54 protein-coding genes, 1 tRNA gene, 1 pseudogene and 1 riboswitch (1 of these 57 only partly in view) are annotated in these 56877 nt (G+C 66.8%); of the genes and pseudogenes, 35 read left to right on the top strand and 21 right to left on the bottom strand.

What is annotated here, in order from left to right; all coding sequences use genetic code 11:
• Positions 1-744: the 3' portion of a urate hydroxylase PuuD gene (locus AC1DK4_RS07360; RefSeq protein ID WP_441612367.1), read on the top strand. The gene continues 462 nt to the left of window position 1, outside the view; only the last 744 of its 1206 coding nucleotides appear in the window; its start codon lies off the left edge, out of view; its stop codon occupies positions 742-744.
• Positions 745-842: 98 nt separating this feature from the next.
• On the opposite strand, the pseudogene AC1DK4_RS07355 reads toward AC1DK4_RS07360, so the two are convergent.
• Positions 843-1184: pseudogene (locus AC1DK4_RS07355) on the bottom strand (c-type cytochrome); the annotation flags it as partial.
• Positions 1185-1307: 123 nt separating this feature from the next.
• Between AC1DK4_RS07355 and AC1DK4_RS07350 the strand changes: the two are divergent.
• The gene (locus tag AC1DK4_RS07350; RefSeq protein WP_441612366.1) at positions 1308-2189 is read left to right on the top strand and encodes an NADPH-dependent F420 reductase; all 882 of its coding nucleotides are present in this window, start codon (positions 1308-1310) and stop codon (positions 2187-2189) included.
• Positions 2190-2256: 67 nt separating this feature from the next.
• Here AC1DK4_RS07350 and AC1DK4_RS07345 read toward each other — a convergent pair whose 3' ends face one another.
• From AC1DK4_RS07345 to xdhA, 8 genes are all read right to left on the bottom strand, one after another.
• Complete coding sequence (locus tag AC1DK4_RS07345; protein WP_441612365.1) at positions 2257-2832, bottom strand: TMEM165/GDT1 family protein; 576 nt, start codon at positions 2830-2832, stop codon at positions 2257-2259.
• A gap of 79 nt (positions 2833-2911) precedes the next feature.
• A riboswitch (yybP-ykoY riboswitch) is annotated at positions 2912-3076 on the bottom strand.
• Positions 3077-3189: 113 nt separating this feature from the next.
• Complete coding sequence (locus tag AC1DK4_RS07340; RefSeq protein WP_441612363.1) at positions 3190-3936, bottom strand: SAM-dependent methyltransferase; 747 nt, start codon at positions 3934-3936, stop codon at positions 3190-3192.
• A gap of 63 nt (positions 3937-3999) precedes the next feature.
• On the bottom strand, positions 4000-5100 hold the full coding sequence (locus AC1DK4_RS07335; RefSeq protein ID WP_477131449.1) for a fatty acid desaturase: 1101 nt from the start codon (positions 5098-5100) through the stop codon (positions 4000-4002).
• A 168-nt stretch (positions 5101-5268) separates the two neighbouring features.
• Positions 5269-6600 carry a guanine deaminase gene (guaD, locus tag AC1DK4_RS07330; RefSeq protein WP_441612361.1) on the bottom strand — a complete coding sequence of 444 codons (1332 nt, stop codon included), beginning with the start codon at positions 6598-6600 and terminating at the stop codon, positions 5269-5271.
• A gap of 70 nt (positions 6601-6670) precedes the next feature.
• Positions 6671-7717 (bottom strand): adenosine deaminase, encoded by a 1047-nt coding sequence (locus tag AC1DK4_RS07325; protein WP_441612360.1) that lies wholly within the window; start codon positions 7715-7717, stop codon positions 6671-6673.
• Positions 7714-8748, bottom strand: coding sequence for a xanthine dehydrogenase accessory protein XdhC (xdhC, locus tag AC1DK4_RS07320; protein WP_441612359.1), 1035 nt, complete (start codon positions 8746-8748; stop codon positions 7714-7716). The genes AC1DK4_RS07325 and xdhC overlap by 4 nt, the downstream gene beginning before the upstream one ends.
• Positions 8749-8759: 11 nt before the next feature.
• A complete protein-coding gene (gene xdhB, locus AC1DK4_RS07315; protein WP_477131448.1) occupies positions 8760-11144 on the bottom strand; it encodes a xanthine dehydrogenase molybdopterin binding subunit in 2385 nt (794 codons plus the stop codon).
• Positions 11145-11159: 15 nt separating this feature from the next.
• Entirely contained in the window at positions 11160-12668 is a 1509-nt protein-coding gene (gene xdhA / locus AC1DK4_RS07310; RefSeq protein WP_441612357.1) for a xanthine dehydrogenase small subunit, read from the bottom strand.
• A 207-nt stretch (positions 12669-12875) separates the two neighbouring features.
• Here xdhA and AC1DK4_RS07305 point away from each other — a divergent pair, with 207 nt between their 5' ends.
• The 6 genes from AC1DK4_RS07305 to AC1DK4_RS07280 all read left to right on the top strand — a co-directional run bounded on the left by AC1DK4_RS07305 (position 12876) and on the right by AC1DK4_RS07280 (position 19774).
• Positions 12876-13832 carry a LysR substrate-binding domain-containing protein gene (locus AC1DK4_RS07305; RefSeq protein WP_441612356.1) on the top strand — a complete coding sequence of 319 codons (957 nt, stop codon included), beginning with the start codon at positions 12876-12878 and terminating at the stop codon, positions 13830-13832.
• 264 nt (positions 13833-14096) lie between these two features.
• Positions 14097-15194, top strand: a complete 1098-nt coding sequence (locus AC1DK4_RS07300) for a substrate-binding domain-containing protein (RefSeq protein WP_441612355.1) — start codon at positions 14097-14099, stop codon at positions 15192-15194.
• Positions 15195-15293: 99 nt separating this feature from the next.
• A complete protein-coding gene (locus AC1DK4_RS07295; protein WP_477131447.1) occupies positions 15294-15911 on the top strand; it encodes a DUF4126 domain-containing protein in 618 nt (205 codons plus the stop codon).
• 111 nt (positions 15912-16022) lie between these two features.
• Positions 16023-18632: an ABC transporter permease gene (locus AC1DK4_RS07290; protein WP_477131446.1), complete on the top strand. Its 2610-nt coding sequence runs from the start codon at positions 16023-16025 to the stop codon at positions 18630-18632.
• A gap of 64 nt (positions 18633-18696) precedes the next feature.
• Positions 18697-19137, top strand: coding sequence for a group II truncated hemoglobin (locus AC1DK4_RS07285; RefSeq protein ID WP_441612352.1), 441 nt, complete (start codon positions 18697-18699; stop codon positions 19135-19137).
• A gap of 34 nt (positions 19138-19171) precedes the next feature.
• A complete protein-coding gene (locus AC1DK4_RS07280) occupies positions 19172-19774 on the top strand; it encodes a DUF924 family protein (protein ID WP_441612351.1) in 603 nt (200 codons plus the stop codon).
• A gap of 25 nt (positions 19775-19799) precedes the next feature.
• On the opposite strand, the gene AC1DK4_RS07275 is transcribed toward AC1DK4_RS07280, so the two are convergent.
• Positions 19800-20930, bottom strand: coding sequence for an amidohydrolase (locus AC1DK4_RS07275; protein ID WP_441612722.1), 1131 nt, complete (start codon positions 20928-20930; stop codon positions 19800-19802).
• Positions 20931-21194: 264 nt separating this feature from the next.
• On the opposite strand from AC1DK4_RS07275, the gene AC1DK4_RS07270 reads away from it, so the two are divergent.
• Both AC1DK4_RS07270 and AC1DK4_RS07265 read left to right on the top strand, forming a co-directional pair.
• Positions 21195-22103 carry a LysR family transcriptional regulator gene (locus AC1DK4_RS07270; RefSeq protein ID WP_441612350.1) on the top strand — a complete coding sequence of 303 codons (909 nt, stop codon included), beginning with the start codon at positions 21195-21197 and terminating at the stop codon, positions 22101-22103.
• 216 nt (positions 22104-22319) lie between these two features.
• Positions 22320-23312, top strand: a complete 993-nt coding sequence (locus AC1DK4_RS07265) for a Bug family tripartite tricarboxylate transporter substrate binding protein (protein WP_441612349.1) — start codon at positions 22320-22322, stop codon at positions 23310-23312.
• A 19-nt stretch (positions 23313-23331) separates the two neighbouring features.
• Here the strand turns inward: AC1DK4_RS07265 and AC1DK4_RS07260 are convergent, their stop codons facing one another.
• The 10 genes from AC1DK4_RS07260 to AC1DK4_RS07215 all read right to left on the bottom strand — a co-directional run bounded on the left by AC1DK4_RS07260 (position 23332) and on the right by AC1DK4_RS07215 (position 31008).
• Positions 23332-23916 carry an LOG family protein gene (locus tag AC1DK4_RS07260; RefSeq protein WP_441612348.1) on the bottom strand — a complete coding sequence of 195 codons (585 nt, stop codon included), beginning with the start codon at positions 23914-23916 and terminating at the stop codon, positions 23332-23334.
• The gene (locus AC1DK4_RS07255) at positions 23913-24611 is read right to left on the bottom strand and encodes a TetR/AcrR family transcriptional regulator (protein WP_477131445.1); all 699 of its coding nucleotides are present in this window, start codon (positions 24609-24611) and stop codon (positions 23913-23915) included. The genes AC1DK4_RS07260 and AC1DK4_RS07255 overlap by 4 nt, the downstream gene beginning before the upstream one ends.
• A gap of 128 nt (positions 24612-24739) precedes the next feature.
• A complete protein-coding gene (locus AC1DK4_RS07250; RefSeq protein ID WP_477131444.1) occupies positions 24740-25240 on the bottom strand; it encodes a diacylglycerol kinase in 501 nt (166 codons plus the stop codon).
• Entirely contained in the window at positions 25140-26285 is a 1146-nt protein-coding gene (locus AC1DK4_RS07245) for a glycosyltransferase family 4 protein (RefSeq protein WP_441612345.1), read from the bottom strand. Before AC1DK4_RS07245 ends, AC1DK4_RS07250 begins: the two co-directional genes overlap by 101 nt.
• A gap of 80 nt (positions 26286-26365) precedes the next feature.
• Positions 26366-27391 (bottom strand): UDP-2,3-diacylglucosamine diphosphatase, encoded by a 1026-nt coding sequence (locus tag AC1DK4_RS07240; protein WP_441612344.1) that lies wholly within the window; start codon positions 27389-27391, stop codon positions 26366-26368.
• A 131-nt stretch (positions 27392-27522) separates the two neighbouring features.
• Positions 27523-28500 (bottom strand): esterase/lipase family protein, encoded by a 978-nt coding sequence (locus tag AC1DK4_RS07235; RefSeq protein WP_441612343.1) that lies wholly within the window; start codon positions 28498-28500, stop codon positions 27523-27525.
• The gene (locus AC1DK4_RS07230; RefSeq protein WP_441612342.1) at positions 28497-29057 is read right to left on the bottom strand and encodes an RDD family protein; all 561 of its coding nucleotides are present in this window, start codon (positions 29055-29057) and stop codon (positions 28497-28499) included. The genes AC1DK4_RS07235 and AC1DK4_RS07230 overlap by 4 nt, the downstream gene beginning before the upstream one ends.
• 150 nt (positions 29058-29207) lie before the next feature.
• Positions 29208-30008 carry a DUF3106 domain-containing protein gene (locus tag AC1DK4_RS07225; protein WP_441612341.1) on the bottom strand — a complete coding sequence of 267 codons (801 nt, stop codon included), beginning with the start codon at positions 30006-30008 and terminating at the stop codon, positions 29208-29210.
• 2 nt (positions 30009-30010) lie between these two features.
• Positions 30011-30445 carry a DUF3619 family protein gene (locus tag AC1DK4_RS07220; RefSeq protein ID WP_441612340.1) on the bottom strand — a complete coding sequence of 145 codons (435 nt, stop codon included), beginning with the start codon at positions 30443-30445 and terminating at the stop codon, positions 30011-30013.
• A complete protein-coding gene (locus AC1DK4_RS07215) occupies positions 30442-31008 on the bottom strand; it encodes an RNA polymerase sigma factor (RefSeq protein WP_020203616.1) in 567 nt (188 codons plus the stop codon). Before AC1DK4_RS07215 ends, AC1DK4_RS07220 begins: the two co-directional genes overlap by 4 nt.
• Positions 31009-31407: 399 nt before the next feature.
• Here AC1DK4_RS07215 and AC1DK4_RS07210 point away from each other — a divergent pair, with 399 nt between their 5' ends.
• The 7 genes from AC1DK4_RS07210 (at position 31408) to AC1DK4_RS07180 (ending at position 39075) form a co-directional block, all read left to right on the top strand.
• A complete protein-coding gene (locus tag AC1DK4_RS07210) occupies positions 31408-33171 on the top strand; it encodes an acetolactate synthase 3 catalytic subunit (protein WP_477131443.1) in 1764 nt (587 codons plus the stop codon).
• Entirely contained in the window at positions 33171-33662 is a 492-nt protein-coding gene (gene ilvN / locus AC1DK4_RS07205) for an acetolactate synthase small subunit (protein ID WP_020203618.1), read from the top strand. The genes AC1DK4_RS07210 and ilvN overlap by 1 nt, the downstream gene beginning before the upstream one ends.
• Before the next feature lie 91 nt (positions 33663-33753).
• The gene (ilvC, locus tag AC1DK4_RS07200; protein ID WP_441612338.1) at positions 33754-34770 is read left to right on the top strand and encodes a ketol-acid reductoisomerase; all 1017 of its coding nucleotides are present in this window, start codon (positions 33754-33756) and stop codon (positions 34768-34770) included.
• A 154-nt stretch (positions 34771-34924) separates the two neighbouring features.
• Positions 34925-35569, top strand: coding sequence for a phosphatidylserine decarboxylase (locus AC1DK4_RS07195; protein ID WP_441612337.1), 645 nt, complete (start codon positions 34925-34927; stop codon positions 35567-35569).
• Between the two features lie 43 nt (positions 35570-35612).
• The gene (gene pssA, locus AC1DK4_RS07190) at positions 35613-36515 is read left to right on the top strand and encodes a CDP-diacylglycerol--serine O-phosphatidyltransferase (RefSeq protein ID WP_441612336.1); all 903 of its coding nucleotides are present in this window, start codon (positions 35613-35615) and stop codon (positions 36513-36515) included.
• Between the two features lie 169 nt (positions 36516-36684).
• Positions 36685-37179: a peptidoglycan-binding protein LysM gene (gene lysM, locus AC1DK4_RS07185; RefSeq protein ID WP_441612335.1), complete on the top strand. Its 495-nt coding sequence runs from the start codon at positions 36685-36687 to the stop codon at positions 37177-37179.
• Between the two features lie 357 nt (positions 37180-37536).
• Positions 37537-39075, top strand: a complete 1539-nt coding sequence (locus tag AC1DK4_RS07180; protein WP_441643165.1) for a 2-isopropylmalate synthase — start codon at positions 37537-37539, stop codon at positions 39073-39075.
• A gap of 141 nt (positions 39076-39216) precedes the next feature.
• Here the strand turns inward: AC1DK4_RS07180 and AC1DK4_RS07175 are convergent, their stop codons facing one another.
• The gene (locus AC1DK4_RS07175) at positions 39217-39744 is read right to left on the bottom strand and encodes a hypothetical protein (RefSeq protein ID WP_441643164.1); all 528 of its coding nucleotides are present in this window, start codon (positions 39742-39744) and stop codon (positions 39217-39219) included.
• Positions 39745-39991: 247 nt separating this feature from the next.
• On the opposite strand from AC1DK4_RS07175, the gene AC1DK4_RS07170 reads away from it, so the two are divergent.
• The 18 genes from AC1DK4_RS07170 to AC1DK4_RS07085 all read left to right on the top strand — a co-directional run.
• Positions 39992-41239, top strand: coding sequence for a branched-chain amino acid ABC transporter substrate-binding protein (locus tag AC1DK4_RS07170; RefSeq protein WP_441612331.1), 1248 nt, complete (start codon positions 39992-39994; stop codon positions 41237-41239).
• A gap of 194 nt (positions 41240-41433) precedes the next feature.
• A complete protein-coding gene (gene rpsO, locus AC1DK4_RS07165; protein ID WP_441612329.1) occupies positions 41434-41706 on the top strand; it encodes a 30S ribosomal protein S15 in 273 nt (90 codons plus the stop codon).
• Positions 41707-42118: 412 nt separating this feature from the next.
• Positions 42119-44302 carry a polyribonucleotide nucleotidyltransferase gene (pnp, locus tag AC1DK4_RS07160; protein ID WP_441612328.1) on the top strand — a complete coding sequence of 728 codons (2184 nt, stop codon included), beginning with the start codon at positions 42119-42121 and terminating at the stop codon, positions 44300-44302.
• A 179-nt stretch (positions 44303-44481) separates the two neighbouring features.
• Positions 44482-45486, top strand: coding sequence for an NAD(P)H-quinone oxidoreductase (locus AC1DK4_RS07155; RefSeq protein ID WP_441612327.1), 1005 nt, complete (start codon positions 44482-44484; stop codon positions 45484-45486).
• A 114-nt stretch (positions 45487-45600) separates the two neighbouring features.
• On the top strand, positions 45601-46338 hold the full coding sequence (gene tpiA / locus AC1DK4_RS07150) for a triose-phosphate isomerase (protein ID WP_441612326.1): 738 nt from the start codon (positions 45601-45603) through the stop codon (positions 46336-46338).
• A gap of 46 nt (positions 46339-46384) precedes the next feature.
• Positions 46385-46750: a preprotein translocase subunit SecG gene (secG, locus tag AC1DK4_RS07145; RefSeq protein ID WP_441612325.1), complete on the top strand. Its 366-nt coding sequence runs from the start codon at positions 46385-46387 to the stop codon at positions 46748-46750.
• A 190-nt stretch (positions 46751-46940) separates the two neighbouring features.
• Positions 46941-47025 (top strand) — tRNA-Leu (locus AC1DK4_RS07140).
• 164 nt (positions 47026-47189) lie between these two features.
• Positions 47190-47549 carry an NADH-quinone oxidoreductase subunit A gene (locus AC1DK4_RS07135; RefSeq protein WP_420992699.1) on the top strand — a complete coding sequence of 120 codons (360 nt, stop codon included), beginning with the start codon at positions 47190-47192 and terminating at the stop codon, positions 47547-47549.
• Between the two features lie 6 nt (positions 47550-47555).
• Complete coding sequence (locus tag AC1DK4_RS07130) at positions 47556-48038, top strand: NuoB/complex I 20 kDa subunit family protein (protein ID WP_020203631.1); 483 nt, start codon at positions 47556-47558, stop codon at positions 48036-48038.
• Position 48039: 1 nt separating this feature from the next.
• Entirely contained in the window at positions 48040-48639 is a 600-nt protein-coding gene (locus AC1DK4_RS07125) for an NADH-quinone oxidoreductase subunit C (protein WP_441649929.1), read from the top strand.
• An 8-nt stretch (positions 48640-48647) separates the two neighbouring features.
• Entirely contained in the window at positions 48648-49901 is a 1254-nt protein-coding gene (locus AC1DK4_RS07120) for an NADH-quinone oxidoreductase subunit D (protein WP_441612323.1), read from the top strand.
• A gap of 204 nt (positions 49902-50105) precedes the next feature.
• Complete coding sequence (gene nuoE, locus AC1DK4_RS07115) at positions 50106-50606, top strand: NADH-quinone oxidoreductase subunit NuoE (RefSeq protein WP_441612322.1); 501 nt, start codon at positions 50106-50108, stop codon at positions 50604-50606.
• Between the two features lies 1 nt (position 50607).
• On the top strand, positions 50608-51903 hold the full coding sequence (gene nuoF / locus AC1DK4_RS07110) for an NADH-quinone oxidoreductase subunit NuoF (protein WP_441643163.1): 1296 nt from the start codon (positions 50608-50610) through the stop codon (positions 51901-51903).
• Positions 51904-51915: 12 nt separating this feature from the next.
• The gene (gene nuoG, locus AC1DK4_RS07105; RefSeq protein ID WP_441612320.1) at positions 51916-54291 is read left to right on the top strand and encodes an NADH-quinone oxidoreductase subunit NuoG; all 2376 of its coding nucleotides are present in this window, start codon (positions 51916-51918) and stop codon (positions 54289-54291) included.
• An 18-nt stretch (positions 54292-54309) separates the two neighbouring features.
• Entirely contained in the window at positions 54310-55374 is a 1065-nt protein-coding gene (gene nuoH, locus AC1DK4_RS07100) for an NADH-quinone oxidoreductase subunit NuoH (protein ID WP_441612319.1), read from the top strand.
• Between the two features lie 65 nt (positions 55375-55439).
• A complete protein-coding gene (gene nuoI / locus AC1DK4_RS07095; RefSeq protein ID WP_441612318.1) occupies positions 55440-55931 on the top strand; it encodes an NADH-quinone oxidoreductase subunit NuoI in 492 nt (163 codons plus the stop codon).
• 155 nt (positions 55932-56086) lie between these two features.
• Positions 56087-56722, top strand: a complete 636-nt coding sequence (locus AC1DK4_RS07090) for an NADH-quinone oxidoreductase subunit J (RefSeq protein WP_441612317.1) — start codon at positions 56087-56089, stop codon at positions 56720-56722.
• Between the two features lie 16 nt (positions 56723-56738).
• Positions 56739-56877, top strand: a 139-nt coding sequence (locus AC1DK4_RS07085; RefSeq protein WP_477131455.1) for an NADH-quinone oxidoreductase subunit K, incomplete at its 3' end; no start/stop codon positions are given.

Here is a 56877-nt window from a genome sequence, read left to right as displayed (position 1 = left end):
CTGGTGGCGATCTACGTGGCGGTGGCCGCATACGTGGCCTGCCACGTGTTCTCCGGCCGCGCGGCGTTCCTGCTGACCGGCGCGATGATCGCCACCATCATGAGCGCCAACGTGCTGGTGTGGATCATCCCCGGGCAGCGCAAGGTCGTCGCCGCGCTGCGCAAGGGCGATCCGGTGGATCCGGTGCACGGCAAGAACGCCAAGCAGCGCAGCGTGCACAACACCTACTTCACGCTGCCGGTGCTGTTCGCCATGCTGTCGAACCACTACAGCATGACCTACAGCTACAAGTACAACTGGGCCGTGCTGGTGCTGATCATGCTGGCCGGCGTGCTGATCCGCCAGTTCTTCATCCTCAAGCACAAGGGCAAGATCAACGTGGCCTGGCCGGCCGCCGGCGTGGCCGTGCTGGCCGTGGTCGCCGTGATGATCGCACCCATGCCGCGCGAGACCGTGGCGGGCAAGGACGGCGGCGCCGCTACCCAGGTGAGCTTCACCAAGGTGCAGGAAGTCATCAACTCGCGCTGCATCCAGTGCCATGCCGCGTCGCCGAAGATGATGCCGAGCGCGGCCAAGGGCATCAAGCTCGATACCGCCGACGAGATCAAGGCGCACGCGCAGCTGATCTACCAGCAGGCGGTGCAGCAGAAGGCCATGCCGCTGGGCAACGTCACGCAGATCACCGACGATGAGCGGGCGCTGCTGGGGCAGTGGTTCGAGGCTGGCGCCAAGACTACCAACTGACCTTTGCGCCGCGTCGCCGTGGCGACGCGAGCAGGAAAAACGGGGCGCAAGCCCCGTTTTTCCTGCCTTCGACCCTCAGTCGTCCCATCCCATCCCCGCTACTGCATATTGGCAATGCAGTTCGCCAGGTTCCGGATATCGGCATCCGACAACCCCTTCGCCACGCTGGTCATGCTGCCGGCATCGTTGGTGCGGCGGCGCGAACGGAAGGCTTCCAGCTGCTTGACGATGTACGCATATTGCTGCCCGGCCACGCGCGGGATCTCGTTCTGCCCGGTGAAGCCGCCCAGATGGCACATCGTGCAGAGCACCTCGTCGGCCTTCTTCCTGCCTGCCTCGACCTTCTGCTCGTCGGCCTTGAACTGCGACGCAATGGGCTTTTGCGCGGAGAAGTTGCACGCCACACGCGTTGCCAAATTGGCAGCTTTGGGCGGCGCGCGCTGCATTTTTCACCTAGAGTTTGAAGGCGTTGCTGCGCCACGCTGCTGCTGCTCCCGCTGCCTGACGGGGCACGCCATCCTGGTCGTGTTCCGTCCCGTTCCGTCCTGATGGAGGAGTCCGATATGCCGTTTCCCGGTCATCTTGTCTTGCTGTCCCGCCGCGCTGGCTGCGCGGCCCGGTCCGCTCCGGACCGCCGCTCCGCGCTCGCCGGCACGTTGCGTGCCGGGCCGGTCGACCGGCGCCGGCGCCTGCTGCTGGGCGCCGCCGGCCTGGGGCTGGCAGCGCTGGCGTTGGCGGTGCGGCCGTCGCGCGCGCTGGCGCAGGGCAGCCGCGACGCGGGGCCGGTGCGCATCGGCGTGATCGGTTCCGGCCGCATCGGCAGCACGCTTGGCGGGCTATGGGTGAAGGCGGGGCATCCGGTGTTGTTTTCCTCGCGGCATCCGGAGGAGCTCAAGCCGCTGGTCGACAAGCTCGGTCCGCTGGCGCGCGCCGGCACCGTGGCCGAGGCGCTGGCCTATGCCGACGTGATCTTCCTTGCCGTGCCTTACAAGGCGCTGCCCGAGATTGCCGAGCAGAACGCCGGCGCGTTCAACGGCAAGGTGGTGGTGGATGCGACCAACGCCATTCGCCAGCGCGACGGCGCCATTGCCGACGAGGCGCTCGGCAACGGCATCGGCATCACCACGGCGAAGTACCTGCGGGGCGCGCGCGTGGTGCGCGCCTTCAATTTCATGGGTGCCGCCAATTTCGCGAAGGACAACCACCGTGCCGAAGGGCTGCTGGCCGTGCCGATCGCCGCGGACGATCCCGCGGCCTTGCGCGTTGGCGAGCAACTGGTGCGCGACGCCGGCTTCGAGCCGGTGGTGGTGGGCCCGCTGGCCACGGCCGACAGCTTTGCGCCGGGCGGCCCGCTGTTCCACCAGATCGGCTCCGCAGAGGCGATGCGGGCACGCATGGCACAGGAAAGCGGCCGGCCGACGGCGGCGGGCGCGGCGGCGAAGTGAGCGCCGAATTGAGCGCCGCAGTGTGCGCCGAATTGAGCGCGCCGCACCGGCGCCGCGGTGGCCGCGCTTAGCCGCCCACGCCCAGCAGCGCCAGCACGCCCAGCGCCAGGAAGATTGCCGCGGCGATCTTGTGCACCAGCGCGATCGGCATCTTGTTGGCGAAACGGTCGCCGAGCAGCACGGCAGGCGCGTTGGCCAGCATCATGCCGAAGGTGGTGCCTGCCACCACGCCGATGACCTCGCCGCTGAAGCGGGCCGCCAGCGCCACGGTGGCGATCTGCGTCTTGTCGCCCATCTCCGCGAAGAAGAAGGCCACGATGGTGGTGCCGAGGATGCCGAGCGCACCCTTGACCGGCTTGGCCTGCTCGGCGTCGTCGAGCTTGTCGGGGATCAGCATCCAGCCGGCCATGGCGATAAAGCCCACGCCAAGGATCCAGCGCAGGACCTCGGCGCCGAGCATGTGCGTGATCCAGCCGCCGAGCGCGCCGGCAAAACCGTGGTTGACGATGGTCGCGATGAAGATGCCAAGGATGATCGGCAGGGGCTTGCGGTACCGGGCCGCGAGCACGAGGGACAGCAATTGGGTCTTGTCGCCCATTTCAGCGAGGGCGACGATGCCTGTGGAGACGAGGAAGGCTTCCATTTTTATAGGTGATAACCGGGCCGCTGCATCGCGAGATGCCAATGACACACACCTTTCCCGGCCCGGCCAGAAAGGTGATGTCATCGGTCTCGCCAGGCCCTGGAAACAGGCGCCTGGCCCGTTCCGGATGCTGCGCACGCCATAACCGCAAGCGGTCAAGTCTGTTGACGTACGCCCCCGTTTTTCCGCTTCCCGCGTTGCGCGGGTGGTGAAAACGGGGCGGCTACTCCCCAATGGAAGCCCGCATTATGCCAAGGCGGGCCGTGCTCGTCCAGTGCCTCCGCTCACAGCGCAGGGCAATCGCGCCATGTACTCCGTAGCGAGCCAAAGAGAATCCGCTCCCGATAGTGCCTCACATCACCGCGCCATCAGCGCGAACACGCCCCAGCCCAGGTATTCACGCGTGTACGCGGCGTAGCGTTCGGGTGCCGAGGTCAGTTCGGCCCGAACCTCTTTCGCGAAGCCGTCGTCGGGATTCGCTTCGAGCCACCGGCGCATGGTGAGCCACTTGGCCGCCTCGTATCTGTCCCAGCTGTCTTGGTCCGCCAAAACCATTTCCACGACGTCGTAGTCGAGGTCGCCGAAAGACGCGAGAAGTTCTGGAAGCATCAGAAAGTCGGCGATCGAACCGGCAAGGCATCCCTTGGCAACGTCCTCCGTCGGCGGCAACCGCAGCCAGTACGGCTCGCCGATGAGGATGGTCCCTCCGGTGCGCAGGCTCTCCGCCAGAAGTCCGATGGTGCCGACGACTCCCCCACCGATCCAGGTGGCACCGAGACAGGCTGCCACGCCGACCTTTTCGTCGGCGACGTAGCCGGCAGCGTCGCCGTGGATGAACGCGACCTGATTGGCGACGCCGAGTTCTTCAGCGCGCAGTTTCGCTTGCCCGGTGAACAACTGGCTCAGGTCGATACCGGTGCCGATGATTCCGTAATCGCGTGCCCAGGTGCACAGCATCTCGCCCGAACCGCTGCCGAGGTCGAGCACACGGGTCCCCGGTTCCAGGCGCAACGCCGCGCCGAGCGTGGCGAGCTTTTCGGGTGTGAACGGGTTATGGATGCGGTGAGCACTTTCGGTGATGCTGAAGATCCGTGGAATGTCCACTGCAGAGACTCCTTGCGGGCGTGAATGGAATCGGTACACCAATACATCGCGTGATGGCTCTGGTTACAGCGGCACCGGCGCGTTGTCGCTGGTCTGGCGGCCGCGGAAATCGGTCCAGCACAGCGCCTTGAAGTCGTACAGCTTGCAGCGGCGCGCGGTGCCGAAGTACCAGCGCCAGCTGAAGTTCTSGATGATGATGCGGCCSGGCAGCGYSTGYTCCAGCAKSGCCTGGGCGCGCTTGAGRCGGTASAGCGGCACGCTCATGTCCACGTGRTGCGCGGTGTGTTCCATGATGTGATGCAGCGCCGCGCCGATGCCGTAGCGGAAGCGCAGGTGCACGGTGGTGGAGACGAACGGCTGGGCGCGCGCCCACATGGCCTTGGTGTCATACCAGGCCACGCTGGTATGCGTGTGGTGCACATAAAGCACGAAGCCCACCGTGAGGTTCCATACCAGGAAGGGCAGCACGAAACCCAGTCCGACCAGCAGCGCGGCCGACTGGCCGGTGGCCTGCGCCAGCCACGCCAGCGCGCCGATCCAGGCTGCGCCGAACACGGCGACCAGGGTGCAGTCCCACAGGAAGATGGCGCGCCGCGTCGGCATCTGGCGGCGGCTCGGGAAGAACATCTTGCACCACCAGATCTCCACCAGGTAGTACAGCCCGGCGCCGAAGCCGGTGCGGTAGATGCGTTCCATCGCGCGGCGCCAGCGCGGCAGCGCCCGGAACTCCTCGAGCGAGTACGGCGCCCACACGAAGTCGAAGCCCTTGAGGTTGGAATAGCCGTGGTGCACCACGTTGTGGCCGACTTCCCACAGGCTGTAGGGCGTCAGCGAAGGCAGGAAGGTCAGCCGCCCGAGCCACTTGTTGAGGCCGCGCCGCGGCGTCAGGCTCTGGTGGCAGGCGTCGTGGCCGATGATGAACAGGCGGGCGATGATGAGGCCCGTCACCACGCCGGCGGCCGTCTTGGCCAGCCAGTGGGAAAACAGCACCACGCCGGCCAGCGCCGCGGCGAACAGCACGGTGTCGAGCGCGAACAGCACCAGCGCGCGCGGCGTGCTGCGCGCCGTGATCGGGATCATCCAGCTGCGGATGACCTTGCGGGGGGGCAGCGCAGCGTCGGGGGAAACCGGTTCGGGAAAGGGAATTTGCTGTGAGACGGTCATGGCACCTTCAGTTGTCGAACGCTTGGAATGGAACTGGGCGATAAGCGGCCACATAAGGCCAAGATTGCGACAGCTTAGAAGGGATGTATGACGAGGGTGTTGACTGGCGTCAAAAAGAGCACGGCGGCTCCCGCCCGGGAGGCGGAAGCGCCGCTTCGGTGCGCCGTTTCAGTGCGCCGCGCGCGCCGTGGCGCCGGCTTCCTCGCCCATCACATAGACCTCGCCGATGACGCGGTCGTCGCCGAGCATGGCGAAGGCGAAGAGTTGTTCTTCCAGCGTCTCCGAGCGTTCGCTGCGGCGCGCGATGAGGGGCGTGGCCTGCGGGTCGAGCACGATGAAGTCGGCTTCGCAGCCGGGCGCGAAGCTGCCCACGCGCTCGCTCCAGCCGAGCGCGTCGGCGGCGGCGCGGGTGGCCAGGTAGAACATGCGCAGCGCGGTCAGGTGATAGCCGCCCATGCGCGCGACCTTGTGCGCGGCGTTCATGGTGCGCAGCATCGAGAACGAGGTGCCACCGCCGACGTCGGTGGCCAGGGTCACCTTGAGGCGGTTGGCGTCGGACTGGTGGAAGTCGTAGAAGCCGCTGCCCAGGAACAGGTTGGAGGTAGGGCAGTGCGCCACGGCGGCGCCGCTGTCGGACAGGCGGCGGCGGTCGTCCTGGTCCAGGTAGATGGCGTGGCCATAGAGGGCGCCGGGGCGCAGCAGGCCGTAGCGGTCGTAGACGTCCAGGTAGCTGCGCGCCTGCGGGAACAGCTCGGCCACCCATTTCACCTCGTCGCGGTTCTCCGCCACGTGGGTCTGGATGAAGGCGTCCGGGTAGGCGCGGGCGAGCTCGCCGCAGGCGGCCAGCTGGGCTTCGGTGGAGGTCGGCGCGAAGCGCGGCGTGATGGCGTAGGACAGGCGGTTCTTGCCGTGCCAGCGCGACAGCAGGTCGGCCGAGTCGCGCGCGCCGGATTCGGCGGTGTCACGCAGGAACTCGGGGCAGTTGCGGTCCATCATGACCTTGCCGGTGACCATGCGCAGGTTGCGGCGGTCGGCTTCGGCGAACAGCGCGTCGGCCGAGGCGGCATGCACGGTGCTCCAGGCCACCGCGCTGGTGGTGCCGTTGCGCAGCAGTTCGTCGGTGAAGAAGCTGGCCACCGCGGCGGCGTATTCGGGCTCCGCGAAGCGGCGCTCTTCCGGGAAGGTGTAGGTCTCCAGCCAGTGCAGCAGGCCGGGCGAGGGCGAGGCGATGATGTCGGTCTGCGGGAAGTGCACGTGCGTGTCGATGAAGCCCGGCACGATCAGCTTGCCGCGGCGGTCGACGATCTGGGCGCCGGCCGGGATCTGCGCGGCCAGTTCGGCGTAGGCGCCGGCGGCAACGATATGTCCCGCGGTGACGATCAGCACCCCGTCTTCCCAATACTGATACGCGTCTTCATGGAACTGGGGATCGCGCAGGAAGTGCAGCACGCGGCCACGGATGGCGCGGGTGATGGCTTGGGTGGGGGGAGTGGTCGTCATGTCGATGTCTCGTGGTGCGCCGGCGCGCGGACCAGGGTCGGCGCGCCGGCATCTTGGTGTAAGCCGCGCTTCAGGCCGGGGCGGCCGCGGCGGGCAGGGGGGATCGCCAGAAGTGGTCGACTTCGGCGAGGAAGGCGGCCTTCTGCGTGGCGGGCAGGAAGGACGCCTCGAAACTGTTGCGGGCCAGCACATGGCCGTCGGCCGCGGTGAGCGGCATGGCCTCGAAGGTGGCTTCCCAGTTGGCGTTCATGTAGCCGCCGAAATAGGCGGGATCGTCCGAGTGCAGCGTCACCATCACGCCGGCATCGAGCAGGCGCTTGAGCGAGTGGTCGCGCAGGTCGGGGTAGACCTTGAGCTTCTGGTTGGACAGCGGGCACACGGTCAGCGCCACGCGCTCGCGCGCCAGGCGCTCGACCAGCGCCGCGTCGTCGATGGCGCGCACGCCGTGGTCGATGCGCTCGACCTTGAGGATATCGAGCGCGTCGGTCACGTACTGCGCCGGGCCTTCCTCGCCGGCGTGCGCCACCAGGTGCAGGCCCAGCTCGCGGGCGCGGGCAAAGACGCGCGCGAACTTCTCCGGCGGATTGCCCTGCTCCGAGGAGTCGAGGCCCACGCCGACGAAGCGGTCGCGGTAGGGCAGCGCGGCTTCCAGCGTGGCGAAGGCGTCTTCCTCCGACAGGTGGCGCAGGAAGCAGAGGATCAGGCTGCTGGAGAAGTCGAACTGGGTGCGGGCCTGGGCCAGCGCGTCGGAGATGCCGTCGATCACCACGCCGATCGGCACGCCGCGCTCGGTGTGGGTCTGCGGGTCGAAGAAGATCTCGGCATGGCGCACGTTGTCGGCCACCGCGCGCTGCACGTAGGCGATCGTCATGTCGAAGAAATCGTCTTCGGTCAGCAGCACGCTGGCGCCGGCGTAATAGATGTCCAGGAAGGATTGCAGGTCGGTGAAGGCATAGGCCTCGCGCAGCGCTTCCACGCTGGCGTAGGGCAGCGTCACCTTGTTGTGCTGGGCCAGCCGGAAGATCAGTTCGGGCTCGAGGGTGCCTTCGATATGGACATGCAGTTCCGCCTTGGGGCTGAGGCGAATACGGTCGGCGAGCGCGGCATCGAGCGTCATGGGGTTCCTTTTGCGGTTCTGGTTTGCGTCGTCCCCGCCGCTTCGCCGCTGCGTGCCGCGCTCAGCGCGCCCAGATGGGCGAGGCGCTGGTCGCGGACCTGCAGCAGCTGGGCGACGATGGCAACCGCAATCATAGCCGGAGCCTTGTCCGTGATGCCGGAGACGCCCATCGGGCATGTCATTTCCGGGAAGCGCGCCGGGTCGATGCCGTGCTCGGCCATGCGGTGTTCGAAGCGCGCGCGCTTGGTCTTGGAGCCGATCAGGCCGAAGTAAGCAAAGTCGTCGCGCCGCAGGATGCGCTCGCACAGCGCCTGGTCCAGCGCGTGGCTGTGCGTCATGACCAGGAAATAGGCGCCGGGGGGTGCGGTGTCGACCACCGCTTCCGGCGTATCGGTGGCTTCCGCGATCACATTGGCGGGCAGGCCGGGCGGGAACAGGGTGTCGCGTTCGTCCACCCAGTGCACGCGGCACGGCAGGCTGGCCAGCAGCGTGACCAGTGCATGGCCGACATGGCCGGCGCCGAACAGCACGATCTGCAGTTCGTCGGGCACCATGGTGTCGGTCAGGCTGCCGTCCTTGTTCAGCGTGACCGAGGGCAGCAGCGCCGCCGCCGGCGCGTGCCGCACCGGACCCGCGGCCGGTACCGTGCGCGCCAGCGAGCGGCCGCCGGCGAAGGCTTCCTGCACCGCGTCCAGCCACGGCAGGTCGGCTTCGCCCAGCACCTCGAAGGCGAGTTGCACCACGCCGCCGCAGCATTGCCCCAGCGCCGGCCCCAGCGGAATGCGCACCAGCTGGCGCGCCGGCGCGCCGCCGGCCAGCATGTCGCGTGCGATCTCCATGCCGCGCCATTCGAGATGGCCGCCGCCGATGGTGCCCACCAGGTCGTCGGCGGTCACCAGCATGCGGATGCCGGCCTCGCGCGGGGCGGAGCCTTTGACCTCGGCGATGGTGACCATCGCCACCGGCACGCCGGCGCGCACGCAGCGGATGGCGTCGGCGAAACGGAAGGGTTTGAGCGGGGCGTCCTGCATGATGTGCCTTCCTACTGTGCTGCCGGCGCGCACGCCTGCGTTGCCCGCACCGCGTCCACGGCATCGAGGATCGCTTCGCTGGTGGCCGGCGCCACCAGCGGCGGGTTGACCTGGTACTCGCCCACGCTTGCCACCGCATCGCGGATGGCGAAGAACACCGAGAAGGGCAGCAGCAGCGGTGGCTCGCCGACCGCCTTGGAGCGGTGGATGCTGTCTTCCACGTTGCGGTTGTCGAACAGCCGCACGGTGAAGCTCTCCGGGCAGTCGTTGAYSGTSGGRATCTTGTAGGTGGASGGSGCRTGCGTCATCAGCTTGCCGTCCTTGTTCCACCACAGCTCCTCGGTGGTCAGCCAGCCCATGCCCTGGATGAAGGCACCCTCCACCTGGCCGATGTCGATGGCCGGGTTGAGCGAGCGGCCCGCGTCGTGCAGCACGTCGGCCTGCAGCAGTTTCCATTCGCCGGTCAGCGTGTCCACCAGCACCTCGGAGCAGGCCGCGCCGTAGGCGAAGTAATAGAACGGGCGGCCGTGGAGCTTGGACTGGTCCCAGTACAGCTTGGGCGTGGTGTAGAAGCCGTCCGACCACAACTGCACGCGCGCCACGTACGCCTGGCGGGCCAGGTCGCTGAAGTCCAGGCGCAGCTCGCCGGCCACCACCAGGTCGTCGCCGAAGCTCACGCTGTCCGCATCCACGCCGGCCTGGCGCGCGGCAAAGGCAGCCAGGCGCTCGCGGATCTGGCGCGCGGCGTCCTGCGCGGCCTTGCCGTTGAGGTCCGAGCCGGTGGAGGCGGCGGTAGCCGACGTGTTGGCCACCTTGCTGGTGTCGGTGGCGGTCACGCGCACGCGCTCCAGACGGATGCCCAGCTCGTGCGCGACCACCATCGCCACCTTGGTGTTGAGGCCCTGGCCCATCTCGGTGCCGCCGTGGTTCACCAGCACCGAGCCGTCGTTGTACACGTGCACCAGCGCGCCGGCCTGGTTGAAGTGCGCCACGTTGAACGAGATGCCGAATTTCACCGGGGTGATGGCGATGCCTTTCTTGAGCACCGGGCTGGCGGCGTTGAACGCGCGCGTGGCGGCGCGGCGCTCGCGGTAGGCGCTGGTCGCCTCGAGTTCGTCGAGCAGTTCATGGATGACGTTGTCTTCCACGGTCTGGCCGTAGGGCGTCACGTTGCGCTCGGTCTTGCCGTACAGGTTGGCGCGGCGCACGTCGAGCGAATCGCGGCCGACGGTGCGGGCTACGTTGTCGAGGATGTACTCGATGGCGAACGCGCCCTGCGGGCCGCCGAAGCCGCGGAAAGCGGTATTGCTCTGCGTGTTGGTCTTGCCGCAGTAGCCGTCGATCTGCACGTTGGGCAGCCAGTAGGCGTTGTCGAAGTGGCAGATGGCGCGGGTCATCACCGGGCCGGACAGGTCGGCCGAGAAACCGGCGCGCGACACCATTTCCACGGCCACGCCGTCGAGGCGGCCTGCGTCATCGTGGCCGACTTCGAAGTCGAACAAGAAGTCGTGGCGCTTGCCGGTGATCATCATGTCGTCGTCGCGGTCCGGGCGCAGCTTGACCGGGCACAGCAGCTTCCACGCAGCCAGCGCGGCACAGCAGGCGAACATGGCCGACTGCGATTCCTTGCCGCCGAAGCCGCCGCCCATGCGGCGGCATTCCACCAGCACCTGGTGCGCGTGCCAGCCCAGCATATGCGCCACCGCGTGCTGCATCTCGGTGGGGTGCTGGGTGGAACACCAGACGTGCATGCCGTCGTTTTCCTTGGGCGCGGCGTAGGCGATCTGGCCTTCCAGGTAGAACTGCTCCTGGCCGCCCAGGCGGATATGGCCGCGCTCGCGGTGCGCGGCGGCGGCGATCTGGCTGGCCGGCTCGCCGCGCGTCAGGTGCATCGGCGGCAGCACATAGCTGCCGGCCTGGTGCGCGGCTTCGGGCGACAGCACCGGGGCGAGGTCCTCGTATTCGATCACGCCCAGGCGGGCGGCGCGGCGCGCGGCGTCGTGCGAGGTGGCCACCACCACGAACACGGGCTGGCCAATGAACTGCACCAGGCCGGTGGCGAGGATCGGATCGTCGTGGATGATCGGGCCGCAATCGTTGGACGCGGGGATGTCGTCGGCGGTCAGCACGGCCACCACGCCCGGCGCGGCACGCACCTTGTCGAGCGAGATCGACCTGATGCGGGCATGGGCGCGCGCGCTCATGCCGAGCGCGGCGTGCAGGGTGCCCGCCAGCTCGGGGATGTCGTCGGTGTAGGTGGCGGTGCCCGCCACGTGCAGGTGCGCCGATTCGTGCGGGCGCGAGATGCCGACCTGCGGCGTGGCGATGGCGGTGCGGGCCTCGCTGTCGGGATCGAGTGCGGGATCGAGCAGGAAGGGTTCGGTTTGCTTGTTCATGGTGCCGATCTCTCCTTAAGCGATGGCCAGGGCCTGGCCGGCGCCGGGCGCGCGGACATTGACGGCGGACGCCGGCAACGCGTCGGCGCGTGTTTCCAGCCAGAAGCGGTACAGCAGGTTGGCGGCGCCGCGGCTGCGGTAGGCAGCGGTGGCGCGCATATCGCTCAGCGGGGTGTAGTCCTGCGCCAGTTCGGCCATGGCGGCGCGCACGGTGGGTTCGGTCCACGGCTGGCCGAGCAGCGCGGCCTCGGTGCGGGCACCGCGCTTGGGCGTGGCGGCCATGCCGCCGAAGGCCACGCGCGCATCCGTGACGACGCCGTCCGCCAGCGTGACCGCGAAGGCGGCGCACACCGCGGAAATGTCCTCGTCGAAGCGCTTGGATAGCTTGTACGTGCGGAAATGCTGCGGGGCCGCCAGCGGCACGCGCAGGCCCGCGACGAATTCGCCCTCGGCCATGGCGGTCTTCTGGTAAGCGAGGTAGAGGTCTTCCAGCGCCAGCGTGCGGCGCACCTCGCCGCGCTGCAGCACCACTTCGGTGCCGAGCGCGATCAGCGCGGGCATGGAGTCGCCGATCGGCGAGCCATTGGCGATATTGCCGCCGAGCGTGCCGGCGTTGCGGATCGGCAGCGAGGCGAAGCGCTTCCACATCTCGCGCAGCTCGGGGTGGGCCGTGTCGAGCGCGGCGTAGGCGCGTTCCAGCGACACGCCCGCGCCGATCTCCACGGCGCCGCCGGCTTCGCGGATGTCCTGCAGGTCGGCCACCTGGCCCACATACAGCAGGTTGCCCAGCTCGCGGAACTGCTTGGTAACCCACAGCCCGACATCGGTGCTGCCGGCCAGGATGCGGGTGCCGGGCTCGGCCGCCTTGATGGCGGCGAAGGCCGAAGCCGTGCGCGGCGCGTAGAAATGCTGGCCGCCGGCGCTGTAGTGGAAGGTGTCATCGCGGCGCAGCGAACGCAGCGTCTCGGTGATCTTGCGCGGATCGAGCTTGCTGGCCTGGGGCGCGGGCAGCGCCATCATGCGCTGGCCGGCCTCGATGATGGGGCGGTAGCCGGTGCAGCGGCACAGGTTGCCGGTCAGGGCGTCGCAGATCGTCTCGCGCTCCGGCGCGCGGCCGGTGCCGGCGTCGTCGGCATTCTGCTGGTAGAGTGCCCACAGCGACATCACGAAGCCTGGGGTGCAGAAGCCGCACTGGGAGCCATGGCATTCCACCAGCGCCTGCTGCACCGGGTGCAGCGCGCCGTCGGCCTGGCGCAGGTCTTCCACCGTGATCAGCGCGCGGCCGTCCAGCGTGGGCAGGAACTGGATGCAGGAGTTGACGGCCTTGAATTCGACCTCGCCATCCTCGCGCAGCTCGCCCAGGACCACGGTACAGGCGCCGCAGTCGCCTTCGGCGCAGCCTTCCTTGGTGCCGGTGCAACGCGCGTCCTCGCGCAGGTACTGCAGCACGGTGCGGGTCACGGGCGCGCCGCTGACCTCCTGGACCTGGCCGCGGTGGTAAAAGCGGATGGTTTGCGTCTCCATGGTGTCTTCTCTCTTTGTGATGGGGACAAACATAGCACTCAGGGCGTTCATGCAATATTCAGCCCAGGTGATATGCCCCATCAAGGGGGGAGAGCGTTGCGCCGGCGCCGGCCGCATTTGACCGATGGCGGGGTGCCTGACTTACACTATGCGCCGTTCCCATCCCCCACGCCACTGGCCGCAAAGCGCGCCTGGCGCCCCCTCGCCATGCACGGACGCGACCATCTCGACACCTATTTGCTGCGAGTGCTGCACACGCTGCTGACCGAGCAGAGCGTGACCCGCACGGCGGTCAAGCTGGGCCAGTCCCAGCCGGCGATCAGCAATACGCTCAAGCGCCTGCGCGAGATCACCGGCGACGCAATCCTGGTGCGCGGCAAGAGCGGCATGGTGCCGACCGAACGCGGGCGGGAGCTGCTGCTGCTGGCAGAGCAGAGCCTGGCGGCGATGGACCGCATTGCCCGGCCCCCGCAGCATTTCGACCCGGCCACCACCACGCGCACCTTCCACCTGGGCGCGCCGGACTACCTGGACGCCTTCTTCCTGCCCAATATCGTCGAGCGCGTGCGCCGGCTGGCGCCCGGCGCCAAGCTGTTCGTGCATCCGATGACCTCGTCCAGCGATTTCCTCGACAGCCTGGAGCAGGGGCAACTCGATATCGTGGTGGGAAACTGGCTGTCGCCGCCGGAACACCTGCATATCTCGCCGCTGTTCGACGACGAGGTAGTGTGCATGCTGGGCGCCCAGCACCCGCTGGCGCGCAAGGGCCTCACGCTCAAGCACTATCTGGAAATGCCGCACCTGGCGCCGGCGCCGTATGCGTCGATGCAGCGCAGCATGATCGACCAGGCGCTGGCCGAGCAAGGCTACAAGCGCAATATCCAGGTCACGCTGCCGTACTTCGGGCTGGTCCCCTACGTGCTGATGAAGACCGACATGGTGTTCACCACCGGCCGGCAGTTTGCCGCGCACTACGCGCAATACCTGCCGCTGCGCATGGTGCCGTCGCCGGTGCCGTTTCCGCGCATGCGCTTCTACCAGCTCTGGCACGAGCGCTGCCATGCGGCGCCAGACGTGGTGTGGCTGCGGCGGATGATCGCCGAGGTGGCCGGGGAATTGCCGCAGCTGCCGCAGCTCCCGCGGCTGGACGAAGCGCAGGTCTGAAGCCGCTCGCCGGCCAGGGCGGCGGAGGTGCCCGCCAGCGCCACCATGGCAGCGATGCCGACGGTGATCGGCGCGCGGCCCGGCAAGTGATCGGGATGGCTGGAAGAGTGAACGCCGGCACGGCGGCTTCTTGTCTTTATGTTCGTAGAAACACAATTGCCACAAGGTCGCGAGATCGGTGAGAATGTGGCGGAAGCGATGATTTTCCAGGATTCGGATTGTCCTTGAGCCGCATCCAACTCGTAATTGTGAGAAGCGTTTCATATGACATTTCGCTTTGACCTGTTCCCTGTCGTGGGTGCGGACGACAATCCCCGTGCCAATGCCAAGGTGTTCCAGCTTCTCAAGGCGGTGCGCGAAACCGGTTCCCTGCACCGCGCGGCCCGCGAGATCGGGCTGTCCTATCGCCACGCCTGGGGCGTGATGCGCTCCTGGGAGGATATGCTCGGGCGCGCCATGCTCGACATGGAGCGCGGCCGCGGCGCCTCGCTGACCTTGTTCGGCGAACGGCTGCTGCGCGCCGAAGGGCGCCTGCGGGCCGCCATCGACCCGGTGGTGCAGAAGGCCATGGCGGATTTCCTGGCCGATCTCGACGATGCGGCCCAGCCGCAGACACGCATCCGCTTTTCCGGCAGCCATGATCCGGGCATGGAAGTGCTGGCCTCGGCGTTGCATGAAGAAGTCGGCGGACTGCAGCTCGACACGGTGTTCTGCGGCAGCGTGGAAGGACTGATCTGCCTGCAGGAGCGGCAGTCCGAACTGGCCGGCTTCTATGTCTCGCCGATCCAGACCGCCGGCTCGGTGGCCCACGTCACGCTGCGCAAATGGCTGCGCCCGGCCGCGGTGCGCCTGATCCGGCTGGCCTGGCGCGAGCAGGGCCTGATCGTCGCGCCGCAACTGGCGCGCGACATCCGCGATCTGCGCGACCTGGCCCGCAGCGGGGCGCGCTTCGTCAACCGCCAGCGCAGCTCCGGCACGCGCATGCTGTTCGACCAGCTGCTGGCCACGCACGGCCTGTTCCCGGACCAGATCGTCGGCTACGAAACCCCCGAGTTCAGCAACGAGAAAGTGGCGCAAGCCGTGCATGAGGGGCGTGCCGACGTGGGTTTCGGGCTGCGCATGAATGCCGAGGCGCTCGGGCTGGCCTTCGTGCCGCTGACGCGCGAAGCGTATTTCCTGGCGCTGCGCAAGAACGACCAGCTCGCGCCCTGGGCGCACGGACTGCTCGCGCGCATGGCCGAACCGGCCTTTGCCAGGCGCATCGAGGCGCTGCCCGGCTACATCATGGCCGAGCCCCAGCGGATCCTGACCCCGCAGGAGGCCTTGCCCTGGTACCGGCCCGACGGCAAGGAAGGCGGCTAAGGCCCTGATGCTTCCTCCGGGCTGTTTGCCCGGTGCCGTATTACACTGCTTGCAGCGGCTGGCGCGCCTGCCGGCCGCTCCCGCCGTGCAAGGAGTGTCATGCTAGAAACGGCCGCGCTGGCAGCGGGCTTGTCCTGGACCAGCGGATTCCGCCTTTACCTGGCCGTGTTCACGGCCGGCGCGCTGGGACGCGCGGGCTGGCTGCACCTCCCCGCGGGGCTGCAGGCGCTGGAGTCATGGTGGGTCATCGCGCYCGCCGCGGTGCTGGCGCTGGCCGAGTTCGTAGCCGACAAGGTGCCGGGCTTCGACTCGTTCTGGGATAGCATCCAGACCTTCATCCGCATTCCCGCCGGCGCGATCCTGGCCGCTGCCGCCTTCGGCCAGCTCGATCCGCAGTGGATGGTGGCCGCGGGCCTGGTCGGCGGCACGCTGGCTGGCACGGCGCATGCGGCCAAGGCCGGCACGCGCGCGCTCATCAATGTATCGCCGGAGCCGTTTTCGAACTGGGCGGCCTCGCTGAGCGAAGATGTCGCCGCCGGCGGCGGGCTGTTGCTGGCGTTCTTCTTGCCGGTGGTCTTCCTGGTGGTGCTGGCGCTGCTGTTGCTGGTGGCGATATGGCTGCTGCCCAAGCTGTGGCGTGGCCTGCGCCGCCTGCGCGAGGCGCTTGCCAAGCGCGCGGCGCCCGCGGTGGCGGCGCGGCGCGAGCCCAGGCGCTAGCGCGCCCATGCGGCCCGGTGCCCCGCCAGGCTCACCGCATCGACGCAGGGATGAATACCCGGCGGCCTGCCGCGCAGGCCGCCTCAACGTATGTGCACGGACAACTGACTGATGCCTTCAGAAATGGATTCGGCTGCCGCGATTTCCGGCGCTATCTTGCCCTCGCCGCGCTTCTCCGCCTGGCGCCAGGCACTGCGCATGGCGCGCCGCGACTGGCGCGCGGGCGAGTTGTACCTGCTGCTGTTCGCCCTGGTGCTTGCGGTGGCGGCACTGAGCAGCGTGGGCTTCCTGGCCGACCGCATGCGGCTTGGACTGGAGCGCGACGCGCGCCAGATGATTGCATCTGACGTGCTGATCGTGAGCGACCAGCCCTTCGATGCGACTTTCGCCGGCCGCGCCGCGCAAGCCGGGCTGGCCGTCGCGCGCACTGTCACCTTTCCCAGCATGGCGACCGCGCGCAAGGCAGGGGCGCCGGCCGCCGGTGCCGCCGCGCCGGCAGAGGCTCCGTCGCAACTGGCCGCGCTCAAGGCCGTCGGTCCCGGTTATCCGCTGCGCGGCCAGGTCAAGGTGGCCGCCGCGCGCGGTGGCGAGGAGGCCGCGGCCACGGGCATTCCCGCGCCGGGCACGGTGTGGGTGGACGAAGCCTTGCTCGATTCGCTCGGCGTGTCGCTTGGCGACACCATCCAGCTCGGCAGCCGCGGCTTTCGCATCGAACGCATCATCACGCAGGAACTGGACCGTGGCGCGGGCTTCATGAACTTCGCGCCGCGCGTGATGCTGCCGCTGTCGGACCTGGACGCGACCGGGCTGGTGGGGTGGGGTAGCCGCGTGACCTACCGCTTGCTGGTGGCCGGTCCCGACGCTGCCGCGCAGGCCTACCAGCAGTGGGCCGAGGCCGAGATCGGCAAGCGCGGCCTGCGCAACACGCGCGTGGAGTCGCTCGAATCGGGCCAGCCGCAGATGCGCGCCACGCTGGATCGCGCCGAGCGTTTCTTGTCGCTGGTGGCGGTGCTGTCGGCGATGATCGCCGCGGTGGCGATCGCCATGTCGGCGCGCCGCTACATGCAGCGCCATACCGATGCCTGCGCGGTGTACAAGTGCATGGGCCTGTCGCGCCGTGACATCCTGCTGGCCTTCGCGCTGGAGTTCCTGCTGCTGGGCGTGGGCGGGGCGGTGAGCGGCGTGGTGCTGGGCTACCTGGCGCACTATGGCCTGCTGCTTTCGCTGGGCAAGCTGCTTACCGTGACGCTGCCGCAGCCTTCCTTCGTGCCTGCGCTGGTCGGCCTGCTGGCCGGCATGGTGCTGCTGGCGGGATTTGCCCTGCCGCCGCTGCTCGCGCTCACGCGCGTATCGCCGCTGCGCGTGCTGCGGCGCGACCTCGGCGCGCCGCCGGTGTCCACCTGGATTGCCTACGGGCTCGGCCTCGGCGCCTTCGTGGCGCTGCTGCTGGTGGCCGCGCGCGACCTCAAGCTCGGCCTGACCACGGCCGGCGGCTTCGTCGGCGCCGGCGTGGTGTTCGCGCTGCTGGCGCTGGGGCTGCTGAGCCTGCTGGCGCGTCTGATGCGCGGGCGCACCCTGGCGCGCGGCAGCGTGGGCTGGCGCTTCGCGCTGGCGGTGCTGGAACGGCGCCGCGCCGTGACGGTGCTGCAGACGGTGGCATTGGCGGTGGGCCTGATGGCGCTGCTGCTGCTGGGCATGACCCGCAACGACCTGATCGCCTCGTGGCGCAACGCAACGCCGGCGGACGCGCCCAACCGCTTCATCATCAATATCCAGCCGGACCAGCGGGCGCCGCTGGCCGGCATGCTGTCGCATRCAGGCATCGCCGATTTGCTGTACCCGATGGTACGCGGGCGGCTGACGCATATCGGCGGCCATCCGGTGCGCGCCGAGCGCTACCCTGACGGGCGCGCCCGCAACCTGGTCGAGCGCGAGTTCAACCTGTCATACACGGACAGCCTGCCGGCCGGCAACCGCGTGGTGGCCGGCAACTGGCTGGCCGGCGGCCGCGAGGCCGGCGCCTCGGTGGAGGAAGGCATCGCCAAGACCCTCGGCATCCGGCTGGGCGACACCCTGCGCTTCGATGTGGCGGGGCAGGCGGTGGAGGCGCCGGTCACTTCGCTGCGCAAGCTCGACTGGGGCTCGATGCGCGTGAATTTCTTCGTGATCCTGCCGCCCGCCGCCATGCAAGGCCTGCCGCAGACCTACATCACCGCCTTCCACCTGCCGGCCAGCCAGTCGGCGCTCGGCAACCGGCTGGTGGCATCCTTCCCCAATATCACGGTGGTCAACACCGACCTGATCCTGCGCCAGGTCCAGGAAGTGCTCGACCAGGTGATCGCCGCAGTCGAGTTCCTGTTCGTGTTCACGCTGGCGGCCGGCGTGACGGTGCTCTACGCGGCGCTTTCCGGCGCGCGCGACGAACGCAAGCGCGACGCCGGCCTGCTCAAGGCGCTGGGCGCGTCCGCCGCCGTGGTGCGGCAGACGCAATATGCCGAGTTCCTCGTGGTAGGCGGCCTGGCGGGGCTGCTGGCCAGCCTGGGCGCGATCGCGGTGGGCTGGGGCTTGTCGCAGTTCGTGTTCGATTTCCCCTACCGCTTCAACGGCTGGATCGTGCCGGCCGGCGTGCTTTCTGGCATGCTGTGCGCTTTCGCGGGAGGCTGGCTGGGTTTGCGCGAGGTGCTGAGACAGCCCGCGCTGGCCACGCTGCGCGAGACCTGAACGCCGCGTGTGCGCATGTTCTGCGGCGCACCCCGCGCACCTGAAGAAACTGACGAGTGTTTTTATGAGTACCGATTCGAAGCCCGAAGCCACCAATACCGAAGCCACCAATACCGACGCCGCCGACACCACCGCGTACGAACTGGTCGGCGGCGAGGCGCGCGTGCGCGAACTGGTGGACCGCTTCTATGACCTGATGGACCTGGAGGCGCAGTTCAAGGGGCTGCGCGCCCTGCATCCCGGCTCGCTCGACGGCTCGCGCGACAAGCTGTTCTGGTTCCTGTGCGGCTGGCTTGGCGGGCCCAACCATTTCATCGAGCGCTTCGGCCACCCGCGCCTGCGCGCGCGCCACCTGCCGTTCGAGATCGGCACCAGCGAGCGTGACCAGTGGATGCGCTGCATGGCGCTGGCGATGCAGGACGTGGGCCTGTCCGAAGACCTGCAGTTGCGATTGATGAAAGCCTTTTTCGACACCGCGGACTGGATGCGCAACGTGCCGCGCTGATGCGTTCCTGCCGGACCTACCGATATCCACCACCATGACCCTGCTCCAGGCCTTGCCGGCCGAAGCGCAACGCGTACTCGATTTCTGGTTCGGCGCGCCGGGCTCGGCGCAATGGAACACCACCCGCAAGGCCTGGTTCACCAAGTCCGCAAGCTTCGACGCCAGCGTGCGCGCCGCCTTGCTGCCGCTGTGGGAAGCGGTGCGCGCCGGCGCGCACGACGACTGGGCCCTGACGCCGCTGGGTGCCTGTGCGCGCATCGTGGTGCTGGACCAGGTGCCGCGCAATGTCTTTCGCCACGATCCGCGCAGCTTTGCCACCGACGCGCAGGCGCTGCAGGCGGCGCGGCAGGTGGTGGCGAGCGGCGCCGACCGCCTGCTGCCCACGCCGCATCACCGCCTGTTCTGCTACATGCCCTTCGAGCATGCGGAATCGCGCGCGGACCAGGCCGAATCGGTGAGGCTGATGCGCGCCTTGCGCGACGACAGCGAGGGCAAGGTCGACACGGTGGCGTGGGCGCTCAAGCACCAGGCTGTGATCGGGCGCTTCGGCCGCTTCCCGCACCGCAACGCGGTGCTGGGGCGGGAGAACACGCCGGAGGAAGCGGCCTTCCTGCGGGAGCCGGGTTCCTCGTTCTGAGCGCTGGCGGCGGAGCGCGGCGCCATCAAGCTGCCGGCTTCAGCACCAGCCGCACCAGCTCGATCCAGTAGGTCGCGCCCAGCGGCAGGATCGCATCGTTGAAGTCGTAGTACGGATTGTGCAGCGGCGGGTTGTTCCCGCTGCGCGCCGCACCGAGGAATACGTACGCGCCCGGGCATTGCTCCAGCATGTAGGCGAAGTCCTCCGACCCCGTGCGCGGCAGGCAGTCCGTGTCGACGCGCTCGTCGCCCACCACCCGGCGCGCCGCGGCGGCGGCCAGGCAGGTTTCCCGCGCCGTGTTCACGCAGGCGGGATAGCCCGCGAAATAGTTCAGCTCGATCTGCGCGCCCGAGGCAGCCGCCAGCCCCTCGCACACGGCGCGCATGCGCGCTTCCGCCCGGGCGCGCGTGGCGGGCCTGAACGAGCGGCAGGTGCCGCGCAGGACCACGCGCTCGGGGATCACGTTCCAGGTATCGCCGCCGTGGATCTGCGTCACGCTGATGATCAGCGAGTCGACGGCGCTGACATTGCGGCTGACGATGGCCTGCAGCGCCGCCACCAGCTGCGAGGAGACCACGACCGGATCGATGCCGGCCTCGGGCTGCGCGGCATGCGAGCCCTTGCCGGCGATGACGATCTCGAACGTATCGGAGTTGGATGTCATGGTGCCGACGCGCGTGGAGAACGTGCCCAGCGGCAGGTTGGGCGAGTTGTGCAGCGCGTAGACGCCCGCGCAGGGAAAGCGCTCGAACAGGCCTTGCTCCACCATGACGCGGCCGCCGCCCTCGTTCTCCTCGGCGGGCTGGAAGATGAAATGCACCGTGCCGCTGATGCTGGTGTCCTGCGACAGGAATTGCGCCGCGCCCAGCAACATGGCCGTATGCCCGTCGTGTCCGCATCCATGCATCTTGCCGTCGATGGCCGAGCGGTGCGGCGCGTCGCCGAGTTCGTGCATGTCGAGGGCGTCCAGGTCCGCGCGCAGTCCGATCGCCGGGCCGGCGCCGCGCCGCAGTGTGCCGACCACACCGGTGCCGCCCAGCCCCTCATGGACTTCCAGGCCCATCCCGGCCAGCGCCCGCGCCACCAGCCGCGCGGTGCGGTGCTCGGTGAAGGCGGTTTCGGGATGGGCGTGGATCTCGTGCCGCCATGCGCGCATGCGCTCCAGCAGTGGCAGCGGCAGCGCACCGGTGCGCGGCTGGAGGGGCTGGTGCGATTCAATAGGTGTCGTCGGGGGCGTGCTCATCGCGCGGCTGCTCCTGGCAGGGTGAGGTGAAACGGCGATTTTCGGCACTCCCGACGGTTGTAACCATGACAAGTAAAGTGGAAAATCGTTGTTCACGGTGCAACGGTGCATCGTCCTCGCAGAAGAACCGGGAACGGAGACGGCGCGCTGAGGTCAGCGCAGTGCCGGGAACAAGCCATGGAAGACGTACTGGACCGCAGGCGCGCGCTGTGCCTGCTGCAGATCATCGAGACCGGCAGCGTGCGCGGCGCGGCCGAAGTGCTGGGGCTGGACCCGTCGGTGGTGAGCCGTGCCGTGGCCAGGCTGGAGCAGGACACAGGCCTGGCCTTGCTGGAGCGGCGCGGAAGGGGGGTGGCCGCGACCGATGCCGGGCGCATGCTGGCCCTGTTCGCGCGGCGCCAGCAGGACCTGCAGGACACCTTCCTGGCGGAGGTCAACAACCTGAAGAACGCGCGCGGCGGCCACGTGGACCTGGTGTTCGGCGAGGGCTTCGTCGATCTGCTGCTGGAACCGGTGCTGCAAGGCTTCATGCGCAAGCATCCGCAGGTGACCTACGGCATACAGGTGGCCGGCACCGATGAAACCATTCGGCACATCGTGGAAGACCTCGCCCATATCGGCCTGGCCTTCGAGCCGCCTACCGATGTGCGCTTGCGCTCGCACTGCTCGCGCCTGGCGCCGATCCGCGTGCACGTGCGCCGCGATCATCCGCTGGCACGCATGCGCAGGGCCCTCAAGCTGGCCGACCTGGCGCCGCATGCCGGCGCCACGCTGGTGGAGTCCTTTGGCGTGCGCAAGCATATCCAGGCGGCGGAACTCGACGAGCATGTCAGCCTCAAGCCGATGCTGGTCACCAATTCGTTCAAGGTGCTGTGGGAGTTCGCCGCGCTCGGGCTGGGCTTCGTCATGGTCCCGCGCTCGGTGCCGCACAAAGGCGCGCAGCTCAAGCAACTGGTGTCGCTGCCGCTGGCCAATCCGATCCTCAACAACAGCCGCAACCACATCATCACGCGGGCKGGGCGGCACCTTTCGCCGGCGGCCAGCAATATGCTGCGCCATATGGTGAAGTCCTTTCCGGAAATCTGACGCCCGCTGGATCGCCCGCTTGCGCCACCTGCCGCCACCTGCCGGCACGTCCCTCGATCGTTGCACTCGATGCAACGATTTGGCCCTCTCCGTGTCATTGCTGCCGCTGAAATCCCGTTGCTAGACTGGCGCCACATACCTGGACATGGCGATCACCACGGAGAAAAGATGAACGGCGCGATACACAAACACCGGTCGGGGCGACTGCACGGCGCAATGCGATGGCTGTCGGCCCTGCCGCGACTGGTGGCGCTTGGCCTGGCCTGCGTGGCCATGCCGGCGCTGGCCGACGGGCCGGCCTTTCCCACGCTGAAACCGGTATCGCTGGTGGTGCCCTATCCCGCCGGCGGCGCCAGCGATGTGTCGGCGCGCATTTTCAGCGAGCCCATCGGTCGCGCGCTGGGCCAGCAGGTGCTGGTGGAGAACGTGGCGGGCGGCACCGGCGTGCTTGGCGCCAAGCGCGTGCTGAACGGCCCGCCGGATGGCTATGCCATGCTCCACGGCTCGCCCAGCGAAGTCATCCTGACGCCCCTGCTGAATGCCTCGGCCAGATACAAGCCGGAGGATTTCCGGCTGGTACAGCCGATCACCGAAGCCACCATCGTGCTGCTGGTGCGTGGTGACCTGCCGGTCCACACGCTCGATGAGTTCATCGAACTGGCCCGGCGCCCCGGCGCCAAGCCGCTGACCTACGGCACCGTGGGCATGGGCTCGCTCTACCACGTGCTGACAGAGTACCTGGGCCAGCGCACCGGCGCCAAGTTCCTGCACGTGCCGTACAAGGGCGCCGCGCCTGCCATCCAGGACCTGGCCGGCGGCCAGATCGACTTTGCCGTCCTGGCCTACCAGGTCAGCATGGACAGCATGGCCAGGCAAGGCAGGCTGAAGGTGGTGAGCAGTTTCTCGCGCACACTGCCCGCGCAGCTCAAGCACATCCCGACCTTGCGCGAAAGCAAGCTGTTGCCGGATTTCGAGTACGTGATCGGCGGTGGCTACTACGTGCGCAAGGGCACGCCGGACGACGTGGTGCGCAAGCTGCGCGTGGCCATCGGCAAGGCGCTGGCCCAGCCGGAGCTGCGCGCCCGGCTGGAGTCCGAGGGGCGCACGGTGCTGCATGCGGTGAGCGAGCAGGAAGCCGACGCGTGGCAGGCCGCGCAGGTCAGCCGCTATCGCGGCATGGTGGATGCGCTGGGCCTCAAGCCGATGTAAGGCGCCGCGCGGGCGGGGCTCAGGTCTGCCCGCGCTTTTCCTGCCACTTGTCCACGGTCACGCGCGGGGCATTGGCGAGCTTGTCCAGGATGCCGGCAGGCGTGGCGTCCGTCAGCAGCAGGTCGTTGTGCACCTGCTTGAGAAAGCCTTCGTCCACGGCGTGCTGCAGGAAACCCAGCATGCTGTCGTAGAAGCCGTTCACGTTGAGCAGTCCGACCGGCTTGGCGTGGTAGCCCAGCTGCAGCCAGGTGAAGGTCTCGAACAGTTCTTCGAAGGTGCCCACGCCGCCGGGCATGGCGATGAATGCGTCGGCGCGGTCGGCCATCATCTGCTTGCGCTCGTGCATATTGCGCACCACGTGCAGCTCGGTCAGGCCGCGATGCCCGACTTCCTTTTGCATCAGCGCGTCGGGGATGATGCCGATGGCGGTGCCGCCGTGCGCCAGCACGGCATCGGCCACGGTGCCCATCAGTCCGACCTTGCCGCCGCCATAGACCAGCGCCAGGCCGCGTTCGGCCAGGGCCTTGCCCATGGCGCGCGCCGCGTCGGCGTATTCAGGACGGTTGCCGGGGCTGGAGCCACAGTAGATGCAGACGGACTTCACTTGTCTTCCTTTTGGTTCTGTGCCGCGCTGRCGGCGGCGTATTCGCGGGCTTGCTTGTCGAACGCCTGGCGCGCCTTGCCGCGCAGGTAGGGCGCCAGGATCGAGAAGATGTGATAGCTCGCGCCGTGCAGGTACCCGCGGATCTGCGCGGGATCGTTGTACTGGCGCGGGTGCTGCACGAACTGGAAGGACAGCCAGTAGGTGGACACCACGACCATGTTGGTGCAGATGGCATCGACCTGCTCGGGCGTGGCTTCCATCTCGCCGTCTTCCTGGAACTGGCGGCAGATCTCCATCGCGAAGCGCTTCTTCTGCTCGACGATGCGCTTGAAGTTGGTTTCAAGCATGCGGTTGCGCGCCAGCAGGTCGTTGATGTCGCGATACAGGAAACGGTAGTTCCACAGGAACTCCGACATGTACTGCAGGTAGCCCCAGCTCTCGTCCAGCGTGGCCTTGTGATCTTCGGGCAGCTTCAGGCGACGCTCCATCTCCTGCTCGAACAGCACGAAGATGGAGTTGATGATGTCGTCCTTGTTGCGGAAATGGTAGTAGAGATTGCCGGGGCTGATCTCCATGGCTTCCGCGATGGTGGTGGTCGTGACGTTGGGCTCGCCGAGTTCATTGAACAGGCGCAGCGAGACGTCGAGGATGCGGTCCCGGGTACGGCGGGGACCGGATTGCGGTTTGGGTTCCATGGGCGACCGGGCGAGCGGCGATTCGGTGAGTTGATGGCGATTATAAGCAATCGCGCCTGACGCACCGCCGCACGCATACCCGCGGGGCGGGCGATGCACGCCCGCCGCCGCCGGCCGCGGACTTGCGCTCAGGCGGCCAGCTGTCGCAGCCATCCGGCCACGATCGGCCCGGCGATGGCGAGCCAGGTGCCGCCGCACAGCACCAGCGCCAGCATCACGGCGGCACTGCCGAAGTCCTTGGCGCGCTTGGACAGGCCGTGGCGCTCGAGCGAGATAYGGTCCACCGCGGCCTCGACGCTGGAGTTGAGCAGCTCGACGATCAGCACCAGCAGCAAGGTGCCCAGCAGCAGGATGCGCTCGACGATGCCGACCGGCAGCAGCAGCGCGCAGGGCGTGAGGATCGCCACCAGGGTCAGCTCCTGGCGGAACGCGCTCTCTTCCAGCACCGCGTAGCGCAGGCCCGACAGGGAGTTGATGCCCGCATGCCAGGCCCGCGCCAGGCCGCGGTTGCCCTTGTGCGGGTTCTGCTCAATCGTGTAGTCGCTGTTCGGCGAAGCCTTGGCCGGTGCCGAGGTCGGGGCCGCCGGCGGGCGGCTGGGTGCGGGCGGCGGGGGATGCGGAGTCGGCATGTTCGGATGAGTGACGGGCAGCGCTGCCGCTGGCGCTTGCATGTGCGCACGGCAGCGGCTGCAGGTGTGTCAGGAACTGCTCGGAGGCGGCGCGCCACGAGAACCGCTCGGCGTGGGCGCGGGCGGTGAGACGGTCGATGCGCAGTGCCTCCAGGCACGCTTCACGCAGGTCTTCGTGCATCACGCCGGCAGTGCTCTCGCCGAGCACGTCGATCGGGCCGGTGACCGGATACGCCGCCACGGGCAGGCCGCTGGCGAGCGCTTCGAGCAGGACCAGGCCGAAGGTGTCGGTGCGGCTGGGAAACACGAAGACGTCGGCCGAAGCATACACCTTGGCCAGTTCCGGCTGGCTCAGCACGCCCAGATAGCTGGCGCCCGGATAGCGCGCGCGCAGCGAGGCCAGCGCCGGGCCGTCGCCGACCACCCACTTGGAACCCGGCAGGTCCAGCGCGAGGAAGGCCTCGACGTTTTTCTCCACCGCCACGCGGCCCACGTAGAGGAAGATCGGGTGGGCCGTGTTGAGCACGTTGGCGTGCTGCGTGGTGAACACGTCCAGGTCCACGCCGCGGGTCCACAGCACGCCGTGCGTGAGGCCGTAGCGGTGCAGGTCCTGCAGCACCACAGGCGTGGGCGCCATCACCGCGCGCGCCGGGCCGTGGAACCAGCGCAGGAAGGCATAGGTCCAGCTCAGCGGAATGCCGAAGCGCGCCTGCACATACTCAGGGAAGCGCGTGTGGTAGGCCGTGGTGAACGGCAATTGCTCGCGCATCGCGTAGCGGCGCGCGGCCAGGCCGAGCGGGCCTTCGGTGGCGATGTGCAGCGCGTCCGGCGCGAAGGCGCGGATGCGCGCGCGCACCTTGGCGCCGGCGAACAGCGACAGGGCGATCTCGGGATAGGTCGGGCACGGGATGGTGCGGAATTCTTGCGGCGTGATCAGCTCCACCGTGTGGCCCATCGCCACCAGTTCGCGGCGGGTCGACTTGAGCGTGCGCACCACGCCATTGACTTGCGGCTCCCAGGCATCGGTGACGATCAGGATCTTCATGGCTCTCTCCTTGCGGCGGGCCGCGTGGGTGACCGGCCTCGGCGAGGCCAGGGCGATGCGTTGGTGGCTGGCGCGGGCGCTCAGGCCGCGGTGACGGCGGCGCGGCGGCCGGCCGTGGCGGGAGCGTCGAGCAGCGTGGTCCAGTAGACGATCTGCAGCTCGCCCTCCTGCGTCTCGACGAGGGCCGACAGGCTTTCCACCCAGTCGCCGTCGTTGCAGTAGAGCTGTCCGTCCACCTCGCGGATCTCGGCCTTGTGAATGTGGCCGCAGACCACGCCGTCGCAGCCGCGTCGGCGCGCTTCGTCCACCATCGCGTGCTCGAAGGAGTTGATGTAGTTGACCGCGTTCTTGACCTGGTGCTTGAGGTATTGCGACAGCGACCAGTACGGGAAGCCCAGGCGCGCGCGGATGCGGTTGAAGTGGCGGTTGATGGCCAGGATCAGGGTGTAGAGCGAATCGCCCAGGTAGGCCAGCCAGCGCGCGTGCTGCACCACGCCGTCGAACAGGTCGCCGTGCACCACCCACAGGCGGCGCCCGGTGGCGGTCACGTGGATGGCATCCTCGCGCACCGTGATGTCGCCGAAGGCGAGGCCGTCGAACTGGCGCGCCACTTCGTCGTGGTTGCCGGGCACGTAGATCACCTCGGTGCCCTTGCGCGCCTTGCGCAGCAGCTTCTGCACCACGTCGTTGTGGCTTTGCGGCCAGTACCAGCCGCGCCGCAACTGCCAGCCGTCGATGATGTCGCCGACCAGGTAGAGCTGGTCCGATTCATTGTGCTTGAGGAAATCGAGCAGGTAGTCGGCCTGGCAGCCGGCCGTGCCGAGATGGATGTCCGACAGCCAGATGGCGCGGTAGTGGCGGATCGGATGGGTGGGATGCGGGGGCTGGGGCGTGGCGGCGGGAGGAGGCAGGCTGGCGGAGGCGGGGGTGGCGGCCCCGCGCGCCGGGGGGCGTTGCTGCAGGGCGCTGGCCGGTGGCATGAAGGCGGCCAGCGCGGCGGGCAGGGACGAAGGGCGGGGCAGCGATGGCGATCCGCCAGCGCGGCCGCGCAGCAGTTGCGCGGCCTTTGCCAGGTGTCCGCGGGCAGAACGAAGGGCTTGAACCATGGCGGCCTCGGTAGCGACGATGGCTGCATTGGGCCAGCCGGCGATGACGGAGCCGTGACGGAAACATGAATGTCATATGACTGTGGCGTGCCGGCAAAAAGAAGCCGCCGGCGCCCGGCGCGGCGGGGGGCTCAGGCGGCCGGCGCCACCGCCGACAGTTGCGCGAGCGCGCCCAGCGCGGCCTGCGTGACGCGCGGATCGCGCAGCAGGCTGACGTGGCCGATGCCGGCGAGCGGGACATGGTGGGCGCCCTCCAGCCAGGAAGAACCGGCCGGGCCGGCAATGGAGTCGTGCCAGCTGAAGATCGATACCAGCGCGGCGCGCTGGCGCGGCGTTTCGCGCATCGCCAGCGCGCGCAGCCACGCGCTGCCGCAGCGCATCTGGCGGGCATTGAAGCCGCTGCCGTAGCGTGCCAGCGCGCAGCCGTGGTGCGGCGTGCCGAGCGTGACGATGCCGCGGCACGGCGGTGGCGCACCGCGGCCCGCCATGGCGGCACGCGCGGCCAGCCCGCCCATGCTGTGGCACAGCAGCAGCGGGGCCTGGCCGGTGGTGGCGGCAATGCGCGCGATGGCTGCGCGGACTTCGAGCGCGTAGTGCTCGATATCGCCGAACACCGGTTCCAGGTCGATGGCCTCGCAGTGATAGCCGGCCGCCGCGAGCGCCGGCTGCATGTCGAGCCACACCGCGTGGTTGCAGCCGTAGCCGTGCACCAGCAGCAGCGGCGGCCGTGCGCCGGGGGCGCGGGCCGGCACGAAGCGCCGGTGCGAACAGAAAGGCTGGAGCCAGTTGAACATGCGGAACACGGCGAGGCATTCGCGCGCGTGGCAGGCCAGCGCCCGCGCCGGCGTCAGGCGCGCGCAGCGTGTCGCCAGCAGGGCGGGCGGCAGCGGGGGGCGCATTGCGGCGGGCACGCCCAGGCCGCGCAGGGAGATGGCGAAGGCGGCGGCGACCGACAGGCCAAGGACGAGGAGGGCGAGAACCAGACCGCCCAGCAGGCCCGCGGCGAGCGTCCAGCCGAACCAGTCGTGCAGGGCGGCGGCACAACCCAGCGCTGCGGCGGCCTGCAATGCCACCGCGATGCGGCGCAAGGCGGCGGCCGACAGCGTCATGGCTTGGGCGGGCGCAGGTCGGTCAGGCGCGTCCCCGCCAGGCGGTCGTGCAGGAACTGGCGCCGCGGGTCGAGCCACGCCAGCAGGATCCAGATCAGCAGGCCAACGGCCAGGGCGCCGACGAAGGGGCCCTTGACCAGTCCGAGCGCGTGGCCCACCGCCGCCGAGGGCGGCAGCCACAGCCAGGCCAGCAGGTAGCGCAAGGCGGCCCGCGGCCAGCGCGGCGGCACGCCGGCGGCGGTCTCCACGCGCATGCGCCAGGTCTGCATGGCCAGCGTCTGGCCGTTGCGCTGCCAGAACCAGGCGAAGTAGCAGCCCAGCACCAGGAAGCTCCAGGCTTGCATGGCAAAGGTGCCGTCCAGGCCCAGGCGCTGCAGCGCGGGGCGCCCCAGCAGGTAGAGCGCGGTCGATGCGCTCAGCACGCCGAACAGGAGCACGCCTTCATAAAGCATGCAGGCGACGCGGCGGCGCAGCGAGGGTGCTTGCGCCGGACGCGGGGCGCTGGCCGGGGCGGGGGAGGTCTTGGCGGTGGGTTTGGACGTGGTCGCGGCGGGCATGGCGGAATTGGGGGAGGGCGATGCCGCGCCTGGGGTCATGCGCGGCGGCTGACGCTGTCGCGGCGCGGTCGGACGGGCGGGCGCGAAAGGGGATTATGCCAAAGCCGGGACTGGCCCGGGGCGCCGGGAAGGGCGCCCGGCGTGCAGGGTTCAGCGGCGTACCGGCTCGTCCGGGCTGGCCGGGCCGATGGCGCTGCTGGTCACGGCCTCGGTGTTGGCCTCGCGCGGGGTATCCGTCGCGGCGACCGCACTGGCCGGGGTTGCCGGCGCGGCCGGTGCGTGCTGTCCGGCCTGCGCATCGGATGCATGCGCAATGGCTGCCGATGCCGGATGATGCGCGACGGTTGCGCGGTTACCGGCGGGTGCCTTCTTTTCCAGATGCAGCTGGCGGGTGGTTTCGGCGGGCAGGCGCTTGCCGGACGGCAGCGCGCTGACCGCACCCGGGCGGCGCGGCACTTTTTCGGCGGCGGCCAGGTTCTTCTTCTGTTCTTCCGGTAACTGCTGGTATTTGTCCCAGGCTTCGGCCTTCTTCTGCGGGGGCAGTGATCGCGTGATCTGGTAGTTTTCGCGCGCCAGCCGGCGCTGCTGCGGCGTCATCTTGACCCATTCTGTCATGCGGGTCTGCAGGCGCGCCTGCTCGGCCGGCGAAAGCTTCTGGTATCGCTCGGCGATCTGCAGCCATTTGCGGCGATTCAGCTCGGGGAATGTGTTCCATTCCCCTTCCAGCGGAGCCAGGATGCGCTGCTGCACGACGGAGAGCTCGGACCAGGCCGGGCGGGCGTTGGCGATGCTGGCGCCGGCGGCGGACGATGCGGCGCCGGTCGGGCGGCCGCCCTGCGCCTGGCATGCAGAGGGATTGAGCAGCCAGGCGCCAGCAAAGGCGGCGCCGGCCAGCAGCAAGCCTGCCAGCCGCCGGCGCGATGCGGCGGGATGGAAGAGGGCACTGGCCATCGCTACTGACCGCGCTTGAGGAACACGTGGAAGCCCTGGTCGGCGTAGGCCGACGGCGGGAGATCGTCGAGCAGCATGGCGGCATCCACGTCGGCGAGTTCGTCGACGCGCTTTTGCTGCTGCCAGTGGTAGATGCCGATCAGGCCGGCGCCCAGCGCCACCAGCGTCCAGACCAGGCCGAGGCGGCGCAGCCAGGCGCCCGCGCGATGCAGCGGAGAATCGTCTTCGTCGAAGTCGATCGTGTGTACGCCCGCCGCGGCCAGTTGCGGCATGGCGACGGCAGCCTGCGCCTTCTTGCGCGACAGCGCGATCCGCCGCGCGGCCGCGAGCCGCTCGGTCACATCTGCCGGCAACGCATTCGCCGAGGCATCCAGTGCCGTGCGGATCTCGTGTGCCAGGCGGCGTTCGTTGATTTCTTTTTCGTTTCTGGTGCTCATAGTCGGACCCCCCGCGCTCGCAATGCCTGCGCCAGTGTGTGCGTGGCACGGGAACAGTGAGTCTTGACGCTACCTTCGGAGCATCCCATGACAGCAGCCGTTTCCGCGACGTCCATATCCTCCCAGTAACGCATCAGGAAAGCTTCGCGTTGACGTGTCGGCAGACGCTGGATCTCCTGTTCGATGATGTGCATGGTCTGGGCGCGCTCTACCTTGTCGGCGCTGCTCTCCGCTGATTCGGAGCCGATTTCGGCCTCGAAAGTGTCGAGCAGGTCATTATCTTCGCCTTCCCTGTCATCGCGCAGGTTGGAAAACAGCGTGACCCAGGTATTGCGCACCTTCTGGCGTCGGAACCAGTCGTGGATGGTGTTCTGAAGTATGCGCTGGAACAGCGGTGGCAGCTCGCCGGCGCTCTTGTCGCCGTATTTTTCGGCGAGCTTGATCATGGCGTCCTGGACGATGTCCAGGGCGGCCTCGTCGTCGCGCACTGCAAACACGGCCTGTTTGAAGGCGCGCCGTTCGACGCTGGCGAGAAAGTCGGAGAGTTCCTGATCGGTTGCCATGCAGGCGGGTACTGACGGTGAGGCCGTGGCCGGTGGATGTGCAGGTTACGGCTTTCTGCACTTCCAAAATGGGGGGAATGCTAGCAAATAACCCTGTGGGTGACCATCCTTGTTCTCTCTTGTGGTCATTCAGGACCCTCCCATGTAGTCCCGCGGTCTCCGCGCGGCCAGATCGCGGCTCCGGATGGCAGCCGGCAGCGGGGGCTTCCCTGGCAATCAGAAAGCCATGGACCATCCTGATGCAATGCAGTATCATCGTTGGTTCACGACATCAGTGGTTGTCTCATCCGGCCGCTTATGAGGCGGTCTTCCATGCAGACGCGCACCGCTTGAACCCGTGCCACAAGCCCGGCAGAGAGCATCCGAACAATTTTTTGCCGAAAATTGCAAAGGACTGAAATGAACATGCCCAGCGCGGAATTCTCCCACGCAGACAGCAATTCATCTGCCGCACCCGAAATGATCGGGGCGGAAATTCTCGTTCACGCACTTGCCGAAGAAGGCGTCGAGTACGTCTGGGGCTACCCCGGCGGCGCAGTGCTGTATATCTACGACGAGTTCTACAAGCAAAAGAAGATCGAGCACATCCTGGTGCGCCACGAGCAGGCCGCGGTCCATGCCGCAGACGGCTATGCACGTGCGACCGGCAAGGTGGGCTGTGCCCTGGTGACCTCGGGTCCCGGCGTCACCAATGCGGTGACGGGCATCGCCACTGCCTACCTGGATTCGATCCCGATGGTGATCATCACCGGCAACGTGCCGACGCACGCCATCGGACAGGACGCTTTCCAGGAGTGCGACACGGTCGGCATCACCCGCCCCATCGTCAAGCACAACTTCCTGGTCAAGGACGTCCGCGATCTCGCTTCGACCATCAAGAAGGCGTTCTATATCGCCGCGACCGGCCGTCCGGGCCCGGTGGTGGTGGATATTCCCAAGGACGTCTCGCGCAACGCCTGCAAGTACGAGTACCCCAAGTCGATCGACATGCGCTCGTACAACCCGGTGAACAAGGGCCACTCGGGCCAGATCCGCAAGGCGCTCGCGCTGTTGCAGAACGCCGAGCGTCCGTTCATCTACGCGGGCGGCGGGGTGGTGCTGGCCAACGCCAGCGACGAGTTGCGCCAACTGKCGGCGCTGACCGGCCATCCGGTCACCAACACGCTGATGGGCCTGGGCTCGTTCCCCGGCACCAGCAAGCAGTTCGTCGGCATGCTCGGCATGCACGGCACGTATGAAGCCAACATGGCCATGCAGAACTGCGACGTGCTGATCGCCATTGGCGCGCGCTTCGACGACCGCGTGATCGGCAACCCGGGGCACTTCACCTCGCAGCCGCGCAAGATCATCCATATCGACATCGACCCGTCTTCCATCTCGAAGCGGGTCAAGGTGGATATTCCCATCGTGGGCAACGTCAAGGACGTGCTGCAGGAGCTCATCTCCCAGCTGCAGGCCAGCGACGTCAAGCCCAAGCGCGAGGCCCTGGCCCGCTGGTGGGAGCAGATCGAGCAGTGGCGTTCGGTGGACTGCCTCAAGTACGACCGCAATTCCGAGATCATCAAGCCGCAGTATGTGGTCGAGAAGATCTGGGAGCTGACCAAGGGCGACGCGTATATCTGCTCGGACGTCGGCCAGCACCAGATGTGGGCCGCGCAGTTCTACAAGTTCGACGAGCCGCGCCGCTGGATCAACTCCGGCGGCCTGGGCACGATGGGCGTGGGCCTGCCGTACGCGATGGGCATCAAGAAAGCCTTCCCCGAGAAGGAAGTGGTGACCATCACCGGTGAAGGCTCGATCCAGATGTGCATCCAGGAACTGTCGACCTGCCTGCAGTACGACACCCCGGTCAAGATCTGCGCGCTCAACAACCGCTATCTCGGCATGGTGCGCCAGTGGCAGGAAATCGAGTATGACAACCGCTACTCGCATTCCTACATGGATGCGCTGCCCGACTTCGTCAAGCTGGCCGAGGCCTATGGCCATATCGGCATGCGCGTCGAGAAGACGTCCGATGTCGAGCCCGCCCTGCGCGAAGCCTTCCGCCTGAAAGACCGTACCGTGTTCCTCGACTTCCAGACCGACCCGACTGAAAACGTGTGGCCGATGGTGCAGGCCGGCAAGGGTATTTCAGAAATGCTGCTCGGCGCGGAGGACCTGTAATGCGACATATCATTTCGGTCCTGCTGGAAAACGAACCGGGCGCGCTGTCGCGCGTGGTGGGTCTGTTCTCGGCGCGTGGCTACAACATCGAGACGCTGACGGTGGCACCCACCGAAGACGCCTCGCTGTCGCGCATGACCATCGTCACCAGCGGCTCGGATGACGTGATCGAGCAGATCACCAAGCATCTGAACCGCCTGGTGGAAGTGGTCAAGGTGGTGGACCTGACCGAGGGCGCGCATATCGAGCGCGAGCTGATGCTCGTCAAGGTGCGCGCGGTCGGCAAGGAGCGCGAGGAAATGAAGCGTACCGCCGACATCTTCCGCGGCCGCATCATCGACGTCACCGAGAAGACCTATACCATCGAGCTGACCGGCAACGGCGTCAAGCTCGATGCCTTCCTGGACGCCATCGACCGTGCCGCCATCCTGGAGACCGTCCGTACCGGCGGCTCGGGCATCGGCCGCGGCGAGCGCATCCTGAAGGTCTGAACCAGATTGCAGTATCCATGGGCGGCGCCGGCACATGCAGCGTGGCAGCCGCTACCCCGACACACGAAAACGAAAGCTTGAAGGAACCATCATGAAAGTGTTTTACGACAAGGACGCCGACCTCTCCCTGATCAAGGGCAAGAACGTCACCATCATCGGCTACGGCTCGCAAGGCCATGCCCACGCGCAGAACCTGAACGACTCCGGCGTCAAGGTGACGGTCGGCCTGCGCAAGAGCGGCGCATCGTGGAACAAGGCGGTCAACGCCGGCCTGCAAGTGAAGGAAGTGGCCGAAGCCGTCAAGACCGCCGACGTGGTCATGATCCTGCTGCCGGACGAGCAGATCGCCGACGTGTACAAGAACGAAGTGCACGACAACATCAAGCAAGGCGCCGCGCTGGCCTTCGCCCACGGCTTCAACGTGCACTACGGTGCCGTGATCCCGCGCGCCGACCTCGACGTGATCATGATCGCGCCGAAGGCGCCGGGCCACACCGTGCGCTCGACCTACGCGCAGGGCGGCGGCGTGCCCCACCTGATCGCCGTGCACCAGGACAAGTCCGGCGCTGCCCGTGACATCGCCCTGTCGTACGCTACCGCCAACGGCGGCGGCCGCGCCGGCATCATCGAGACCAACTTCCGCGAAGAAACCGAAACCGACCTGTTCGGCGAGCAAGCCGTGCTGTGCGGCGGCACCGTCGAGCTGATCAAGGCTGGCTTCGAGACGCTGGTGGAAGCCGGCTACGCGCCGGAAATGGCCTACTTCGAGTGCCTGCACGAACTGAAGCTGATCGTCGACCTGATCTATGAAGGCGGCATCGCCAACATGAACTACTCGATCTCCAACAACGCCGAATACGGCGAATACGTCACTGGCCCGCGCGTCGTGACCGAGGAGACCAAGAAGGCCATGAAGCAGTGCCTGACCGACATCCAGACCGGCGAGTACGCCAAGAGCTTCCTGCTCGAGAACAAGGCCGGCGCCCCGACCCTGATCTCGCGCCGCCGCCTGACGGCCGAGCACCAGATCGAAGAAGTGGGTGCCAAGCTGCGCGCCATGATGCCCTGGATCGCCAAGAACAAGCTGGTCGACCAGTCGAAGAACTAAGTCGGAATCCAGTCTGGGCCCGCCGTTCCGCGCGGCGGGCCGCGGCCGTCCAGTCTTCCGCGCGTTCGAATCCCTGTTCCGAGGGAGCTTTCGCGCGGGGGCTGGACGGCTTTTTGTTATCCTTGTCAGACTTTCTTCTTCTACCAAGCATTGCATGAACTATCCTCATCCGCTGATCGCCCGTGAAGGCTGGCCATTCCTGGCCGGCGCCTTTGTCATCTCGCTGCTGGTGCAGGTCAGCGCCGGCTTCTGGTGGGCCTTGCCGCTGTGGATCATTACGCTGTTCGTGCTGCAGTTCTTCCGCGATCCGCCGCGGCCGATCCCGGCCCAGCCGAACGCCGTGCTGGCCCCCGCCGACGGCCGCATCGTGGTTGTCGAGAAGACCCAGGATCCCTACGCCGGGCGCGAGGCGCTGAAGATCAGCGTGTTCATGAATGTGTTCAACGTGCATTCGAACCGTGTGTCGGTGGACGGCCAGGTAGAGAAGGTCGAGTACTTTGCCGGCAAGTTCGTCAATGCCGATCTCGACAAGGCTTCGCTGGAAAACGAGCGCAATGCGGTGGTGATCCGCCGCGCGGGCGACGGCAAGGTGGTGACGCTGGTACAGGTGGCCGGCCTGGTGGCGCGCCGCATCCTCTGCTATACCCGGGTTGGAGAAACGCTGTCGCGCGGCCAGCGCTATGGCTTTATCCGCTTCGGCTCGCGCGTGGACGTGTACCTGCCCGTGGATGCGCGCCCGCGCGTGACCATCGGCGAGAAGGTGTCGGCCTCTTCGACCGTCCTGGCCGAGCTGGACTGATCGGGCCTCGGCCGCAACAGACCGGAGCCACTGGAGAACAGGCATGGGTGCATTCAACCGGCGCAACAAGCGCGCCAGCAACGGCAACGTGACGCATCTGCGTCCGTTCCGCCACAACCAGCTGCGCGGAAACGAACAGGACGGCTACGACGACGCCGCCGGCGAAGACCACGACATCGAGTACGTGCGCCCGCGCCGGCGCGGCATCTACCTGTTGCCGAACGCGTTTACCACCGCGGCGCTGTTCGCCGGCTTCTTTGCCATCGTGCAGGCCATGAACATGCGCTTCGACACGGCGGCCATCGCCATCTTCGCCGCCATGGTGCTCGACGGCATGGATGGCCGCGTGGCGCGCATCACCAATACGCAGAGCGCATTCGGCGAGCAGTACGATTCGCTGTCCGACATGACCTCCTTCGGCGTGGCGCCGGCGCTGGTGATGTACGAGTGGATCCTGCACGACCTGGGCAAATGGGGCTGGATCGCGGCCTTCGTCTACTGCACCTGCGCGGCGCTGCGCCTGGCGCGCTTCAATGCGAATATCGGCGTGGTCGACAAACGCTTCTTCCAGGGGCTGCCCAGCCCGGCGGCGGCGGCGCTGGTGGCCGGCTTCGTGTGGCTGGTGATCGACAACAAGCTGCCCGTCAAGGAGCTGTGGATGCCGTGGGTGGCGTTCGGCATCACGCTGTACGCCGGCCTGTCGATGGTGTCGAACGCGCCGTTCTACAGCGGCAAGGCCCTCGATGTCCGCTACCGCGTGCCGTTCGGCATGATGGTGCTGGTGCTGGTGTTGTTCGTGGTGGTCTCGACCGATCCGCCGGTGGCGCTGTTCGGGCTGTTCGTGGCGTATGCCATTTCGGGTTATGTGCTGTGGGGCTGGCGTGGGCTGCACGGCCACCCGGCCGGCGAGCGCAAGCTGCGCGACGGCGGGAACGAACGTTCCTGACCCGGTTGGTCGAAAGGGCGCTGCGGCGCCTTTTCTTTTTCTTACTCTTCTGTTCTCGCGCTTTTTCCGCCACTCTTTTATCTTGGCTCTCTGACCCCCGGGGTTGCTGTTCTCGTTCTCCGGTTGCTGTTCCCTCGTTGTTCTCTTTTCACGATCACAGGAGGTTCTCATGGGCATGCTCGACTTCATCAAGGAAGCAGGGGAGAAACTGTTCGGCGGCGCAGCAGCCAAGGCGGCAACGCCGGATGCCGCGCCGGCGGCCGACGCCGACGCGGCCAACCGCGCCGCCGGCGATGCCATCGAGGCCTACATCAAGCAGATGGGCCTGGACGCCACCGGACTGATGGTGCAGGTCGATGGCTCGCAGGGGCTGGTGACGGTGTTCGGCGTGGCGCCGGACCAGGCCACGCGAGAGAAGATCATCCTGTGCTGCGGCAATGTGCAGGGCGTGGACAAGGTCGACGACAAGATGTCGGTCAATGTCGAGGCGGCCGAGTCGCAATGGCACACCGTGGTCAAGGGCGACACGCTGTGGGCCATCGCACAGGCGGCCTACGGCAACGGCGCACAGTACAACGCCATCTTCGAGGCCAACCGCCCGATGCTGTCGCATCCGGACAAGATCTATCCGGGCCAGAAGCTGCGCATCCCGCCCAAGGCCTGAGCCGGGTCGCCGGGGCAGGGCGCTTTCCTGCCCCGGCAGGCGACGCGTGATCGCGTCGATCGGGATTGTTGCTACCGTATTGCGCGCGCCCGGCTTCTCGGCTATAGTCGCTCACATGATTTCGCGCCAAGCCCTACTCGCCCGCACCATTCTAGGTGGCCTACTAGGCCATCAGGTCGGGACGCGTTCGCGCTGAGGGAAGCCAACACCCTCGCGCAAAGTCACACAGGATTCACAAACGCCCCGGCCTGCATCACTGCACGCCGGGGCGTTTTGCATTCAGCGCCAGCGTGCCGGGAGCGCGAGCCAGGTCCGCAAGACGCAAAGCACAACAGATAAAGCCCAGGAGCCCCACCCATGTCCGACAAACTCATTATTTTCGACACCACCTTGCGCGATGGCGAGCAGTCGCCCGGCGCCTCCATGACCCGCGATGAAAAGATCCGCATCGCGCGGCAGCTGGAGCGCCTGAAGGTCGACGTGATCGAAGCCGGCTTCGCGGCAAGCTCCAACGGCGATTTCGAGGCCATCCGCTCGATCGCGCAGGTGGTCAAGGATTCCACCATCTGCTCGCTGGCGCGCGCCAATGACAAGGACATCGCGCGTGCCGCCGAAGCGCTCAAGCCCGCCAACTCCTTCCGTATCCATACCTTCATCGCCACCTCGGCGCTGCATATGGAAAAGAAGCTGCGCATGACGCCCGACCAGGTCTATGAGCAGGCCCGCCTCGCCGTGCGCTTCGCGCGCCAGTTCACCGACGACATCGAGTTCTCGCCCGAAGACGGCAGCCGCTCGGACATGGATTTCCTGTGCCGCGTGCTCGAAGGCGTGATTGCCGAAGGCGCGACCACCATCAACCTGCCCGACACGGTGGGCTATGCGGTGCCGGAAGGCTACGCCGCGCTGATCCGCTCGGTGCGCGAGCGCATTCCCAATTCCGACAAGGCCGTGTGGTCCGTGCATTGCCACAATGACCTCGGCATGGCGGTGGCCAATTCGCTGGCGGCGGTCAAGCTCGGCGGCGCGCGCCAGGTCGAGTGCACCATCAACGGCCTCGGCGAGCGTGCCGGCAACACCAGCCTGGAAGAGGTGGTGATGGCGGTCAAGACCCGCCGCGACTACTTCGACTTGGATGTCGGCGTCGATACCACCCAGATCGTGCCGGCCTCCAAGCTGGTATCGCAGATCACCGGCTTCGTGGTGCAGCCGAACAAGGCCGTGGTCGGCGCCAACGCCTTCGCCCATGCCTCCGGCATCCACCAGGACGGCGTGCTCAAGGCGCGCGACACCTACGAAATCATGCGGGCCGAAGACGTGGGCTGGACCGCCAACAAGATCGTGCTGGGCAAGCTGTCCGGTCGCAACGCGTTCAAGCAGCGCCTGCACGAACTTGGCATCGAGCTCGAAAGCGAGAGCGAGGTCAACGCCGCTTTCACGCGCTTCAAGGAGCTGGCGGACCAGAAGGCCGAGATCTTCGATGAAGACATCATGGCCATCGTTTCCGACGAGGCACACGACGTCAACGACCACTTCCGCTTCATCTCGCTGTCGCAGCATTCGGAAACCGGCGAGCGCCCGCATGCGCGCGTGGTCTTCAATATGGATGGCCAGGAGGTGGTCGGCGAAGCCGAGGGCAACGGCCCGGTCGATGCCACGCTGCATGCCATCGAGAGCAAGGTCAACAGCGGGGCGGAGCAGGTGCTGTATTCGGTCAACGCCATCACCACCGGCACGCAGGCCCAGGGCGAAGTCACGGTGCGGCTGTCCAAGGCCGGGCGCATCGTCAACGGCGTGGGCACCGACCCCGACATCGTGGCTGCTTCGGCCAAGGCCTACCTGGCCGCGCTGAACAAGCTGCACGACAAGGCCGTGCAGAAGATCAACCCGCAGATCTGATCCCGATCGGAGCGGAAGCCCCGCGGCCTACCCGGCCGCCGGGCTTGGACTGGCCCGCCGCGTTCCCACGAGGACGCCGGCGGGCGTTTTGCGTTCTCCCCGCGTGCAAGGCGCGGGGTTGCGACGGACCCGTGCGCCGCCTCAGCGGCGACGGCCGGGTCCGTCGGCCAGCGGGTCGGGTGTGATCTGCGTCTGGCGCAGTACACCGCCGTCGTCAAAATAGAAATTGAACATCGACGGCCAGTTGTCTTCGTGGCGGAAGCGATAGGACCACACTTCGCGCTTCATCAGCGGGAAGTATTGCGTGGGTTCGCGCGGCTTGCCGAAATGCTGCTCCACGTCGAGCTTGGTCCAGACGTCGACCTTGGCCTTGTAGAGTTCGCTGGTCTGCAGCATCTGCCGGAACGAGGTCAGGCGTGCGTTGCTGTCGAAGTCCGCCGCGTACGACTGGCGCCCGAACGGTTGCCTGGAATAGATCCAGCGTTCGGTGCCGTCCGCGAGGCGGTAGGTATCGGTCGGCAGGCCAAACATTGCGCGCACGTCGGCTTGCGGCGCACCCACCAGTTTCTGTCCCGCCTGCACCGGTTGCAGCGTGGCGCAGGCGGATAGCAGGATGGCCGCCGCAGCGAGCGCGATGCAGCAGGCGGCGCGGTGCAAGGCTGTGTTCATGGCGGTCTTCCCCGGGATTGCGTGGTTGCGCTGCTGCGTTGCTGCGTTGCTGCGCTGATAAGGATTAAGAGTGTATCCGCGCCGGAAAGTTGTGTGCGGTTCACGTGACACACGCACCTCCCGGCCCCAATCTGCGCGATAGTGTCTTCTTCTCGGCCTAATATCGCCCTGGTATGACACTGTGGCGGGGTTTGCCTCGGCCGGAGCCGTGGCTTACCATGCATCGCTTTTGGCGGGAGATCTCTCGATGTTGGTTAAACGATGGCTGGCCGGCTGCCTGCTGGCGCTGGTCGCCGCGGGCGCGGGCGCCCAGGAGCCGATCCGGCTGGGCATGATCGAGGGGCTGTCCGGGCCTTTTGCCAATGCAGGCGACGCGGTGGTGCGCAACCTGCGGATCGCCATCGACCGCGTCAACGCACGCGGCGGCGTCAAGACCGCCCAGGGCGCGCGCCCGTTCGAGCTGGTCACCTTCGACAGCAAGGGCAATGTCGACGAGAGCCTGATCCAGTTCCGCGGCCTGGTGGATCGCCGCATTCCCTTCGTCCTGCAGGGCAACAGTTCGTCGGTGGCAGGCGCGCTGGTCGGCGCGGTCAACCGGCACAACGCGCGTCAGACGGATGCGCGCGTGCTGTTTCTGAACTATTCGGCGGTCGACCCAGCGCTCACCAACGAAGGCTGCAGTTTCTGGCACTTCCGCTTCGACGCCAGCGCTGACATGCGCATGCAGGCCCTGACCGAAGTCATCCGCGCCGACACGAGTGTGCGCCGCGTCTACCTGATCGACCAGGACTACAGTTTCGGGCACCAGGTGTCGCGTTCCGCGCGCGAGATGCTCGCCTCCAAGCGCCCGGAACTGCGCATCGTGGGCGACGAGTTCCATCCGATCGGCAAGATCAAGGATTTCGCCCCGTATATCGCCAAGATCAAGGCCAGCGGGGCGGATGCCGTGGTCACCGGCAACTGGGGCAACGACCTGACGCTGATGGTCAAGGCGGCGCGCGAAGGGGGCCTGAGCGCCAAGTTCTACACCTTCTACGGCAATGGCCTGGGCGCGCCCGCGGCAATGGGCGACGCCGGGGTAGGGCGGGTGCTGGCGGTGGCGGAATGGCACCCGAATGTCGGCGGAGCCGCCTCGGACGCCTTCTACCAGGCCTTCCGCTCGCGCTATCCGGAGCCACGGGACGACTACGTGCACCTGCGCATGCAGATGATGGTGGAAATGCTGGCCCGCGCGATCGAGCAGGCCGGTTCGACCGATGCCGTCAAGGTGGCGCGCGCGCTGGAGGGCATGCGCTATGTCAACGACTTCCACGACGCCACCATCCGCGCCGACGACCACCAGGTCCTGCAGCCGCTCTATGTGTCCGTGATGGAGAAGCAGGGAGGGGATGTGCGCTTCGACAACGAGGGCTCGGGCTACGGCTTCCGCACGGTGCGCAAGCTCAAGGCCGCGCAGACCACGTTGCCCACGACTTGCCGGATGGAGCGGTTCTGAGGGATTTCCTGGCAAGCGCCGCCGGATTTCCGTTATAATCGCCGGCTGTCACAGCCAACCGGTCGCGGATGGATCACCCAACGGGGTGCCGATGCTCCGGCCTGGCCAGGACAAAATTGCCTGAAAGACGCAAAGGGCACGACGCAGGCGGCGTATTCCGCGCTGTAGCGTTCGCAAGTGAAAAGGAAATCATCATGGCAGTAGCCGAAACCAGCAGCAAGACCGACATCATCAAGCAGTTCGCACGTGCAACCAACGACACCGGCAGCCCCGAAGTCCAGGTCGCCCTGCTGACCAACCGCATCAACGAACTGACCCCCCACTTCAAGGCCAACATGAAGGATCACCACAGCCGCCGCGGCCTGCTGCGCATGGTGAGCCGTCGTCGTCGCCTGCTGGACTACCTCAAGGCCAACGATGCCGACCGTTATCGTTCGCTGATCGAGAAGCTGGGCCTGCGTAAGTAAGCACCCAGGATCGTCCGGATGGCAGCACGAATGGATGCAATGCACGCCTTCGCGTGAAGCCATGAATGCCTGCGTCAGCCCCGCTGATGCAGGCATTTTGTTTTTGCGGGCCGATGTCCGCAACGCTGCAAGTGATGTTCGTTTCACCCGGCATCGCCAGGCGGCCATGCCTGGCGCCCGTTGCGCCAAGACGTGCAACGGAGTAAGTTACTTCGTTCTTTAGCTTTTTTTCATACCGGAGTCGGGCAAGGAAGCGGGGCTTTGTGTCATTCCAGCGTGGTATCCGGCGGGTACCCCGCTGGAATGGCATAGCACTTCCCTGTGACCGCGACCGACGCGCATCCGGCGGTTCGCCCGCGGCTGCTAACGCGGGCATTGCACAATGCGTGCAAGCACGAACAAAGGAACGCTCATGACCATGTTCAACAAGATCGTCAAGGAATTCCAGTGGGGTCAGCACACGGTGCGCCTGGAAACCGGTGAAATCGCCCGCCAGGCTGGCGGCGCCGTGATCGTCGACGTGGAAGACACCGTGGTGCTCGCCACCGTGGTGGCGGCCAAGTCGCCCAAGGCCGGCCAGGACTTCTTCCCGCTGACCGTCGACTACATCGAGAAGACCTACGCCGCCGGCAAGATCCCCGGCGGTTTCTTCAAGCGTGAAGGCCGTCCGTCGGAAAACGAAACGCTGACCTCGCGCCTGATCGACCGTCCGCTGCGCCCGCTGTTCCCGGAAGGTTTCTACAACGACGTGCAGGTGGTGATCCACGTGCTGTCGCTGAACCCGGAAGTGCCGGCCGACATCCCCGCGCTGATCGGCGCCTCGGCCGCGCTGGCCGTGTCGGGCATCCCCTTCAGCGGCCCCGTGGGCGCCGCCCGCGTCGGCTACAAGGATGGGCAGTACCTGCTCAACCCGACCCGCTCGCAGATCGCCGCCTCGCAGCTCGACCTGATCGTGGCCGGTACCGAGCGCGCCGTGCTGATGGTGGAATCGGAAGCCCACCAGTTGTCGGAAGAAGTGATGCTGGGCGCCGTGGTCTATGGCCACGAGCAGATGCAGACCGCCATCAACGCCATCCATGACCTGGTGCGCGACGGCGGCAAGCCCGAGTGGGACTGGGCACCGGCGCCGAAGAACGAAGCGCTGATCGCCAAGGTCGGCGAGATCGCGCAGTCGCTGCTGCAGGACGCCTACCAGCTGCGCCAGAAGTCGGCGCGCAGCCAGAAGCTCAAGGAAGTCTACGCCGCCGTGACGGCCAAGCTGGCCGAAGCCGGCGTGGAAGCCGACAAGGTCGAAGTGGGCAACGTGCTGTTCGACATCGAAGCCAAGATCGTGCGCAGCCAGGTGCTGTCGGGCGAGCCGCGCATCGACGGCCGCGACACCCGCACGGTACGCCCGATCGAGATCCGTTCGTCGGTGCTGCCGCGCGCGCACGGCTCGGCCATCTTCACCCGCGGCGAGACGCAGGCGCTGGTGGTGGCCACGCTGGGCACCAAGGGCGACGAGCAGATCATCGACGCACTGGCCGGCGAATACCGCGACCGCTTCATGCTCCACTACAACATGCCTCCGTTCGCCACCGGCGAAACCGGCCGCGTGGGCAGCCCGAAGCGTCGTGAAATCGGCCACGGCCGCCTGGCCAAGCGCGCGCTGATCCCGGTGCTGCCGAAGGACGACGAATTCGCCTACACCATCCGCCTGGTCTCCGAAATCACCGAATCCAACGGCTCGTCGTCGATGGCATCGGTGTGCGGCGGCTGCCTGGCACTGATGGACGCCGGCGTTCCGGTCAAGGCGCACGTGGCCGGCGTGGCCATGGGCCTGATCCTGGAAGGCAACAAGTTCGCCGTGCTGACCGACATCCTGGGCGACGAGGACCACCTCGGCGACATGGACTTCAAGGTGGCGGGCACCGACGCCGGCATCACCGCGCTGCAGATGGACATCAAGGTCCAGGGCATCACCAAGGAAATCATGCAGGTCGCGCTGGCGCAAGCCAAGGAAGGCCGCCTGCATATCCTGGGCAAGATGCAGGACGCCATGGGCCACGCGCGCACCGAGCTGTCGGAGCATGCACCGCGCATGATCACCATGAAGATCCATCCGGACAAGATCCGCGAAGTGATCGGCAAGGGCGGCTCGACCATCCAGGCGCTGACCAAGGAAACCGGCACCACCATCGACATCCAGGAAGACGGCACCATCACCATCGCCTCGACCTCGACCGAAGGCATGGCCGAAGCCAAGCGCCGCATCGAAGGCATCACCGCGGAAGCCGAAGTGGGCAAGATCTACGCCGGCACCGTGCTCAAGCTGCTGGACTTCGGCGCGATCGTCAACATCCTGCCGGGCAAGGACGGTCTGCTGCATATCTCCGAGATCGTCAACGAGCGCGTCAAGGACATCAAGGACTGGCTCAAGGAAGGCCAGCATGTTCGCGTCAAGCTGATCCAGGCTGACGAGAAGGGCCGCCTGCGCCTGTCCCTGAAGGCCGCGCTGGCCGAAGAGGGCGGCAGCATCAGCCCGATCGTCAACACCAGCGAGGCACCGGCCGCGCCGGCCGCACCGGCCGCACCGTCGGCGGACCAGCAGCAGTAAGCGGTCCGGGCAGTACCCGTAGCAGAAAAAACGGCTGGCGATGTCCAGCCGTTTTTTTGTTTACACTGCCGCCAGTCTCGCCTGCTGCAACGGCCAGCCCCGGCCTTCGCGGCGGACCCCAAACATCGATCCCCAGCCATGCGCGCGAAGCCGCGGCATGCGCAACGCAAGGAGCAGCAATGCAAGCCATCGAAATCCGTGAGTACGGCGCCCCCGAAGTCCTGCAACTGACGCAGCGTCCCGATCCCGAGGCCAGGCCCGGCGAGATCCTGATCCGCGTGGCCGCCGCGGGCGTCAACCGCCCCGACGTGTTCCAGCGCACCGGCAACTATCCCGTGCCGCCCGGCGCGTCCGACCTGCCGGGACTGGAGGTGGCGGGCGTGGTGGCCGGCGGCGATCTCTCGCACCCCGACAACCGCTTCGGCCTGAAGCTGGGTGACCGCGTCTGCGCCCTGGTGCAGGGCGGCGGCTATGCCGAGCTGTGCGCCGCGCCGGTGGCGCAATGCCTGCCGGTGCCGGCAGGCCTGTCGGACATCGAGGCGGCGGCATTGCCCGAGACCTTCTTTACCGTGTGGAGCAATGTGTTCGACCGGGGCTATCTGGGGCGCGGCCCGCTGGGCAAGGACGAGACGCTGCTGATCCAGGGTGGCTCGAGCGGCATCGGTACCACCGCCATCCAGATCGCCAAGGCGCTTGGCCACAAGGTCTTCGTGACCGCCGGCAGCGCCGACAAGTGCCGCGCCTGCGAGGCGCTGGGCGCGGACCGCGCCATCAACTACAAGACCGAGGACTTCGTCGCCGAGGTCAAGGCGCTGACCGGCGGCCGCGGCGCCGACGTCATCCTCGACATGGTGGCCGGGCCTTACCTGGCGCGCGAGCTGTCGTGCGTGGCCGACGATGGCCGTATCGTCATCATCGCGCTGCTCGGCGGCGCCAAGGCCGAAATACCGCTGGGCGACATCCTGCGCCGCCGCATCACCGTGACCGGCTCGACGCTGCGTCCGCGTCCGGTGTCATTCAAAGGCGAGATCGCGCAGGCTTTGCACCAGCATGTCTGGCCCCTGCTGGCCGCGGGCAAGATCAAGCCGGTGATCCACCAGACCTTCCCGGCCGCGCAGGCCGCCGACGCGCATCGCCTGATGGAATCCAGCGAGCACATCGGCAAGATCGTCCTGACCTGGTAAGGAGGCGAGGCCCGCGGCCGCGCGGAGTGCTTCCCGGCGCGATTTGAGGTCGCTTCGGTGGCGTAGGGCCCTGGCCCACGCTACAATAGCGGGTTTTATCAAGAGAGGCGCTCCGTGAGACAAAAGCTCGTCATCGGCAACTGGAAGATGCACGGCAGCCTGGCCGCCAACGCGGCCCTGCTGGCAGGTATCAAGGCCGCGCCCGCAAGCGCCCGCCTGGCGGTGTGTGCGCCCTTCCCGTACCTGGCGCAGTGCCAGTCGCTGCTGGCCGGTTCGGCGGTGGCCTGGGGGGCGCAGGACGTCTCGGCCGAGACGCGCGGCGCGTTCACCGGCGAGGTGTCGGCTCCGATGCTCGCCGAGTTCGGCGCTTCCTACGCCCTGGTGGGGCATTCGGAGCGCCGCAGCTACCATGGCGAGGTCGATGCCGTGGTGGCCGCCAAGGCGTTGCGCGCGCTCGAAGCAGGCATCGTGCCGGTAGTGTGCGTGGGTGAGACCCTGGCGCAGCGCGAGGCCGGCCAGACCGAGGCGGTCGTCGGCCGCCAGCTCGATGCCGTGCTGGAGGCGCTTTCGACCGAGCAGCTCGGCCGCATCGTGCTGGCCTACGAACCGGTGTGGGCAATCGGCACGGGCAAGACCGCAAGCAGCGAGCAGGCCCAGGCCGTGCACGCTTTCCTGCGTGGCCGCGTGGCGGCGCGCGACGCCGGCGTGGCAGCCGGCATGGCCATGTTGTACGGCGGCAGCGTCAAGCCGGACAATGCGGCAGAACTGTTTTCCATGCCCGACATCGACGGGGGCCTGATCGGAGGGGCCTCGCTGAAGTCGGACGATTTCCTCGCGATCGGCAACGCCTGAATGCCGGCCGCTCACATGGTCTGATCAGGCAAGCGAATCGAACCAAATGGCAATTTTCAAAACTTTGTTGGTAGTGGCGCAGGTACTGTCCGCGCTTGGCGTGATCGGCCTGGTGCTGCTGCAGCATGGCAAGGGCGCCGATGTCGGCGCGGCGTTCGGGTCGGGCGCCTCTGGCAGCCTGTTCGGCGCCAGCGGCTCGGCCAACTTCCTGTCGCGCACCACGGCCGTGCTGGCGTCGCTGTTCTTCATCTGCACGCTGAGCTTGACGCTGATGGGCAACTATCGTCCCGCTGCTTCGCTGGGCGTGATGGGCGCAGCGCCGCAATCCGCGCCGGCTCCTGCCGCCGCTTCGGCTCCCGCTACGCCCGCAGTGGCGGCCTCGGGCGCAGCTGCGCCTGCGGTACCGAAATAATCAAGCAGCCTTGCGACTTATTCTTGAAGATTTTTGTAGTTGTGCATTGAACAAAACAAGATTTTTGGGTTAGAATGCAAGGCTTGAAACGATCCCCCAGCGACGGGGCTCCAGCCAGGATAAAGTTATCCCAGCCAGAGTTCCGAAGGGTGTAAAAACCCTGGCGCGAGGCAATATTGTTTCTCCCCCAGCCGACGTGGTGAAATTGGTAGACACGCTATCTTGAGGGGGTAGTGGCGAAAGCTGTGCGAGTTCGAGTCTCGCCGTCGGCACCAAACAACTTGATCGGGACATGGGTCCGGGGTTCATTCCGGATTCATGTCCCGGCCAGTCCGCAAGGCGGCGTCGTAATTTCTACGGAATGGCGCTTGGGGTGGGCAACAGGACGCCGCTATGCGCTGGTGCTGTTGACAACATTCCAGATAAGGCTGGCCGTACCTTGAATCTCGAAGCCTACTTCCCCGTCCTCATCTTCATCATCTTCGGTGTCGTGCTCGGCGTGGCACTGATGTCGATTGGCCGGATCCTCGGCCCCAACAAACCTGATCCCGCGAAGCTCTCTCCGTACGAGTGCGGCTTCGAAGCGTTCGAGGACGCGCGCATGAAGTTCGACGTGCGCTATTACCTCATCGCTATTCTTTTTATCCTGTTCGATCTCGAAACCGCCTTCCTGTTCCCGTGGGGTGTAGCCCTGCGCGACATCGGCTGGCCGGGTTTCTTCTCCATGGGCGTGTTTCTGCTGGAATTCATCGTGGGCTTCGTCTACATCTGGAAAAAAGGCGCGCTCGATTGGGAGTGATGTGAAATGGCAATCGAAGGCGTTCTCAATGAAGGCTTTGTCACGACTACCGCTGACAAGCTGATCAACTGGACCCGCACCGGGTCGCTGTGGCCGATGACGTTTGGCCTGGCCTGCTGTGCTGTGGAAATGATGCATGCCGGCGCGGCACGCTACGACCTGGACCGCTTCGGCGTGGTCTTCCGTCCGTCGCCGCGCCAGTCCGACGTGATGATCGTCGCCGGCACGCTGTGCAACAAGATGGCCCCCGCGCTGCGCAAGGTCTATGACCAGATGGCGGAGCCGCGCTGGGTGATCTCGATGGGGTCGTGCGCGAATGGCGGCGGCTACTATCACTACTCGTATTCTGTTGTGCGTGGCTGCGATCGCATCGTGCCGGTGGATATCTACGTGCCGGGTTGCCCGCCGACGGCCGAAGCGCTGATCTACGGCGTCATCCAGCTGCAGAACAAGATCCGTCGCACCAATACCATCGCGCGCAAGGGCTGACATGGCGAACCTCGATACCCTGAAGGCCGCGCTCGAAAAAACATTGGGCAAGCGTATCCAGAAACTGGTGGAAGCGGTAGGGGAGCTAACCCTTATCGTCAAGGCCGACGACTCCCTGGAAACCGCGCTGATGCTGCGCGACGATCCCTCGCTGCGTTTCGAGCAGCTGCTCGACGTGGCCGGCGTCGACTACTCCGCGTACGGCGACGGTGCCTGGGACGGCCCCCGTTTCGCCGCGGTGACGCACCTGCTGTCGATCACCCATAACTGGCGCCTGCGCGTGCGCGTGTTCGCGCCCGACGACGACGTGCCCGTGGTGCCGTCGCTGAACGACGTCTGGAACTCGGCCAACTGGTTCGAGCGCGAAGCGTTCGACTTCTACGGCATCGTATTCGAAGGCCATAACGACCTGCGCCGCCTGCTGACCGACTAYGGYTTCGTCGGCCAYCCGTTCCGCAAGGATTTCCCGGTCTCGGGTTACGTCGAAATGCGCTACGACCCCGAGCAGAAGCGGGTGATCTATCAACCCGTGACCATCGAGCCGCGTGAAATCACGCCGCGCGTGATCCGGGAAGAGAACTACGGCGGCTTGCAGCACTGAGAAGCGCAATGGCAGACATCAAGAATTACACCCTGAACTTCGGCCCCCAGCACCCGGCAGCGCACGGCGTGCTGCGCCTCGTGCTCGAGCTCGACGGCGAAGTGATCCAGCGCGCCGATCCGCACATCGGCCTGCTGCATCGCGCCACCGAGAAGCTGGCGGAGCAGAAGACCTGGATCCAGAGCGTGCCGTACATGGACCGCCTCGACTACGTGTCGATGATGGTCAACGAGCATGCCTACGTGATGGCGATCGAGAAGCTGCTCGACGTCGACGTGCCCATCCGCGCGCAGTACATCCGCGTGATGTTCGACGAGATCACGCGCCTGCTGAACCACCTGATGTGGATCGGCGCGCATGCGCTCGACGTGGGCGCGATGGCCGTCTTCCTGTACGCCTTCCGCGAACGCGAAGACATGTTCGACATGTACGAGGCGGTGTCGGGCGCGCGCATGCACGCGGCCTACTACCGTCCGGGCGGCGTGTACCGCGACCTGCCGGACACGATGCCGCAATACAAGGCGTCGAAGATCCACAACGAGCGCGCCATCAAGGCCATGAACGAGGCGCGTTCGGGCTCCCTGCTCGACTTCATCGAGGACTTCACCAACCGCTTCCCGAAGTACGTCGACGAATACGAGACGCTGCTCACGGACAACCGGATCTGGAAGCAGCGCCTGGTCGGCATCGGCGTGGTGAGTCCCGAGCGTGCGCTGCAGATGGGCTTTACCGGCCCGATGCTGCGCGGCTCCGGCATCGAGTGGGACCTGCGCAAGAAGCAGCCCTACGAAGTGTATGACCGCATGGACTTCCAGGTGCCGGTCGGCATCGGCGGCGATTGCTATGCCCGCTACCTGGTGCGCATCGAAGAAATGCGCCAGTCCAACCACATCATCAAGCAGTGCATCGACTGGCTGCGCCGCAACCCCGGCCCGGTGATGAGCGACAACCACAAGGTGACGCCGCCGTCGCGCGTGGACATGAAGTCGAACATGGAAGAGCTGATCCACCATTTCAAGCTCTTCACCGAAGGCATTCACGTGCCCGAGGGCGAGACCTACGCGGCAGTGGAACACCCGAAGGGCGAGTTCGGCATCTACGCGATCTCCGACGGCGCGAACAAGCCGTACCGCCTGAAGATCCGCGCCCCGGGCTTTGCCCATCTGGCGGCCCTCGACGAAATGGCCAAGGGCCACATGATTGCGGATGCGGTGACGATCATCGGTACCCAGGACATCGTCTTCGGCGAAATCGACCGCTAACAAGAGCCGCCGGCCCCGGACGACGATCCGGGCGCCCCTGGCAGGGATACGGGCAAAGCCCGCGTCCTGCCACGGGAAACCCGCGGTGGGCCCAGCATGCCTCTGACATGCGGGCAGCAACAGCAGCGACGGCTGCAAACCTGCGAAATGCGCGCCATGTGGCGGGCATGACCGCAAATGACTCGGCGTATTACAGCAACGACCATGCTATCAGCAGAAGCTCTCAAGGAAATCGATCGCGCGATCGCCAAGTATCCGGCTGACCAGAAGCAGTCGGCCGTGATGGCGGCGCTGGCCGTGGCACAGGGCGAAGTGGGCTGGGTCTCTCCGGAAGTCATGCAGTTCGTCGCCAGCTACCTCGACATGCCGCCGGTATGGGTCGAGGAAGTCGCGACCTTCTACAACATGTACGACACCAAGCCGGTCGGCAAGTACAAGCTGACGGTCTGCACCAACCTGCCTTGCGCCCTGTCGGGCGGCGAGCGGGCCGGCGAGTACCTCAAGCGCAAGCTTGGCATCGATTACAACGAAACCAGCCCGTGCGGCACCTTCACCCTCAAGGAAGGCGAATGCATGGGCGCCTGCGGCGACGCGCCGGTGATGATCGTCAACAACACCCGCATGTGCAGCTTCATGAGCGATGCCAAGCTGGACCAGTTGGTTGACGAGCTCAAGGCCACCGACACCGCCAAGGGGGACAAGTAACATGACCTCTCTGCACGACCGCCACATCAAGCCGCTGATCCTGGCCGGCCTCGATGGCAGCAACTGGCACCTCGAAGACTACGTCAAGCGCGGCGGCTACCAGCAGCTCAAGCGCATCCTGACCGAGAAGATCACGCCCGAACAGGTGATCGCGGACGTCAAGGCCTCCGGCCTGCGCGGCCGTGGCGGCGCGGGCTTCCCCACCGGCCTGAAGTGGAGCTTCATGCCGCGCCAGTTCCCTGGCCAGAAATACCTGGTCTGCAACACTGACGAGGGCGAGCCCGGTACCTTCAAGGACCGCGACATCATCCGCTACAACCCGCATGCGCTGATCGAAGGCATGGCCATCGGCGCGTACGCGATGGGCATCTCCGTGGGCTACAACTACATCCACGGCGAGATCTGGAACGAATACAAGATCTTCGAGGAAGCACTCGAAGAGGCGCGCGCGGCCGGTTTCCTGGGCGACAACATCCTGGGTTCGGGCTTCGACTTCCAGTTGCACGCCCACCACGGCTACGGCGCCTACATCTGCGGCGAAGAAACGGCGCTGCTCGAATCGCTGGAAGGCAAGAAGGGCCAGCCGCGCTTCAAGCCGCCTTTCCCGGCCAGCTTCGGCCTGTACGGCAAGCCGACCACCATCAACAACACCGAGACGTTCGCCGCGGTGCCGTTCCTGCTGACCGTCGGTCCGGACAATTACCTGAAGATGGGCAAGCCGAACAACGGCGGCACCAAGATCTTCTCGATCTCCGGCGACATCGAGCGCCCCGGCAACTACGAGATCCCGCTGGGCACGCCGTTCGCGGCCCTGCTGGAGCTCGCCGGCGGCATGCGTGGCGGCAAGCGCATCAAGGCGGTGATCCCGGGCGGCTCGTCCGCGCCGGTGGTGCCGGGCGACATGATGATGGCGTCCGACATGGATTACGACTCGATCGCCAAGGCCGGCTCGATGCTGGGCTCGGGCGCGGTGATCGTGATGGACGAGACGCGCTGCATGGTCCGCTCGCTGCTGCGCCTGTCGTACTTTTACTTCGAAGAATCGTGCGGTCAGTGCACGCCGTGCCGCGAAGGCACCGGCTGGCTCTATCGCATGGTGAATCGTATCGAACACGGAGAAGGGCGCCAGGAAGACCTGGACCTCCTCAATAACGTCGCTGAAAACATCATGGGCCGCACCATCTGCGCGCTCGGCGATGCGGCAGCGATGCCGGTCCGCGGCATGCTCAAGCACTACTGGAAAGAGTTCGAACATCACGTCGAACACAAGCAGTGCATGGTTCCGGCCTACTCTTAAGCGTGGCAGAACATGGTTGAACTCGAGATCGACGGCAAGAAGGTTGAGGTTGCTGAAGGCAGCCTGGTGATGGAAGCCGCCCGCAAGCTGGGCACCTACATCCCGCACTTCTGCTACCACCGCAAATTGTCCATCGCGGCTAACTGCCGCATGTGCCTGGTCGAGGTTGAAAAAGCGCCCAAGGCGCTGCCGGCCTGCGCCACCCCCGTCGCCGCGGGCATGAAGGTCTTCACCAATTCGGAGAAGGCAGTCAAGGCCCAGAAGTCGGTGATGGAATTCCTGCTGATCAACCACCCGCTGGATTGCCCGATCTGCGATCAGGGCGGCGAGTGCCAGCTGCAGGATCTGGCCGTTGGCTACGGCGCATCGGAGTCGCGCTACAAGGAAGAAAAGCGCGTGGTGTTCCACAAGAACGTGGGCCCGCTCATCTCCATGGAAGAGATGACCCGTTGCATCCACTGCACCCGCTGCGTGCGCTTCGGCCAGGAAGTGGCCGGCGTGATGGAGCTGGGCATGCTGGGCCGTGGCGAGCACTCGGAAATCACGACGTTCGTCGGCCAGACGGTCGATTCCGAACTGTCGGGCAACATGATCGACCTGTGCCCGGTCGGCGCGCTGACCAGCAAGCCGTTCCGCTACTCGGCCCGTACCTGGGAACTGGCCCGCCGCAAGTCGGTGTCGCCACATGACGGCCTGGGTGCGAACCTGGTGGTGCAGACCAAGAACCAGCGCGTGATGCGCGTGCTGCCGCTGGAAAACGAAGACGTCAACGAGTGCTGGCTGTCCGACAAGGACCGCTTCTCGTACGAAGGCCTGAACAGCGCCGACCGTCTGACCAAGCCGCTGCTCAAGCAGGGCGGCGAGTGGATGGAAACCGACTGGCAGACCGCGCTGGAATACGTGGCCAACGGCCTGGCCAGCATCAAGCGCGACCATGGCGCCGACCAGATCGCCGCCCTGGCCAGCCCGCACAGCACGCTGGAAGAACTCCACCTGCTGGCCAAGCTGGTACGGGGCCTGGGCAGCGACAACGTCGACTTCCGCCAGCGCCAGACCGATTTCTCGGCCGCCCTGAAGGGCGCGCCGTGGCTGGGCCTACCGATCGCCGACGTATCCGCGCTGCAACGCGTGCTGGTGATTGGTTCGGCCCTGCGCAAGGATCACCCGTTGCTGGCTGCGCGTCTGCGCCAGGCCGGCAAGAAGGGCGCCCGCGTCGCGGTGCTCGGCGCCAACGCCGACGACCTGCTGATGCCGCTGGCCGCCCGTATCGACGTGGCACCGTCGGGCTGGGCAGCCGCCCTGGCCGGCGTGGCGCGCGCCGTGGCCGCTGCCAAGGGCGTGGCCGCTCCGGCCGGCACCGACGGCTTCGACGGTGACGACAAGGCCAGGCTGGTTGCCGACGCGCTGCTGTCGGGCGAGCGCCGCGCCGTGTTCCTCGGCAACGAGGCGGTGCGCCATCCGCAATTCGCCACGCTGCATGCGCTGGCGCAGTGGATCGCCACCGAGACCGGCGCCACGCTAGGCTTCCTGACCGAAGCCGCCAACACCGTGGGTGGTCATATCGCCGGCGCGCTGCCGCAGAACGGCGGCGCCAATGCGCAGGCCATGTTCGACACGCCGCGCCGCGCGTACGTGCTGCTCAACACGGAACCCGAGTTCGACGCGGCCAACCCGCGCCAGGCCCTGGCCGCGCTGGGCCAGGCCGGCACCGTGGTGGTGCTGTCGCCGTTCCGCTCGGAAGCCGCGCTGCAGTACGCCGACGTGATCCTGCCGGTGACGCCGTACACCGAGACCGCGGGCACCTTCGTCAATTGCGAAGGCCTGGCGCAAAGCTTCAACGGCGTGGTCCGTGCGCTGGGCGATTCGCGCCCGGCGTGGAAGGTCCTGCGCGTGCTGGGCAACCTGCTCGACGTGCCGGGCTTCGCCTACGAGACCGCCGAGAACGTGCGTGACGAAGTGCTGGCCAAGCCGGTCGCGCCGCAGCTGGGCAACGCCACCGACGCGGCCATCCGCGTGAGCGCGGCCGCCGGCGGCATCGAGCGTGTCGCCGACGTGCCGATCTACCACGCCGACCCGATCGTGCGCCGTGCCGATTCGCTGCAGCTGACCGCGGCCGCGCGCCGCGCCATGCAAGCCGGCCTGTCGGCCGACCTATTCGCCTCGCTGGGCGTGCAGGCTGGCGATCCGGTGCGTGTGACGCAGGGGCAGGGCAGCGTGGTGCTGCCGGCAGCCCTGGAAGCCGCGCTGCCCGCGAACACCGTGCGCGTGTCGGCAGGCACCGTCGCCGCGACCAGCCTGGGCGCGATGTTCGGCACCGTCACCGTTGAGAAAGCCATCGACCTGGCCACCGCCGCGAAGGGCGCGGCCGAGCCGGCGGCCACGGCATAAGAAGAGCGAGAAAGAAACATGATCGACTGGATTACCTCGCAAGGTCAGAGTCTGTTCGGCGGCGTCTGGACGCCGCTGTGGATCCTGATTCGCGCCGTGCTCATCGTGGTGCCGCTGCTGCTGTGCGTGGCCTACCTGATCCTGTGGGAGCGCAAGCTGATCGGCTGGATGCACGTGCGTATCGGCCCGAACCGGGTCGGCCCGCTGGGCCTGCTGCAGCCGATCGCCGACGTGCTCAAGCTGCTGCTCAAGGAAGTGATGATGCCCACGCAGGTCAGCCGGGGCATGTACCTGGTTGCCCCGCTGATGGTGCTGATGCCCGCGATCGCGATCTGGGCGGTGGTGCCGTTCCAGGCCGACGTGGTGATGGCGAACGTCAATGCCGGCCTGCTGTACGTGATGGCGATCAGCTCGGTCGGCGTGTACGGCGTGATCCTGGCCGGCTGGGCCTCTAACTCCAAGTATGCGTTCATCGGCGCCATGCGCGCCGCGGCGCAGATGGTGTCGTACGAAATCGCCATGGGCTTCGCCCTGGTGACGGTGCTGATGGTGTCGGGCAGCCTGAACCTGTCGGCTATCGTCAACACGCAGAACACGGGCTACTTCGCCGGCCTCGGGATCAACATCCTCTCGTGGAACTGGCTGCCGCTGCTGCCGATGTTCGGGGTGTACTTCATCTCCGGCGTGGCCGAAACCAACCGCCACCCGTTCGACGTGGTGGAAGGCGAGTCGGAAATCGTGGCCGGCCACATGATCGAATATTCGGGCATGGCGTTCGCGCTGTTCTTCCTGGCCGAGTACATCAACATGATCGTCATCTCCACGATGACCGCGCTGATGTTCCTGGGAGGCTGGGCACCGCCGTTCTCGAGCTTCATCACCAATGCGATCCCGGGCTTCTTCTGGCTGCTGATCAAGGTATTTTTGCTCCTGTCGGTCTTTATCTGGCTGCGCGCCTCGTTCCCGCGCTACCGCTACGACCAGATCATGCGCCTGGGCTGGAAGATCTTCATTCCGCTCACGGTCGGCTGGCTGATCATCGTCGCGATCTGGATCCGGTCGCCGTGGAATATCTGGCACTGAACGGCCAAAGCAGGGGCGCCTCCATGCCAGGCGGCGCCCTGTGGAATTATTAGGAAGCAATCGTCATGCTGCTCGCCATCAAGGACTTCTTCAACAGCCTGCTCCTGAAGGAACTCTTCAAGGGCATGGCTCTGACCGGGCGTTATCTCTTCGCCCGCAAGATCACGGTCCAGTTCCCCGAAGAGAAGACGCCGATCTCGCCGCGTTTCCGTGGCCTGCACGCGCTGCGCCGTTACCCCAACGGCGAAGAGCGCTGCATCGCCTGCAAACTGTGCGAGGCGGTCTGCCCGGCGATGGCCATCACCATCGAGTCGGACGCGCGCGCCGACGGCACCCGCCGCACCACGCGCTACGACATCGACCTGACCAAGTGCATTTTCTGCGGCTTCTGCGAAGAGGCCTGCCCGGTCGACGCCATCGTCGAGACGCATATCCTCGAATACCACGGCGAGAAGCGCGGCGACCTGTATTTCACCAAGGACATGCTGCTGGCCGTGGGCGACCGCTACGAACCGCAGATCGCCGCGGCCAAGGCTGCGGACGCCAAGTACCGCTAAGGCGGCGCAAGACCGGGCGCGCCGGCCGAGTCTGGCCGGCGCTGCCAATGCAATGTGAATCGGGCCCCTTGCGGGGCCAACGAAAAGGATGCCGCAAGGCCAGGCCACCAGAGGTGGCTTGTGCCGGAAGGCTCAAAGAGGATCCGACAGGGACCATGGAACTCACGACCACCATCTTCTACGTCTTTGCGCTGGTGCTGGTGCTCTCCGCACTGAAAGTCATCACCGCGAAGAACCCCGTGCACTCCGCACTGTTCCTCGTGCTGTCGTTCTTTACGGCCGCCGCGATCTGGATGCTGCTGAAGGCCGAATTCCTGGCCATCCTGCTGGTGCTGGTGTACGTGGGCGCCGTGATGGTGCTSTTCCTKTTCGTSGTGATGATGATCGATATCGACATCGAGCACCTGCGACGGGACTTCTGGACCTATGTGCCGCTGGCTTCGGTGGTCGGCGCGCTGATCATCGCCGAGATGGCCACCGTGCTGGTGCGCAACTTCATCGGCACCACCACGCCGCTGAACAACGTCGCGCAAGGCCCGGACTACTCGAATACCGCGGCGCTCGGCAAGCTGATCTACACGGACTATATCTACGCCTTCGAAGTGGCCGGCATCATCCTGCTGGTGGCGATCATCGCCGCCGTCGCGCTGACGCTGCGCCGCCGCAAGGACAACAAGGCACAAGACGTGGGCGAGCAGCTGCGCACCCGCCGCCAGGACCGCGTGCGCCTGGTCTCGATGCCGACGGAAGCCAAGGCGCAAGACGCCGCCGCTGCCGCGAACAAGAACTGAAGCCCGGAGAAACGCTGTGCTATCTCTCGCCCATTTCCTCGTGCTCGGTGCGATCCTTTTCGCCATCAGCATCGTTGGTATTTTCCTGAACCGCAAGAACGTGATCGTGCTGCTGATGGCGATCGAGCTGATGCTGCTTGCGGTCAATATGAACT

The sequence above is a fragment of the Cupriavidus sp. 05N38 genome (genome assembly GCF_056397345.1).
This window is presented reverse-complemented; position numbering and strand designations above follow the sequence as displayed.

Bases quoted from the DNA above. Each gene is read 5' to 3' on its own strand.
- AC1DK4_RS07350 (WP_441612366.1), top strand. From the start codon at position 1,308: ATGCCGTTTCCCGGTCATCTTGTCTTGCTGTCCCGCCGCGCTGGCTGC.
- AC1DK4_RS07345 (WP_441612365.1), bottom strand. From the start codon at position 2,832: ATGGAAGCCTTCCTCGTCTCCACAGGCATCGTCGCCCTCGCTGAAATG.
- guaD (WP_441612361.1), bottom strand. From the start codon at position 6,600: ATGACGACCACTCCCCCCACCCAAGCCATCACCCGCGCCATCCGTGGC.
- AC1DK4_RS07325 (WP_441612360.1), bottom strand. From the start codon at position 7,717: ATGACGCTCGATGCCGCGCTCGCCGACCGTATTCGCCTCAGCCCCAAG.
- xdhC (WP_441612359.1), bottom strand. From the start codon at position 8,748: ATGCAGGACGCCCCGCTCAAACCCTTCCGTTTCGCCGACGCCATCCGC.
- xdhA (WP_441612357.1), bottom strand. From the start codon at position 12,668: ATGGAGACGCAAACCATCCGCTTTTACCACCGCGGCCAGGTCCAGGAG.
- AC1DK4_RS07305 (WP_441612356.1), top strand. From the start codon at position 12,876: ATGCACGGACGCGACCATCTCGACACCTATTTGCTGCGAGTGCTGCAC.
- AC1DK4_RS07300 (WP_441612355.1), top strand. From the start codon at position 14,097: ATGACATTTCGCTTTGACCTGTTCCCTGTCGTGGGTGCGGACGACAAT.
- AC1DK4_RS07285 (WP_441612352.1), top strand. From the start codon at position 18,697: ATGAGTACCGATTCGAAGCCCGAAGCCACCAATACCGAAGCCACCAAT.
- AC1DK4_RS07280 (WP_441612351.1), top strand. From the start codon at position 19,172: ATGACCCTGCTCCAGGCCTTGCCGGCCGAAGCGCAACGCGTACTCGAT.
- AC1DK4_RS07275 (WP_441612722.1), bottom strand. From the start codon at position 20,930: ATGCGCGCATGGCGGCACGAGATCCACGCCCATCCCGAAACCGCCTTC.
- AC1DK4_RS07265 (WP_441612349.1), top strand. From the start codon at position 22,320: ATGCGATGGCTGTCGGCCCTGCCGCGACTGGTGGCGCTTGGCCTGGCC.
- AC1DK4_RS07245 (WP_441612345.1), bottom strand. From the start codon at position 26,285: ATGAAGATCCTGATCGTCACCGATGCCTGGGAGCCGCAAGTCAATGGC.
- AC1DK4_RS07240 (WP_441612344.1), bottom strand. From the start codon at position 27,391: ATGGTTCAAGCCCTTCGTTCTGCCCGCGGACACCTGGCAAAGGCCGCG.
- AC1DK4_RS07235 (WP_441612343.1), bottom strand. From the start codon at position 28,500: ATGACGCTGTCGGCCGCCGCCTTGCGCCGCATCGCGGTGGCATTGCAG.
- AC1DK4_RS07230 (WP_441612342.1), bottom strand. From the start codon at position 29,057: ATGCCCGCCGCGACCACGTCCAAACCCACCGCCAAGACCTCCCCCGCC.
- AC1DK4_RS07225 (WP_441612341.1), bottom strand. From the start codon at position 30,008: ATGGCCAGTGCCCTCTTCCATCCCGCCGCATCGCGCCGGCGGCTGGCA.
- AC1DK4_RS07220 (WP_441612340.1), bottom strand. From the start codon at position 30,445: ATGAGCACCAGAAACGAAAAAGAAATCAACGAACGCCGCCTGGCACAC.
- AC1DK4_RS07215 (WP_020203616.1), bottom strand. From the start codon at position 31,008: ATGGCAACCGATCAGGAACTCTCCGACTTTCTCGCCAGCGTCGAACGG.
- ilvN (WP_020203618.1), top strand. From the start codon at position 33,171: ATGCGACATATCATTTCGGTCCTGCTGGAAAACGAACCGGGCGCGCTG.
- ilvC (WP_441612338.1), top strand. From the start codon at position 33,754: ATGAAAGTGTTTTACGACAAGGACGCCGACCTCTCCCTGATCAAGGGC.
- AC1DK4_RS07195 (WP_441612337.1), top strand. From the start codon at position 34,925: ATGAACTATCCTCATCCGCTGATCGCCCGTGAAGGCTGGCCATTCCTG.
- pssA (WP_441612336.1), top strand. From the start codon at position 35,613: ATGGGTGCATTCAACCGGCGCAACAAGCGCGCCAGCAACGGCAACGTG.
- lysM (WP_441612335.1), top strand. From the start codon at position 36,685: ATGGGCATGCTCGACTTCATCAAGGAAGCAGGGGAGAAACTGTTCGGC.
- AC1DK4_RS07180 (WP_441643165.1), top strand. From the start codon at position 37,537: ATGTCCGACAAACTCATTATTTTCGACACCACCTTGCGCGATGGCGAG.
- AC1DK4_RS07175 (WP_441643164.1), bottom strand. From the start codon at position 39,744: ATGAACACAGCCTTGCACCGCGCCGCCTGCTGCATCGCGCTCGCTGCG.
- AC1DK4_RS07170 (WP_441612331.1), top strand. From the start codon at position 39,992: ATGTTGGTTAAACGATGGCTGGCCGGCTGCCTGCTGGCGCTGGTCGCC.
- rpsO (WP_441612329.1), top strand. From the start codon at position 41,434: ATGGCAGTAGCCGAAACCAGCAGCAAGACCGACATCATCAAGCAGTTC.
- pnp (WP_441612328.1), top strand. From the start codon at position 42,119: ATGACCATGTTCAACAAGATCGTCAAGGAATTCCAGTGGGGTCAGCAC.
- AC1DK4_RS07155 (WP_441612327.1), top strand. From the start codon at position 44,482: ATGCAAGCCATCGAAATCCGTGAGTACGGCGCCCCCGAAGTCCTGCAA.
- secG (WP_441612325.1), top strand. From the start codon at position 46,385: ATGGCAATTTTCAAAACTTTGTTGGTAGTGGCGCAGGTACTGTCCGCG.
- AC1DK4_RS07130 (WP_020203631.1), top strand. From the start codon at position 47,556: ATGGCAATCGAAGGCGTTCTCAATGAAGGCTTTGTCACGACTACCGCT.
- AC1DK4_RS07120 (WP_441612323.1), top strand. From the start codon at position 48,648: ATGGCAGACATCAAGAATTACACCCTGAACTTCGGCCCCCAGCACCCG.
- nuoE (WP_441612322.1), top strand. From the start codon at position 50,106: ATGCTATCAGCAGAAGCTCTCAAGGAAATCGATCGCGCGATCGCCAAG.
- nuoF (WP_441643163.1), top strand. From the start codon at position 50,608: ATGACCTCTCTGCACGACCGCCACATCAAGCCGCTGATCCTGGCCGGC.
- nuoG (WP_441612320.1), top strand. From the start codon at position 51,916: ATGGTTGAACTCGAGATCGACGGCAAGAAGGTTGAGGTTGCTGAAGGC.
- nuoH (WP_441612319.1), top strand. From the start codon at position 54,310: ATGATCGACTGGATTACCTCGCAAGGTCAGAGTCTGTTCGGCGGCGTC.
- nuoI (WP_441612318.1), top strand. From the start codon at position 55,440: ATGCTGCTCGCCATCAAGGACTTCTTCAACAGCCTGCTCCTGAAGGAA.